The sequence below is a fragment of the Mycolicibacterium komossense genome (assembly GCF_025822605.1).
In the GTDB taxonomy this organism is placed as follows: Bacteria; Actinomycetota; Actinomycetes; order Mycobacteriales; family Mycobacteriaceae; genus Mycobacterium; species Mycobacterium komossense.
The window spans coordinates 115,344-172,726 of the sequence record NZ_JACKTY010000031.1 but is presented as its reverse complement, the minus strand read 5'-3'; the positions used below and the strand labels follow the sequence as shown (position 1 = coordinate 172,726).

The following is a 57,383-nucleotide window of genomic DNA, read 5'->3' as shown; positions in this document are numbered from 1 at the left end:
CCACGCAATCGGCGACCAAGGTCCATTCCATGGACGCGAATTACGCGTTGATGGAGCAACGTTTCGAGCTGTCCGAGCGCTCCTACCTCGAATACATGCCGGGGGTGACCATTCCCCATCGGAACTCTCGTTACGTCACCCAAACCGATATAGTCGTCGACCCAACGGCGACGATGCTGATGTCGGAGATCGTGATGCCGGGCCGCAAACACCACGCGGGCGGAGAAGCATTTTGCTACGACCTCTTCTCAGCTTTGGTACGCGTCACGCGTCCTGGCGGTTCGCGACTGTTCACCGAGAAAATTCTCATCGAGCCCGCCGTCATGCCCGTGAGGTCCGTGGGCGCGATGGGCAAATACGATGTGTTCGCCAACGTGATCGCCCTGACCCCTTCGGAGTGTGCGCGGGAGATCCTGGCTCAAACCGATCCCGGTGTTGTTGACGGGGTGTATTCCGGGGCCAGCGTTCTCCCCAACGACGCCGGTCTGATCTTCAAGGTTATCGGTTCGGAGTCCGGGCCGGTCAAGCGCAGGGTCCGTCAATTCTGGGCGACGGTGCGCGCGACTGTGCTCGGCGCCGAACTTCATCCAGAGCCGCGCTGGGGATGAATAGGTGCCGATAAGCACACTGTGGCAGCAGGTTTCGTGGGAGAGGCGAGGTACGTAATGGGTTTGGGCACCCGTTGGACTCAGTTCCGACCGCGGGGTCGCGTCGCGACTTTTGCCGATCTCAACTTCAAAGGCGCCGGCCAAGTGTTCTTTCAGGAGAATTCACTGACGGGTGTGCTGTTCCTGGCCGGAATAGCCTACGGCGCCGTCGTCGCCAAGACGCCCCAGGTTTTGCTCGGTGCAGTGATCGGGCTCCTCGTCTCGACGATCACCGCCATCGCGCTGCAACCCGACGAGCCATCGCTGCGCAAAGGTCTCTATGGATACAACGGCGTCCTCGTCGGGGCCGCGCTCCCCACGTTCCTGGGCATTACGCCCATGCTCTGGTTCTATCTCGTCGTCGCTTCGGCTGCATCGACAGTGGTCTTCATGGCCACCGCCACGGTCTGCAAGACATGGGGAGTACCCGCGCTAACGTTCCCGTTCAACCTGGTCAACTGGATTTTTCTGATGGGCGCATTCCAGTTCATGAGACTGCGGACGACAGACCTCAACCCAGGGCAATTCCCGTCTCAGGTGACTGGCGCGGCAGCCCACGTCAACATCACGCCAGGATTCTTGGTCGAAGCACTGTTGAAGAACATTGCTCAGGTATTCCTCATCAACAATGCGATCACCGGGGCTATCTTCGTCGTCGCGCTGGTGGTGTCGTCGGTGTGGGCGGGCGTGTTTGCCCTGGGCGGGTCAGCGCTGGCGATAGGTGCCAGCTTGGCGATGGGCGCACCGGCACCCGACATTCACAGTGGTCTCTACGGTTTCAGCGCCGTGCTGACGGCCGTCGCACTGGGGTGCGTCTTCTACAGACCGTCGCCTCGTGTCACCGTGTTCGCCATATTCGGTGTACTGGTCACCGTCGCCATTCATTCCATGCTCGTATCGGCTCTCACGCCGGTAAGCCTGCCACCGGGCACCGCGCCCTTCGTCTTCGCGACATGGTTGTTCCTGCTACCCAAGAAGCGGTTTGATCCCGTGCAACACGAGCATCTGGCCGGCGGAGCCGCCGAACCCAGCCCACTGGCCCGGGCAACAACGAGTAAGTCCGTAAATCCACTGCACGAAAAGGAGAATCAGTGACGATGTTCGCCACTCCCGGTTTCATTCCGCTGGCCGCCGAACCGGCGGTCAGCGCCGGTGACACCTCCTGGGTGCTGATCTGTGCGGGTCTGGTCCTGTTCATGGTTCCCGGACTGGCGCTGTTCTATGCCGGGATGGTCAGTAGGCGCAGCGTGCTGGTCATGTTGCAGCAGAACATCATTCCGATCGGAGTCATCTCCATCACCTGGGTGCTGGCCGGCTATAGCATCGCGTTCAGCAACGACAAGGCTGGTCTTCTCGGCGACCTGGAACTCTTCGGACTCACCGATCTGGGAGCGCCACCTGTCAACCCCCGGCACGTGGTCGATCTGGTGGCCATCCCGACCTTGGCCTTCGTCGCCTATCAGATGATGTTCGCCATCATTACGCCGGCGCTCGCAACCGGTGCAGTAGCGTACCGCCTCAAAGCATTTGGATGGGCGGTCTTCCTGGCCGCCTGGTCGATCATCGTGTACCCGCCGATCACCCACTGGCTCTGGTCGACTCCTGGCTGGCTGGCACGGCTGGGCGCGCAGGACTGGGCGGGCGGAATGGTCGTCCACGCCTCATCCGGTGCGGCTGCACTTGCCCTGCTGCTCGTGCTCGGCCGGCGTGTGGGGTGGCCGGATCGAGAGCCACTGCCCCATTCAGTCCCCATGGTGGTCATCGGTGCCGCGATTCTGTGGTTCGGCTGGTTCGGCTTCAATGCCGGCGATGGCCTGCGCGCCGATGACGTAGCGGCGCAGGCGCTGCTCAACACTCAAGTTGCCGGTGCGACCGCCATGCTCGTGTGGCTCGTGATCGAGCGATTCACCACCGGCCACGCCACCGTTCTCGGCGGGGTGACCGGAGCTGTCGCCGGACTCGCCACGATCACACCGGCAGCAGGTTTCGTCAGCACGCTGGGAGCGGTGGTGATCGGAGTGCTCGCCGGCGCAATATGCAGCCTGGCCCTCAAACTCAAAGTGCTGGGCAAGTTCGACGACGCACTCGATGTCATCGCCGTCCACTTCGTCGGCGGCATCCTGGGCAGCCTCCTGGTCGGTTTCTTCGGGTCCGCCGATATCAATCCTGCTGGGAAGGATGGCATCTTCTACGGTGGTGGTGCAGCGTTGTTGGGGCATCAGGCGGTCGCGTTGGTGAGTGTCATCGCATACTCTTTCGTCGCGACCTTGATCATCGCCCTCATCATCGAAAAGACCGTTGGACTCAAAGCCCGGCCTGAGGACGAAGATTCCCTCGACCAGGTCCAGCAAGCCTCCGACGCGTACAACGATGGTCCGCCCGAGACCAGCACCGTTGTCGAGCGCACCTAGGCCGATGGGAAGTGGCTGATCTGCCGGAGAACAGTTCTATCGTTGCCGGATGGCGGTTGCCTAGCGGCGTCGGCTGGCGGTCAGGCACACTGTCGGACCGCAGTAACCCGTCTTGCTCGCGCACATATCACTCTGCAGCGCAAGCTAATTCGAGGTCCGTGCAGCGATGGCGCGCCGCGTAGTCGCGGGCGATTCGGAGCTGGTTGCCAGTCGCGGCCTGGCCCCGCCCTCCACGCCTCGCTGCAAGTCGCGAGTGGGCGAGGCTTTCGTGGATTATCTGGACATTCTATGATAAGTGTTGTACAACAACAGGTTTCGCATGTGTTGGCGAGGAGCGGGATGAGCGTTAACGGAAGTTCTTCGAAGGGTCGCGCTCGGAGGGTGCGGCTCGCAGGTGCCCTCGCCGTAGGGGCTCTGGCGGCTGCATCCGTCTTCGTCGAGTTCGGAACGCCGCTCCCCGAAGCGCACAACCTCGCCGTCTGCCCGCAAGAGGAGTCGGAAGACACGTTCACCAGCGAGTGCGTCCCGGACATCTCGCCCAATGTTCCTGGCGGAAACTATCCGACACCTGGCCACCCGACCCCAGGGCCACAGGCAATTCCCACAGCCACCCACGTGCCTGGTTCGCCTCACGGAGTCCCTGAATACGACGGTGTACCTTGCGAAAGCACCCATGGTGCGAACGGTCTCTGCGCAGGCCTGGAGAGAAGTTGAGCAGGCGTTATGTGAACACAGCGCAAGGGGGAATCGGTCTCCGCTTCTCGGTCGGGGTTCGGTAGCCCAGAGCTGAGTGGCGTGGTCGATGGAGTGGAGCGGCGGAGACCAAGGCGTGGTCGCGCGATCGCACCGTCTGGCTTGCCCAGGCCACCTAGAGAGCAGCAACGGTGGGTTGTCCTCGACTGATCGGTCGAGGGTGTCGCTACCGACCGCGTCACGCGCCAACTGCCACTCACCGGACAACCCGACTTCGGTCGGGTGCTTTAGCGCAGCAGTGTTGTGCCTTCGCCAGCCAGCTCGCCGGCGACCGATTCGGCCCGTCCCGTCATCGCCAGCAGCAGAGCCTCACCTGTTCCGCGGACCTCGGGGCCGCGGCCGGCCGACCAATCCATGTCGGTAGCCACCAGCCGCGCACCGTGTGTGCGGCGTGCGCCTCCGATGACCGGACTGAAGCGGGCGAAGTTCAGCGAGACTCGGAGGCGTTCCTCGGGGATGGTCCGGAGCAGACCCAACGGTCGGCGGATGTCCTGCTGGTGGATCAGGCATTCGATCAGCGCCACTCGGCCGCCGTAGAGCGCCGCCGCGCCGGACGGTCGGCCACCCTGGTGCATCAGCCTGATGAGCTGTTCGGGTGCCAACCCAGCGCTGTCGCGGAGCCCTTTCGCGTTCAGCCGGTCGATGTCGAACCGTGTCCGAACCATGTTCATGATCAACCGGGCGCGGCTCTGCCCGAGATAAGCGATCGTGTGCGCGACCACGTCTCGCACGGTCCATCCCTCGCACAGACTGGACACGCTCCATTGTTCCGGGGTCAGCTCGTGCAGTAGCGCCGCGAACTCGGCGCGTTCCAGTCCTGCCAGGGTGCGAACAGCGGTCACAGGAGTCAGTGTGACCGAGGGCCGCCAGCCCACCGCACTGGCCCCATCACCTTGATCGGCGACGCTGTTCATGGTCCGCGGGATCCGGCGCTCGGTCGGTCGCCAGACGGATTTCGTCGCACCGGACGCGCCGTTCCGCATCCAGCCGGCTTACCGGCCCGGAGTTCGCCTGGTAGGAAAGGTGATTCGGCAGGGTCGGAGCTGGCGCCCCTGGTCAGCGGAAGCGGACGTCCAGCGTCGCCAGGCCGAAGATCTTCTTACCGGCGGACTTGGCGGTGACGATGACGACACCGGAGCGCGTGGCCGGATCCAGTGACTTGATGCGGCCACCGAACTCGATGTCGGCGCCTTCGGTGGCCGAGACGATCGCGGGTGCGGACAGCCGGATGGCGTAGCGGGTGACGGCACCGGGATCGCCCGACCAAGTAGAGGCGAACCCGGCCCCCAACCCCATGGTGAGCATGCCGTGGGCGATCACGTCGGGCAATCCGGCCAGTTTGGCGATGCTCTCGTCCCAGTGGATCGGATTGGCATCGCCGGCCACGCCGGCATAGTTGACCAGGTCGCCGCGCGAGAGACGGGTGTGGTGAGCCGGGAGCTCGTCACCGACCTTCAGATCGTCGAAGTTCGGGGTGCCGGGCGTGCGGGTGACGCCTGCCTCGGCGATCCGAACCTCACCCTCGGGGCGCACCGTCTTGCGGTACTCGGCTTCGCCGACTCCGAAGATGTTCACGTCGTGCATCATCGCGTTGTGCACGGCTGACTTGATCTCGGGATTGAGATCCTCGGCGGTGACGCCGACGACAGTGGTGTGCAACGTGTGCACCCGCTCGCCGGCCGCGTCGGTGAACGTGTTGGTGACGGTGATCAGGTCTCGGCCGGCGATCCGGCGCACCGACGTCAGCTCGACGTCGACGTGCAGTTCGTCGCCCTCCACGATCGGGCGGTGCTGCTCGAAGACCTCTTCGGTCTGCATGTAGGTGTCGTACCCGACGACTATCTGCTCGAACATGAGGCGATTGCAGTTCATCCCGGGTGTCGAGGTGAACGTCAGGGGCGCCACCAGCCCCGAATAGCCCAGGTCGGCGGCGGCGGCGGCATCCCAGTGCGCAGGGTGATAGTCCTGCACCGCGCGGGCGTATTCGCGCAGCTTCTCGCGGCCGACCAGGTAGGTGCCGTCCATCTGGTAGTAGTGGCCGACCCGCGCTTCGAGTGCCGACGGTTCTGCTGCTGCGGTCATGACTGTGCTCAACATTTCTATCGACTGTTCGCTGGGGCCGACCGAAGCACACTAACCCGCGGCCGATGTGCGCTGTCACGGAGTCCGGGTCATCGTTGCCGCGGCGGTGATTCACGCCTCGCTCGCTGAGGTCGGCGCAGCACCCCTGTCCTACTCGGACGAGTCATATCCGGCGACGTGACGGCGCCGAAAGTGGCTGCGTCACGGGCGAATCGGGCGTGCGCATCCGCGGCGCGTGCGAAAGTCATTGCGACTAGGCTCATCCGGGACTTCTGGGGGTCCCGCGTCGGGCGTGCCGACCCGGTGAGTCCGTGGAGTCGTTAGCCGCCGTCCGACTCGCCACAGCGCGCGGGGTTGTCGTCTGCGGCGCGCGCTGTGTTCGGGCTGACCTGCGGCCGCGGGTCGAGCACCGTGGCTTCCCCCAGCCCCGGCGGATGAAGCAGAGCCGGGGCGGCCGCGGCCAATGGTTGTCGACGCGACACCAGGGGTACCGCGGTGCACGCCGCGACGATGATGACGACACCGACCCATTGCATGGGTGCCAGCGATTCATGGAGCAGGACCGCCGCCAGTGTGAGCCCGACGACGGGCTCGAGCGCGCCGAGCAGACTGAGCGGGACGGAGCCGAGGCGTCGCACCGCATACAGGGCGCCGCCCATGCCGACCGGGGTGAGGATCAGGCCCTGCAGGATGGCGGTGTGCCACACCGGTGCGGAGACCACAAAGTTGTCGGCGGTGGCCAGCGCGAACACCGCGATCGTCGCGGTCGAACCGAAGGTGACCAGGCCCGCCGACGCTACCGTGCCGACCTGGTGGACCCACCGCTCACTGGTGACCAGATACACCGCATATCCGGCCGCGCTGAGCAGCGTGAGGCCCAGCGCGGACAGCGAGGCGGCCCCGGTGCTGGCGCCGGCCACGAAGATCAACCCGACGATCGTGATGACGGCCAGCAGGATCAGCGTCAGCGGCACCGGGGTGCGATCACGAAGCCACACCAACCCGATCACCAGCAGCGGGCACACATTCACCACGACGACCGGCAGCTGAGCCCCACCGAGCTGGACCGCGACGAAAAACGCCACCACTTGCGCGCCGAATACGATCCCGCACACCACGGTCAGGCCGACTGCGGCGGCCCATGGTATGCGGCGGACCCGGCCGGTGAGTACCCAGATCGACCCGATGGCCAGGATGGCGAAGATGCCGCGCAAAGTCAGCAGGACGGCCGGGCTGGCTCCGCTGTTGAACGCGAACACCGCGACCACCGACATCGAACCGTAAGCCGACGCGGATGCGGCGCCGGCGGCCCAGCCATGAAGGCGTGGTCCCGGGCCTTCATGGCTGGGCCGCACGGCAGCTACCTCACGATGTGCTGGGAGTTCTTTGGTGCCAGACGGCCGCGCTGCCGTCGCTGGTGCACTGAGCGCGACAAACCTTACCCCCGCCGCTGGTTCGCCCGGCAACGACGATGTGTACCGGTGTGACATTCGCTCCGATGCACGGTAGTTCGCGTTCTCCGTGGGCCGGGCGACGCGCCGGCATATCTCCGCCACCCGGCAGCCGATTCCGTTGTTCCCACAACTTGATGCGCTTCCGCTGACCTGGTGAGGTAACAGGGTGCGCCTGATCGCCGAGTTGCTTCGCCCCTACCGGTGGCTCGTCGCGGGCATTCTGCTGCTGATGCTGATCCAGACGGCGATGGTGGTCGCCGCGCCGTGGCCGCTGAAGATCATCTTGGACAACGTAGTCGGCGCCCATCGGCTGCCCGGCTGGCTCGACGGCATCGCCAAGCCGCTCCTCGGCGGTCATAGCAGCATGCATATCGCCGCGCTGGCGGCGATCATGACGGCGCTGATCGCCGTGGTCGGGGGCGCGGCGGCGTACGCCGTCAACTACCTGACCGAAAGCGTGGGCCAATGGATCGCCAATGATCTGCGCATCCGGACCTATCACCATCTGCAGCACCTGTCGTTGAGTTACTACGACTCGCATCAGGTCGGCCCGATTCTGAGCACCGTCACCGACGACGTGGACACCATCGAGGACTTCGCCTCCAGTGCCACCCTCGGCATGGCTGTCGACGTGCTAACCATCGGGGTCATGTTGGGCCTGATGTTCTGGCTGGATTGGGATTTCGCGCTCATCGCGGTCGCGGTGGCCCCGCTGCTGTTGCTGTTCGTGTTGCGCATCAGGCGCGCCGTCAAGGCCGCGACGCATGAGGTCCGGCGCAGGCAGGCCGATATCGTCACCACCGTTCAGGAAGGGCTGCAATCGATCCGGGCGGTCAAGGCCTTCAACCGGCAGGAGCTCGCCGAACAGGAACTGGCTCTGGCCAGCGAGCAGACGGTCGCCGCCGCGCTCAACGCCCGCAAGGTCAAGTCCGTGGTGACGCCCGCGGTGAGCGTGGTGGTGGCACTGTGCACCGCGTTCGTCCTGTGGCGGGGATCCTGGCTCATCCTGCACGGACACATGACGGCGGGCACGCTGACCGTGTTCGTCGCCTACCTCGGCATGTTCTTCAAGCCGGTCCAGGATCTCGCCAAGATGACCAACGCGATCGCCGGGTTCTCCGTCGCCGTGGAACGTGTTGGGGCCATTGTCGATACCACGACGACGATCGCCGACGCTCCCGACGCCGTGGACCCGCCGACGCTGCGCGGACAGATCAGCTTCGACAACGTGTCGTTCAGCTACGACGACGTGACTCCGGCACTGAGCGGGGTCAGTTTCACTGTCGAACCAGGCCAGCGGGTCGGGATCGTGGGGCACACCGGAAGCGGGAAGTCGACGGTCCTGAGTCTCATCGCCAGGTTCTACGACGTCAATGCCGGCGCAGTCCAGATCGACGATTTCGATGTACGCAACTACCGCATGCAGGGTATGCGCAAACAGATCGGGTTCGTCCTGCAGGACACCGTGCTATTCCGCGGAAGTATCCGGGACAACATCGCTTTCGGGCGTCCCGACGCCAGCGATGAGGAGATCGTGGCGGCCGCCCGGATCGCCAACGCGGACGAGTTCATCACCCGGATGCCGCACGGCTACGACAGCCCGGTCGGGGAGCGGGGGCTGTCGCTCTCGGGCGGCCAGCGGCAGCGCATCGGCATCGCCAGGGCGTTGATCCGCGACAATCCGATCCTGCTTCTGGACGAACCGACGGCTGCGCTGGACGCCGAGTCCGAGCAGGCAGTGGTCGGCGCCCTCGACCGACTGATGGCCGACCGCACCGTCGTCATCATCGCCCACCGGTTCAGCACCATTCGCGGCGCCGACAAGATCATCGTGCTCGACGACGGCAAGATCGCCGAGCTCGGGGACCATCGAACGTTGATGGAGCACAACGGAATTTATGCCGAGTTGTACCGACTCCAGTACCAGGATGAGGATTCCTGCCAGGGTGAGCGGCCATGTCACGGTCGCTGATCATCCTGCCGGAGGACTCCGCCCGGCCGGTCGTCGATGCCATCGCCGCCGCCACCTCGTCGATCCGCGTCAAGATGTTCGCGTTCTCCCACCCGCCGCTGCTCGATGCCGTCCTGGCCGCGCACCGCCGGGGTGTCCGCGTGCGCGTGATGCTCAACCCGGCCCGGCGCAGCGGTGAGTCCGACAACGACCTGGCGCGTACCACGCTCGCGGCGGCCGGAGTGGAAGTACGCCGAACCAACCCCGCCTTCGAGGTCACGCATGAGAAATCGATGGTGGTCGACGACACGCACGCGTTCGTAGAGTCTCTGAACTGGACGACGGAGGGCCTGACGTCCACGCGAGATTACGCTGTGGTGACACCATCGGATCCCGAGGTGGCCGAGATCATCGACTGCTTCGAATCCGATTGGAGCGGAGTAGGTTTCGATCCGGGAGACGGCGCTCACCTGATCTGGTGCCCCAACAATGGCCGCGCCCGGATCGCCGATTTCATCGACCGCGCTCAACACTCGCTGCTACTGCAGAACGAGCGCTATCAGGATCCGGTGATCATCGAGCACCTGGTGCGGGCGGCACGCCGCGGAGTGAAGGTGCATGTGATGGCACGCCCGCCGCACACCTTGAAGAAGACCAAGCTGTTGGAAGGGGTCAGCGGCTTACGCATTCTCGACGACGTCGGGATCAAGGTGCACACCCTCAAGCACCTCAAACTGCACGCGAAGATGATCCTGGCCGACGGCGCCCGGGCTGTCGTCGGTTCCATCAACCTCTCACCCGGTAGCTTCGACAGCCGCCGCGAGCTGGCCATCGAAGTCGCCGAGACGCACGTGATCGATCGCTTGACGGCGGTGGCACACCACGATTGGAAGCATTCGACAGCGTTGGATCTTTCCGACGAGGGTCTGCTGGCCGACCTGAGCCGCCGGTACGCCGCCGCGCCGGACGGGTTGGGCCTACACGACGAGATCGCGCACAGCCGGGCTCACCGGAGTCGTGACGGAGACGGCCGTGTCGACGACGGCGCCGAATGATCAGCCACCAGGGCTGAATGCGCTGGGTAGCAGCGTGATTGGACACCCGTCGATATGGGTAACAACTCCTGGTGACTTTCGCTCTTGCGGCCGTGGAGCCGCGTCTGCCCAGCGCCCGCGGCCCCCTCTCGCAGGCGGTCTGCGAGTTGCTGAGTCAGCGGGTGTCCCGCCACCATCTGGAGCGGGTCGAGGTGCCGCTGACGGATGCGGACCCACTGGGTCTGGACCTGCAGCTGGCGCTCTACATCTGTTACGAACTGCACTACCGCGGATTCAGCGGAGTTCATCCGCGCTGGGAATGGGACGCCGGCCTGCTTCACCTGCGTGGCCGAATGGAAGATGTGTTTCTCGCGGCCGTACACCAGCTGGTCGACGGTCGTGAAGATGCTTCCGCGGACGACGAGATGGCCGTACTGTCCGTCGAGCCCGCCCGCGGTGAGGGGCCGTCGTACTTCCTGCGGGACAACGGCACCTGGGAGCAGATGCAGGAGTATTTCGTGCACCGGTCGCTCTACCACCTCAAAGAGGGCGATCCGCATGCGTTCGTCATCCCACGGTTGCAGGGCCAGGCCAAAGCGTCGTTCGTCGCGATCGAATTCGACGAATACGGCGCGGGCCGCGGTCAGCGGCTGCACCAGCAGTTGTTCGCCGACCTGATGGACTCGGCGGGATTGGATTCGACCTATCTCGGCTATCTGGATGCGGTGCCGGCCCAGACGCTGGCGGTGGTGAACCTGATGTCGCTGTTCGGCTTGCATCGTGAGCTACGGGGTGCGGCGGTCGGGCACTTCGCGGCAACAGAGATCACCTCCCCGCCGGGATCGCGCCGCATGGCGCAGGCACTGCGACGCCTCGGCGCCGGTGCTCCGTGCGTGGCGTTCTACGAGGAGCACGTCGAGGCCGATGCCGTGCACGAGCAGGTGGTCCGCGCAGGTGTGGTCGGGGATCTGGTGGCGCGGGAACCGGCCCTCGAGCCGGATGTGGTGTTCGGGATGCGAGCCTTCGGTGCGCTGGAGGACCGACTGGCCGATCACCTGACGGGCTGCTGGCGGGAAGGCGAAACCTCGCTAGCTCGACCCCTGAGCTGAGGGGTGGTCTGGTCGCACCCGGCGGTGGCTGGTGTCGCACAGGGGATAGGTCTTGCTGCGCCGGCAGGCGCACACCGCGACCATGAACCGGTCCGAGTCGACGACAGAGCCGTCGGGTAGTTCGATCCGGACCGGTCCCTCGATCATGATGGGGCCGCCCTGGACCACCCGGACGCGGCGGCGCGCAGCATCCGTCACCGGCGCTGCGCTCTGATCACTGCCAGTCTTTCGACCCGGCGTCCCGCCTGCAGAAGTCCAGTCTGCTCAAGCCATGCGGCCCGGGCGGACAGTACCGGTCCGAACGGAATCCACTGTTCCGCGACGATCTGGGCTGACATGCCGTTGTCTCCCAAGATGCCCAGTGACCGCGTGAGGCCGGCGAACTCCGAGTGCACAAGTAAGAGCACGCCGTCGTCGTCGAGAAGGTCACGGACCGTGGCGCACAGCGGATTCAGCACGAGGCGGCCGTCGCGGCCGGCGTCCCAGGCGAGCGGCCGGCCGAAGCGGGTGGAGACTGCTGCCTCGTCGTTGGCGGGATCGTGCGGCACGTACGGCGGATTACTGGTCACCAGGTCGAACGGTCCGAATTCGCGTGCTCTGGCCCATGAACCCAGATGGACGTCGACGTTCGCCGCGGCGGACAGTGCGTTGCCACGGGCGCACCGGACCGCGGCGGGGGAGACGTCGAACGCGGTGACCGTCTCGGCACCCTGGGCGGCGGCCGCCAACGCGGCAACCCCACTTCCCGTGCAGAGGTCGGCCACTCGGCGCCCGGCGGCAACACCGAGGTTACGCATCGTGTCGATCAGGAGACGGGAATCCTGCTGCGGCGCATACACGCCGGGCATCACCGCAACATCAGGATTCGAGTAGGCGGTCGTCACGGCGGCCTTTCGTCGGGCGCGGGCTGTGCGTACGAGTCGACGCTCGACTATTTATGCCCGATCCTCGCCGACCGAAACCTGGTCAGCTGTACCGGCTTACGACTTCTTGGAGGGGATCACGATGACGACGATGAGCGTGATGATCGAGAAGAACAAGCCGAGGATGCCCCACCCGAACGGGTTGCGGCCCTTGGTGGCGGCGATGATGCCGCAGATGATCGCAGCGATGACGCTACCGATCGCGACGAAGATTCCTTTGATACCGCGGAGGATGAATCCGGCCGCTTCTGGTTGGGTGCTGGCCAGCACCAGTTCGTGAATCATCGAAAAGAGCTCCTCGTTCGGGTATCCGGCGCGTCGATGCGGCGGAATCGCCGGATACCCAGCCGCCGGCTCCCTCAATCTGTGAATTTGCTCATCAGCTCGTGGTGGCACGGCGCATTAGACTCCCCTGCTCGTGGCCTACCTTTTGCAGCTGGACTCCTCCGCTAACCTGAGCTCGTCAGTCTCTCGGCAACTGGCGGATGAGTTCGCACAGCGGTGGGCCGCTGCGGGGTCGCAGCGGGACATCCGGCGGCGAGACCTGCACACCAGCCCGCTGCCGCACCTGCCGACCAACACCTTGCACTTCACCGCACCGCTGCGACCTGAAGTCGGCATCAGCCCGCCGCCGGAGGCGACGCAGCTGCAAGACGAGCTGGTCGCCGAACTGTCCGGCGCCGCTGCCGTCGTCATCGGTGCCCCGATGTACAACTTCTCGGTGCCGTCCACACTCAAGGCGTGGCTCGACTATGTCCACGTCATCGGCGCGACGTCACCGGCAGCAGAGGGGATCGCTCCGCTGCGGGGCAAACCGGTCGCCGTGATTTCGGCGCGCGCCACACCCACCGGCGCCGATCCCGCCACCGATTTCGTCATCGGCCCGCTGATCACCATTCTGGGCAGCTTCATGGGCATGTCCGTCCGCGGCTTCGTCGTGCACACCGAGCCGCCGGCTGCCGACGGGGATTTCTACCGACCCCTGGACCTGGTACGCAGTGAGTTTCTTGAGGTCGCCGACAGCTGGCAGTGAAGAGATGCCGGTGTCAGCGGACGACGGTCACGTTCTGCATCTCGGGATCCGAAGCGCTGATCGGGTTACCCGCCAGACGCAGTGCCCGCAGCAACCCGAGGATCTCGTCGTCGAGTCGCTCGCCGGGCATCACCAACGGGATGCCGGGGGGATAGGGCGTGATGGCCTCTGCGGCGATACGTCCGGAGGCTCGGGTCAACGGCACTGATTCGGCGGCGGCGAAATACGCCTCCCGCGGGGTCAACACCATCTCTGGACGCACTGCCATCAGGTCGGCCACCAACGGTGTGCCTGACGCCGTAGGCCGCTGTCCGGCGTGGTCTGCGACCTCGGTGAAACCGGCGACGAGCCGGTCCATATCGGTCTCGGTGTTGCCGATCGTCGTGATGCACAGCACGTGCCCGCCACCGCCCAGCTCCGGCTGCACACCGTGTACCCGGTTGAGCCGGGCCACGATATCGCGGCCGTCGGCGGCCAGGCCGGCCGTCCCCACCAGAAGTTTGGTCTCGTCGAGCTGATGCAGCCCGCTGCGTGCTCCGGCGAGATGTTCAGGACGCAACACGCTCACACCGGGGATCGCCGACAGGCGCGCCGCTGTGCGCCGCGCACGGTCCAGGGTGGCCTCGAGCATGGCGTGTCCGTGCTGCACCATCTGCCGACGAGCCAGGTCGATCGACGTCATGATGGCGAAGTGCGGGCTGGTGGTCTGGATCAGCTGCAGGGCGCGGCGCACGTCGGCTGGATCGAGCACCGCGGGATCGATGTGCAGAACGGCGGCCTGGCTGAGACCCGAGAGGATCTTGTGCACCGACTGGACGGTGGCTGCCGCCCCTGACTTTTCCCCGGGACTGGGGAGGTCGGGGTGGAACGTGAAGTGCGGTGAATGTGCGCCGTCGACAAGGAGTTTGGCGTCGTGGCTGCGGCACAATTCGGCCAGGGCCGCGATATCGCCGGTGGTGCCGTAGTAGGTGGGGTGCAGTACCCACAGTGCAGCGGCCCGGTGCTCGGCGAATGCCCGGGCCACCACGTCCGCGTCGAGTCCGTGCGCGACGCCGAACTCGTTGTCCCACCGCGGTTCCAGCCAGATCGGTCGGGCGCCGACCTGAACCAGGCCCGCGAGCACGGACTTGTGCGCGTTGCGCGCCACCAGCACCGGTTCACCGGGACGCAACGCCGACAGCGCGACCGCGATGTTGCCGCTGGTCGAGCCCTGCACCAGGATGAAGCTCTCACCGACACCCCAGGCATCGGCAATCAACCGCTCTGCTTGGAGGATGGGGCCTTCCGGGCAATGCAACGTGTCGGTGTCGGGCAGGTTGTTCAGGTCCAGCTCGGCCAGGTGCGACCGGAACCACGGATCCAGCGTCCGGCCGCCCTTGTGGCCGGGGCTGTAGAAGGGCGCCTGGCCTCGCTCGACGAACCGCTGCAGTGAATCGAAAAGCGGTGCGGTTTGCTGGGATTCGGGATTCACTCAGACCCCATAGACCCGCGTCGCATTATGCACACCGATCATGTCGACGATCCGAATCGCATCGTCGGTGGCGCAGTCGCCGCTCCGTATCCAGTCGCCGAGCACCAGGCCCATCGCGCGGCGCCACAGCACCGAGCCCAGTACGTGCAGTTCAGGCGGCCCGAACGCGTCGGAGGAATACAGCTGCTTGGCGAACGGTGCCGTCTCCAGTGCCTCCGCGACCAGCCCGGTGGACCGGGCGCCCAGGTAGTTGATCGCCAGTCCCACGTCGAAATTCACGTGGTCGAACGCCTGCGCCAGATAGCCGGCCTGTCGCTGGAACGGGTAGCAGTGCAAAAGTAGGACGGGTACCGGTGTCATGGTGCGCAGCAGCGGCAACAGCAGCATCGGGTCGCTGCGGTGCAGGTCCATGTCACGGTCGCCGAATCCGACGTGCACCTGGATGGGCAGCCCGTGTTCGGCGGCCTCGTGCACACCGAACGCAATCAGCAGCTCGTCGTCGACCCGCAGCGGGCCCGGCCGTGCGCCGAGCTCGCGGGCATGGGCCACCACCTCGGCATCGGATGGCCGTGACCAGTCGATGTCGAATCCGACCCGATAAGCCGCAATCGTCTTGGTGCCGACCACGTCCAGGCTGTCCACCGCGGAGCGCAGCGCCGAGCGGAAGGCGTCGGGGAAATCGGCAGGCGAGGTCCCGGCCTCCAGCAGATCCTCCGTGAGCCGCTCCAGGCGCAGGATCTCCGACGACGGAACGTCGCTGAGTTTGGTCAGCTGTCCCGGTGTGGTGATGAGGTCGCCCTTGAACCCGGTATCGACGATCCAGCGGCCGACGCGCGCCGCAGGCAGCATGGTGGACGCGAGCTCGTCGGGGGAGAACTCGCTGCGCCGTGCCCAGTATTCGTCGGCGCCGGTGTGCGCGTCGAGTCCGAGCAGCGGGGCGCACCAACGCCGGATGGAAAGGCCCAGTGGGGAATCGAACTGGGTCATGAAATCCGGAACAGGGTCGGTGGACCCTTCGTTGATGGCCGCTTCGAATCCGGCACGGTCGACGGGCTCGTTGAAGGTGCCGTGGACGTGATGGTCGATGAGCTCGACACCGTGTAGGTGCTCGGCCAGCGCATCGGGCACCTGTGCCTCGACACCGGCGAAGACTCCTCCCGACACCCCGAAGGGCAATTCACCAGCCGGCATATCGTGCGACCTCCTCGGCGTTGACTTTTCCTGCTGCGGCGTCTGCGATGGCTGCGCCCAGGATCTCGACGGCGCGGCCGGCTTCGGCTTCGGTGAGCACCAGCGGCGGCGTGATCTCCAGGACGTTGCCGCCGACGTAGTAGACGATCGCCCCTAGCTCCCACGCACGGTAGACCACCTGGCCCGCCAGTCGGGAATCACGCTCCCCGCTGTCAGGGTCGACCAGTTCGACGCCGATCGCCAGGCCGCGGCCCCTGATGTCCCCGATGCGTTCGGCGCCGGGGGAGCCGGCCAGCCCGCGGAGTCCGTCCGCCAGCAGAGCGCCGATGGCGGCCGCCCGCTCCGGTAGTTGTTCGCCGACGATGGTCGCCAGGACGGCGCGACCGGCCGCGGTGCACACGGGATTTCCCGCGGTGGTGAGTAGTGCAGCGGCCGGTGGGTTGTCCAGGATGTGTGCGGGCCCGACTGCGGCCGACAGCGGCAGCCCACCGCCGAGCACCTTGCCGAATGTGACGATGTCGGGGGTGATTCCGTCGTGATCGAAGGCGTGCAGCGTGCCCGGCCTGCCGAGGCCCATCTTGACCTCGTCGCAGATCATCGGGACACCGTGGCGGCGGCACAGCCCGTGCAGGCGGGCCAGGAATCCGTCGGGTGGCACGATCAGCCCGCCGTCGGACAGGATCGGCTCGACGATCAGGCAGGCGATGGACCCACCGGCCAGGTGGCCCTCGGCGAGTTCCAGGCAGGCGGTGACGTCGGCCTCGACACTGTCACCGACGGGGCGAAATGGGTTGGGATACGGCAGGAACACCGCGTCCGGGTCCGGCGGTGCCCCGGCGTCGACGTGCACCCCGGACACGCCCATGGCCACTCCGACACCGCCGTGGTAACTGTGCTCGAACGCCAGCACGGTGCGTCGGCCGGTGGCGTGGCGGCAGGCGCGCAGTGCGACGTCGTTGGCATCGGAGCCCGCGTGCCCCAGGTAGACCCGGCGTTCGCCGTCGCCGGGGACCAGCGCCAGCAGATCCTCGGCCAGCCCCACCGAGTCGGGGTGAACGGCCGACAGACCACCCGAGCCGGGAGCGTCGCGCACGGCGCGGGTCACCGCCTCGACGATCGCCGGATGCCCGTGCCCCAGACCGGATGCCGTCCAGGTCGCCGACAGGTCCAGCAGTTCGCGGCCTGCGGGGTCGACCAGAGTGGAGCCGTGGCCCGAGACGACCTCCAACGGAAAGAATCGCAGCTTCTCGATGCCCGCGACGGCCGCCTCGTCGCGGGCGTAGAGCGTGCTCACTCGGCCTGCACCGCCGTGGTGTCTGCCAACTCGGCGGTCAGCGACTCACCGACGCGTTTGGCGATACCCGATGCAGCCAGCGCTATCACCAATCCGACTACACACCAATACAATCCGAGCAGCGGAGCGGCGGACCACTCGGTGGCGTCCTTGACGTTGAACCACAGCACCACCGCGATGACGACCGCGCCCACCAACGGCAGCAGCAGACCGAGCACCTTTCCGCCGCCGCCGTGCACACCGACGAATTTGGGTGCGGCGACGAACCAGGCCGCCGCCAACTCGACCAGCAAGTAGCAGACCATCAGGCAGACCGATCCCGCGACGGCGAACAGGAAGTAGGTGTTGATGGCGGCGTTACCGGTGCCCATGTCGGGCCAGCCCAGCACGCCGCAGATCAGGTCGACCACCAGCGCCACACCGACGACCAGCCAGGTGGCGAAGCGGGGGCCGCCGGTGCCTTCGTGAATGTTCGCCAACGCCTTCGGACCGAACCCGTCACGGCCGAAGGCGTAGAGCATCCGGCCCGAGGTCGCCGAGGTGGCCAGGTGGCAGCCGAACGCCGCCACCGTCGCGGTGAAGATGACCAGCAGGCTGAACCACTGCCCGATGTAGGTGCTGCCCAAGTCGCCCAACGTGTTTCCCGAATTCTGGAACGCCTCGAGGCCGGCCTGATCGGTGCCGAACCCGACGACCTGGGCGAACATCACGACGACGAACAGCACCCCGGTGAGCAGCAGCGTGCCGCCCAGCGCGCGAGGGATGTTGCGGCCGGGGTTGTCGGTCTCCTCACCCATCGAGGCGCAGGCCTCGAAGCCGGCCCACGACAGGAACGCCGCGACGACGCCGCTGATGACGGCAGAAGTCGAGACCCCGTCGAACGTGAACACGCTGAAGTCGACTCCGGTCGTCGGTGCGCCTCCCTTGGCGAAGATCGCCACCACGAGCACGATCATCGAGATGATGCCGATGCCCTCGATGACGAGCAGGATCTTGGCCAGCAGCCGGATGTCGCGGCCGGACAACAGGAACGAGATCGCCGCGCCCACCACGACGACCACCAGCCACGGCACCTGGTAGGGGTTGTCGTTGCCCGGTTGCAACTTGGCGATGAATGCGTTCACGAAGGCGGCTGTCAGTGCCAGCGTGCCGATCGAGAAGCCGACGTAGGCGCCGAGCATCGCGAAGCCGGAGAAGAACCCGGCCCGCGGCCCGATGGTCCCGCCCACCAACCCGTAGGCCGACCCAGCATGGTTCAGGTGGCGGGTCAGGCGCACGAAGCTGTATCCGACGAGTGACACCCCGACCAGGCCGATCAGGAAGACCAACGGGATGGCCTTGCCGACCGTCGCGATCAGGCCCTGGCCATTGCCGGACATCGCCAGCGTCGGACCCACCAGGGCCACCGACATCGCCAGCGCCACCCAGAACGGCAGCCTGCGATGGGGGATCTGGTCGGCTCCCCCTGACGGACCGGCCGACGACGTATTCGTGCTCATCGATGTCTCCTTCGGGTTGTGGAACGGGTGTGGGTCAGCAACTCCATGCCAGACGCAGCGCCTGGGTGATCTCGGCGGGCGAACGGTCACCGAAGGTGTTCAGTTCGTAGCGTCGGACCGCGACGAGGGCTTCGACCACCTCGGGGGTGAGTAGTTCGGCGGCGACGGCGGACTTCTCGGTCGCCTCGATCGCGGCTCGTTGGTCGGTGGGCAGCGGGGGCGGTGTGCCGGCCGATTGCGAAGGGTTCTCCGGTATTTCGGCGGGCAGTTCGAGTTGGCGGTCGATACCGCGCAACGCGCTGTTCAGGAAGGCCGCGGCGGCCAAATACGGGTTGGCGCTCGGGTCGATCAGTTTCAGTTCGGCGTTGGCGCCGTGCGGACTGCCTGCGGTGGCGGCGATGAAGCGGACGGCAGCTTCCCGGTTCTCCAGACCCCAGCACGCAGCGGCGCCGGCCCAGTTCCCGGGCTTGAGGCGCAGCGCCGACAAGGCCGACCCCGCGTACACCCCGATCAGGTCGGGCAGTGTGTCGATGACGCCCGCGATGGCGGCGCCGCCCGCCGGCCGGATGCCGTAGGGCCCGTCGCCGCCGGAGAGCAGCGGACCCTGCTCATCGGCCAACGACAGATGCAGATGGGCCCCGTTCCCGGCCCCGCCCTCGAATGCGACCGGCGCGAAGGAAATCCGCAGGCCGTGGCGGGCAGCCGCCCGGCCGAGCACGATGCGCGTCAGGATCACGGCATCGGCTGCGGCGACCGGGGTGGTCGGGGCCAGCGAGACCTCGAGCTGGTCGTGGCCGTACTCGGTGTGGATCTGTTCGACGCGCAGCCCGGCCCGCTCGGCGGTCGCGGCCAGGTCGACCAGGAATGCCGAACGGTCCAGTGACGTGCGGATTCCATAGGGTGACCAGGGCTCGGTCGAGGCCGGACTGCCGTCGGGTGCGAGCATCGTGCACTCGAGCTCGGCCCCGACGCGGACCGTCAGACCACGCGCGGCGGCGGCGTTTTCAGCCGCCTGCAGCAGCGAGCGCAGGCACAGGGGGGCCGGATCGCCCGCCTGGTCGGTGAGATTGCCCGGTGCCCACGCGATGCCGTCGTCGATGACCGCAGCGTCGTTCGGATCGATGCGGATCCGTAGGTCCCCGGAGACCCCGATGGTCGGGGTGAAGGCGATCCCGGTGTCGACGCAGAACACGCTCCACGAGGGTGACACGCCCATCCCGGAGCGCTGAAAGTCGCCGAGCCGGCGCAGCGGGATGTACTTCGCCCGGGTGACACCGGCGGGATCCGTGATCGAGCCCGCGACGATCTCAACACCTTTGGCGCGCAGTTCTTCGATCCGGCGGTCGGTCGCGCTCTCGTCGGACTGTGGCCCGGCGTCACTCACCCCTGGCATCGGTTCTCCTTCGGCATCCGTGAGTCTGCGAAGGAACCTATGTCATGAATGTTTCAGAATCTTTAAATTCGACAGTTTATGGTTGATTCATAAAATCGAGGAACGGAGGATGGCTGGCATGTGTCGGCTCCTGGGCGTCGTGGCGGCAACACCGATATCCATCGCGGACGCCGTCGGTGAGGCCGTGTTGAAAGACTTCGTCGCCCTGACGAAGATCCACGGTGACGGCTGGGGAGTCGCATGTGCCGACCAGGTCGGTGCCGTCCCGCACGTCGAGGTCTCGGCGGGAACCGCACTTGGTGACCCCGAGTTCGACGTGGCCACGCATGAGCTGCGATCCGCTGCGGCGGTGGTCCACCTGCGCTGGGCGACGAACGGGCTGGCGGTCGAACCGCAGAACTCCCACCCGTTCCTCGCCGACGGTCTTGCGATGGCGCACAACGGCTCCATCAAACCGATGGCACTGCTGGACGACCTCCTTGAGCCTGCGTTCGCCGCGGAACTGCGCGGAACAACCGACAGTGAGCGCTATTTCGCGCTCATCCGCCAATATCGGCGCGGCGCAACGAATCTTGCGGAAGCGGTCCGGCGCGCTGTCGCCGCGCTGCGGCAGATCTATCCCGACGCCAGCCTCAACGCGCTGATTCTCGGCGAGGACCAGCTGATCGTCGTGCACGCACACGCCCGCAGTCGCCTGCTCGACGAGGACATCGAAGAAATCAGCGCCACGGATCTCCCGCAGGAACATCTCGAGGATTACTTCTCGCTGCGCATCGCCCGCCCCGCTGACGGCGTCATCGTGGTCGGCTCGACCGGTTTCGGTGACCTGGGGTGGGCGCCCGTGCCGCCGGAGTCGGTGACCGCCATCTCGATGCGGGATCTGACGATCGAACAGTTGCCACTTATGGCACATTGATGCCGTGGCTGCCACCGATCCCGACACCGCCGACGCGGTGGCCACAGTGGCGGCTCGTGCCGGGGCAGCGCTGCCTACGTTGAGCAAGGCCGAGCGGCGAGTGGGCCGGGCGCTGCTCGCGGACTATCCCAGTGCCGGACTGGTCAGTGCGGCGCGGCTCGCCGAGCGTGCCGAGGTCAGCCCGCCGACCGTCCTGCGATTCGCGCAATCCCTTGGCTACGAGGGCTTTACCGATCTGCAGGTGGCGCTGCGTGCCGAGCTGACGTCGCGCTCAAACGGCCCGATCACCCGGTTGCCGAGCGCGCCCGAGGCCGACGGCCTGCTCGACCGGCTCCTGCGGCAGGCACACGCGCAGAACGACCGCGCCGTCGAGACCCTGGCCCAGTTGCCCGCCTCGGCGCTCGAAGCGGGAGTGGCTCTGCTATCGGATACCAGTCGTCCCCTACACCTGCACGGCGGCCGGTTCTCGCACCTGCTGGCGATATACCTGGCCGCTCACCTCGAACAACTTCGGCCCGGCGTGCGGTTGCTCGCCGATCCGACCGGCAGTGACCTCGGGGCGATGATCGACTTGACCCGCAAAGACGTGGTGGTGCTCTTCGACTTCCATCGCTACCAGCGCAGCGCGGCTGAGCTGGCTGCCCGTGTGCACCGGGCCGGCGCGACGGTGGTTCTGATCACCGATGACCTCGCCTGCCCGGTCGCGCCCGAAGCCGAGGTCGTACTGGCGGCGACAAGCACCGTCGGGACGACGTATCAGAGCATGGCCGCCGGCTTCCTGTTGACCGAGTTGCTGATCCCGCTGGTGATGGATGCGATCGGCGAGCCCGCCCGAACCCGGATGGCGCTCTGGGAAGATCAGCGCAGCACCGAGCTGCTCGGCTGATTTTCTCTGCCACCGACCAACTGCATGCCAGTGCTCACTTGTTGACCGCTGCCGCACCGGCGCACACCGTGTCACCTCCACGCCTGGGGAACGCAGGGGGTACCGTGCGATTGCCCCTGGCACCGAAGTGCCCCCGCACCGTTCGGAAGCCCGAGATGGACTCGCTGGTCATCGCTCGCCGCGCCGCGTCCGCCGCCGTGGTGGTGGTCGCCTGCGGATCAGCGCCCCCATCCGCGGGTGCGGCGCCGGAATCAGGCGCGCCCCTGACGGTATGCATGTATCCGGGTTTCGCTCCGTTCGTCAGCGCTGGCGGCGACGCCGACAACATCACCGACTGGACTGGTTGGGACGTCGACTTCCTCACCAAATTCGCCGCGACACAGGGTAGGTCACTGGTACCGGCGCCCAGTTAGTTCGACGGAATCTGGACGCTTCCCGGCCGACCCGGCCCCCGTGCCTCGTCGCGGCTTCGGGAATCAGCGACCTCCCCGACCGCCGCGCAGCCAGTCCGGGCACGACGTGGTCGAGCCACTACTGCTGCGTCGAGCGCGCCTTCGGTGTTCGGTACGAAGATCGCGACGCGCTCCACGATGTGCCCGACTTCATCGGGAAGACGGTCATCGTGACCGAAGGCTCGACCGCCCAGACCGACCTGGTCATGGTGTGGCCCCACTTCGACCTCACTGCCCCCGACGACCTGTCTGAGCCTGAGCCGTTCTCGTTCGTCGTGAATGCGGGCCAGCCACACCTGGCGCAGGCACTTGAGGACTACATCGCCGCCAACTCGGGGGATTATGGCGACGGGTCCGGGGCGTGCCCGCGGTGGAGTGCCTCCGGGCCGCGATTACCGACCTGACGGCGCCCAACGACCAGGGCCCCGAGCAGATCTTCGCCCACTTGGCCGACCTCATCGGGCTCGATCACCAATCGCCCGCGATTGGCGCTTCTTCACGTTGTGCCACTAATTTCATGAGGGTGATGTCCTCAGCTGCTGGTGCAGCCGCGCGGTGGATTGCCCCGTTCCTGGCGGTTGCGACCGTCGTCAGCCTGGTCAGTTCCGTCGATCAGATGCCGGGCCGGACCACGACAGTGCGCCTGGCTGACGATGCAAGCCCGGTGGCCGCGGAGCCCTTCTATGTCGACCCGAACTCGGCGGCCATGAAAGCCGCGAACGCCAACCCAGCGAGCCCCGAGTTGGCCTACATCGCCAATACGCCGCAGGCCTACTGGATCGACCAGGCCGTTCCTGCCGCTGCCGTCACGAAATACGTCACCGGTGCATGGGCGGCCGGCGCTGTTCCGCAGCTGGCGATCTACGCCCTTCCTCATCGTGACTGCGGAAGTTACGCGGCCGGTGGGTTCGGATCGGCCGAGGCTTACCGCGGGTGGATCGACGGTGTCTCAGCCACCCTGGGCGGCGGTCCGGCGACGATCATCCTCGAACCCGATGCGTTGGCCATGGCTGACTGCCTTTCCGCCGACCAGCGCCAGGAGCGCTTCGACTTGATCAGCTATGCCGTCGACACGCTGACCCGCGACCCGGCCGCGGCGGTGTACGTCGATGCCGGTCACTCGCGCTGGTTGAGCGCAGAGGACATGGCCGCGCGGCTCAACCAGGTCGGGGTGAACCGCGCGCGGGGGTTCAGCCTCAACACCGCGAACTTCTTCACCACCGATGAGGAAATCGGTTACGGCGAAGCGATTTCCGGGATGACCAACGGCGCGCACTACGTGATCGACACCTCGCGCAATGGTGCCGGACCGGCCGACGGCGACCTGTACTGGTGCAATCCGAGCGGACGTGCCCTCGGTGGCCAGCCGACCACGGCGACCGCCGGCCCCCACGCCGATGCCTACCTGTGGGTCAAACGTCCCGGTGACTCCGACGGCTCGTGCGGACGCGGGGACCCCGGGCCCGGCCACTTCGTAAACCAGTTCGCCATCGACCTGGCCAGCAACGCGGGCCATTAGCGACCTCCCGCGGCGAAGGTGAACCGATGACGGCGACACTTGTCGCGAAGGATCTGGCCGGTGGATTCGCCCACCGCACCCTTTTCGAGGGTCTGGATCTGACGGTCGCACCGGGTGATGTCGTCGGCGTCGTCGGTGCGAACGGCGCAGGTAAGAGCACTCTGCTGCGGATCCTCGCCGGCGATCTCGAACCGCTCGCCGGGACGGTCAGCGTCGCACCGGCGGACGCCTTCGTCGGGTGGCTGCCCCAGGAGCACGAACGCGTACCAGGGGAAACCGTCGCCGGCTATATCGCGCGCCGAACGGGATGTGCCGCGGCGAGCCAAGCGATGGACGACGCCGCCGCGGCACTGGCCGACGCCGGCGACAGCACTGCGGTGACGGATGCCTACTCAGTGGCTCTCGATCACTGGCTGGCCACCGGTGCGGCGGACCTCGACGAACGCGTGCCGGCCGTGCTGGCCGACCTCGGGTTGGATACCGATGCGGTGCAACCGGAGTCGACCCTGATGACCGCCCTGTCGGGTGGCCAGGCTGCCCGTGTGGGCCTGGCGGCACTGGTTTTGTCGCGATTCGACGTCGTCCTGCTCGACGAGCCGACCAACGATCTCGACCTCGACGGCCTGGCCCGGCTGGAGCAGTTCGTCGGAGATCTTCGCGGCGGCGTGGTGCTGGTGAGCCACGATCGGGAGTTCCTCGCCCGCAGCGTGACTCGGATACTCGAGCTGGACCTGGCCCAGAACACCACCACGATCTTCGGCGGCGGCTACGAGAGCTATCTGGAAGAACGTGAGGTGGGTCGCCGCCACAAGCGGGAACAGTACGAGGAGTTCGCCGACAAGAAGGCCGATCTCGTCGCCCGCGCCCGCACGCAACGCGAATGGTCGAGCCAGGGTGTCCGCAACGCGATGAAGAAGTCACCCGACAACGACAAGATCCGGCGCCGCGCGGCCACCGAGTCCAGCGAGAAGCAGGCGCAGAAGGTGCGGCAGATGGAAAGCCGGATCGCGCGCCTTGAGGAGGTGGCCGAGCCGCGTAAGGAATGGGTGCTCGAGTTCACCATCGGAGCCGCACCACGGTCCAGCTCCGTGGTCGCGACGCTGAATAAAGCTGTTGTGCGGCAAGGAGATTTCGTGCTTGGTCCGGTGTCGCTGCAGGTCGACGCCGGCGAGCGGGTCGGTATCACCGGGCCCAACGGCGCGGGGAAGTCGACACTGCTGCGGCTACTGCTGGGTCGTCGGGAACCCGACGAGGGTCGGGCGAGCCTGGGTGCCAGCGTCGCGATCGGCGAGATCGACCAGGCGCGCGCGGATTTCACGGGCTCCGGGCGGCTCGTCGACCGTTTCGAGGCGCGGGTGCCGACCTGGTCGACCGCCGACGTCCGGACCCTGCTCGCGAAATTCGGGCTGCGTGCCGACCATGTCGAGCGTCCGGTCGACGATCTCTCACCCGGTGAGCGGACCCGCGCCGGCCTGGCGCTGCTGCAGGCGGTCGGTACCAATGTGTTGGTGCTCGACGAGCCGACGAACCATCTCGACCTCGCAGCCATCGAGCAACTCGAGCAGGCGCTGGAAACCTATGACGGTGCGCTGCTGCTGGTTACGCACGACCGGCGGATGCTGCAGAACATCCGGCTGGATCGGAGATGGCTGGTCGACGGTGGCACCGTAACGCAGTTGTAGTCGTAAGATGCTGTGGCGCAGCCATTTTCCATGCCCGGCTAGGATGCACCGCCCCGCGACAAATCGGTTGCGAGCGGGAGAAATATGACGTCGACGATCTCGACCAGCGTTTCCGGTGCTGCCGCCGTCATCGTCATGAAGATCTCGTTGCGCAGCAGATCGCCCGGTAGCGAGATGACTCGCACGGGCAGAGGCGTCGGCCCGAGTTCGCCACGGGCCACGGCGCGCCCGACGATGGTCTCCATCACCGAGGGGCCTTCGGGTAGGAACAGTGAGCGGAATTCGGCCGGTGATCCGCCTTCCTCGTCGAAGTAGGCGCCGAGGCGGACGGTGAACAAGCCGATGAGTCCGGAGCGGCGGTCGTTGACCTCGGTCAGGATGGCGAGCGTGTCCTCGCGCAGGCTTCCGGTATCGGGTGCGGTGATCTCGTCGACCACACCCCGGTGCCGGACCGTCGCCCTGAGCAGGTCCATCCGCGAGGGCCAGCGCCGATAGAGCACCGAACGGGCTGCCGCAGCTCTGGTCGCGACCGCGTCGATGGTGAAGCGGTCGTAACCGGCCTCCAGGAGTTGATCCCACGCTGCGTCGAGGATTGCGGTCTCCAGCGCCGCACCGCGGCGCCGTGAGCCGGCGGGTGTATTAGAGGACACTTGCGTAGCTTATCTGACGATGCTAACGTCTGGCTATAAGCAACAGTAGTGTAGCTAAAGCACTCGCGAGAGGAACGTCATGACCAACCGCAGCGCCCTGATCTCCGGTGCCAGCATCGCCGGCCCGGTACTCGCCTTCTGGCTGGCCGAGGCCGGCTGGGACGTCACCGTCATCGAGCGTGCCGAGCAGCTGCGGACCAGTGGTTATCCCATCGACATCCGGGGCACGGCGATCGAGGTGGTTCGCCGGATGGGGTTGCACGACGAGATCGCGGCGGCGCACTACCGCCACGTTCCCGTCGAGCTGCTCGCATCCAGTGGGCGCCGGCTGACCACGCTGGAGTTCGGCGATCTGTTGAGCGACACCGAATCCGGCGATGTGGAACTCACGAGAGGGGAGCTGGGTGGGATTCTCTACCGAGCCAGCGCGGACCGCGTCACCTATCTATTCGGGGACTCGATCAGCGCGCTGACTCAGACCGACTCCGGTGTCGACGTCACGTTCCGCCACCACCAGCCCCAGTCGTTCGACGTGGTCGTCGGGGCCGACGGAATCCACTCCAACGTTCGTGCCCTGGCGATGGGCGAGGAAGGCCAATTCGTCCGGCACCTGGGGCCGTACGCGGCGATCTGGGACCTGCCCGCCGACCGCTTCACTCCTGGTGCCGGATACATGTACTCACATCCGGGACGCACCGTCCTGGTAGAACGCCCGACCGACGGCGGGCCCGCCCGGGCGTTCCTGGCTTTCGTCCACGAATCGCCGGGCTCGGTCAACGTGCGCGACATCGACGAGATCGTCTCCAGCGCGCGCGCCGCCTTCGCCGAAGATCGTTGGCGGACAGGCGAAATCATCGACACACTGGCGCTGGCCGACGATGTCTACTTCGACACCGTGAGTCAGGTTCGCATGGACCGGTGGAGCTGCGGGCGGATCGCGCTCGTCGGTGACGCCGCCTACGCGCCGGCGTTCCTGTCCGGCCAGGGCACCAGCATCGCCGTCGCCGGCGCTTACGTGCTCGCCAGCGAGTTGGCCCGGCGCGACGACCCGCAGCAGGCTTTCGCCGCCTACGAGGACCGGTTGCGCAGCTACGTCACGAAGAATCAGGACCTGGCGTTGCGTACCGACTCGACGGTGATCTCGCGCACCCGCGGCCAGCTCTGGCGCCGCAATCTTCGGCTCTGTGCGGTGCCGTGGTTGCAGCGCCTCGGGCTGACCTCATTGGTTCGCCCCAACCTGCAAAGCGCCGCAACCGACTTGTCGTTGGCCGGTCACGACCTCCTACGCCGTGATCAACACGCCGGCGGCTGACGCTGCGAGCGCAAGTTCACCGATCGTCAGGTCGCCCCAGCCGTCGTGGATCGGGCCCATGGTGGATCCCAGCCACGGCACCACACCGGGGTCCGGACTGACGCCGAGGTTGTAGGCCTGCATGCCGGGCAGGTGATGCTCGAAGAAGTTCCCGAGGATGTCCACCGCGAAGACGAGGTCTGCGACAGGGTCGGTTCCCCACCGTGCGGAGGAGTTGAACAATGGGTTGACCGCGGCGGGGTTGCCGATCATCACGATGGACCCGTAGTGCGGCTTGCTTCCGCCGGCGGGGATATAGGCAGGCATGAACGGCTGCAATCCGGGTAGGTCGGTGGCGAGATATGCGGCCGTATCGCCGTAGGTCTCGACGTTGATGAAACCGGCGTTGATGCCATTGCCCGGCACCACCGTGTTGATGCCGGGACTCTCGAAGCCGAGACCGCCGAGACCGGTCTGTTGTGCGACGTATTCGGCTTCCCAGCCGCCAAGGGAGTGCCCGGTGACGAAGATGTCACTGGTGCTGTAGCCCTGCGCGGTCGCCTCGGCCTCGACCTGCTGCTCGAATGCCAGTGAATCGGTGAACGCCTGCGGAGTGGTGTCGGTGAAGGCCACCTGCATGTCGGTGACGATCTGGGAGAGCGCGATCAGCGGATTGAACAGCAGGTTGGTGCCGCCGGTCGTGCCCTGATACGCGATGATGATCTGCTGCTGCGGCGTCACCCACACCTGGGCGGATTCGCCGGACAGGATGTTGGTGGATGTCATCGGGATGCCGTTCACGGTGAACGGCCGCAATCCGCCCGGGGTGCCTCCGAGCACGTACTCGGCGGCGGCCGCGTTGAGGAACTGCTCGACGGTCGGCGTGGGCGTTGTGGTTGGGCCGGTATAGACCTCGGCCGGCGGCACCGGCTGCGCGACGGGCGTCTCGTCCAGTCCGAGCGCAGATTCGACCCGTCGGAAGACCGCAAACAACGCCTCGTCGATCGGGGTGAAGTTCAGCGGGCTGGTGGGACCGGTGGACGCGACGGTCAGATCCAGGGCCTGAAGCACCGCGTTCACGATGCGGCCGGGCAGAGCGGTGATCTCGGCGATCGGCGTCGGCGGTTCCGGTGGACTCGGCGTCGAGCTGGCATCCGGCGTCGAGGTGGTCGGTCGGGCGAAGGTGGTACGGGCGCGCGGGACAGCGGCAAGGGTCGCAGCGGGAGGCGCCACAGTGGGAGGAGATATTCGGATGGAATTGTGCTGTGATACAACCGATTTCATGGTATCGGTACGCGATACCCGCCGATGAGTGCCGGCACTTCCACTCGGGTGTCCCGACGTGCCCGAGGAAATGCCCGACGTGCCCGACGTGTTGGATGGGCCGGTCTCCGCCCACGCCACGCCGTGCCCTGCCGCCGCCGCGATCCCGACCCCGACCGCGACCGCAGCCACCCGGACAAGTCGCTGAGCTTGCACCATCGTCGTTGTCCCCTTTGGCATTCGCGGTGGCGACAGCCTATGACATCGGGCGATGTCAGTCTCGGTTATGGGCGCACCGATAGAGTCGGAACGTGAGACAGGAGAGTCTTGGGCGTGCACACGGTGGGTGGCCGGCAGCGGGTCGCGGTGTCCTGCCTGCGGTATTGGCTTTGTTGTTCGCCACCGGCTGGGCAGCCAACCACTTCACTGCGATGCTGCCGGTGTTGGCGCAGACCGAAGGCCTTGGCAGAGCAGCGCTGGACGGTGCCTTCGGCATCTATGCGGTTGGGCTGCTGCCGGGGTTACTCGGTGGTGGAACGCTGTCGGACCGCTGGGGTCGACGGCCACTGCTGCTCGGCGGCGCCGCCGTCGCGGGCCTGGGCAATCTGGTGCTGCTGTGCTGGCACGACGAGACCGGCATCTTCGTCGGTCGCCTCATCGTGGGAGCCGGCGTCGGCGTCGCGATGAGCGCGGGAACCGCGTGGAGCGCCGATATCGGCGGTGGATCGGGCTCAGTGCTGGCGGGCGTGTCATTGAGCGCTGGATTCGGCTGTGGCCCAGTCATTTCCGCACTGCTGGCGCAGTTCACCGCCGCCCCGATCCACGTACCGTTCATTGTCACCGCCACGGTGTCGGCCTTGGCGGTGATATTCGGTGTTCTCCTGACGCGGACTCCGGTCGCCCGCCCACTCCCGGCGCCGGCCGACGACTCCTCCGATAGCCGGGACGGCCGAGGTGTGGTCGCGGCACTGACTGCGGCGCTGCCGTTGGCGATGTGGGTGTTCGCCTGCGCAACGGCCGCGACGGTGACGATGGTCGAGCGCATGCAGTACCGCTTCAGTGGACCGTTACTCCCGGGCGTGGCCGCCGCCGTCACGCTGACGTCGGGAGTCCTCGTGCAGATGGCTGCCAGGCGGTGGGAGTGGGGCGCATGGGCGGGGAGTGCAGGCGCGCTCGCCGCCGCGACCGGATTCGGTGTGGTCGCGGCCTCGGGTGACAGGCCGTCGTTGGCGGTGTTCCTGACCGTCGCGCTGATTCTCGGCATTGCTTACGGCTTGTGCCTACGTCAAGGGCTCTTCGACGTGGAGACGCTGTCGCCACCGGACCGACGTGGCACGTTGACCGGTATCTTCTGGGCCGTCACCTACCTCGGCTTCGGGCTGCCCGTCCTGCTGGTGACCATCGAACCGGTGGTGGGGAACACCGCACCCATGCTTGTCCTCGCGGCCGCCGCCGCCGCTGTCGCAGTCCTACGAGCAGTGCACCTTCGCCGGTGGGCATGACAATTCGCTGCCGCGTGGGCAATTCGCTCTGAACCGGGCACTCGCACACCCACTTCTGTGCGCTGGTCTCCGCGTTGGTCAACCTGACTCGCTCAGCATCCGCCCCGCTCGGCGCAGCACGTCGAGTTGGGCCTCGTTGTACAACTCGGCCACCGCAACGCCGACCGTCTTCTGCACGAAGAGCGCTCCGTTCGGGGCGTCCGTTTCGGCGTCGGTCAGGCCGGGGTTCGCGGCGCGGAGCGCGTGGATATATGGCACCAGGTGTTCGGCGATGTCCTGGCGCGTCGACTCGTCTGCATCGGGCGCCAGCGCGTCGAAGGCAGCCGCCACCGGGTCGTCGGGTGAGTTCTCCAGCAGGTCGGCGTACACCTGTTTGCCGCGCGGCCCCAGCACGCGGGTCAGGACAACGACCAGCGAGCGGTCCGCCTCCGACAGTTTGGACACGACCGCCTGCGGCACGAACGCGGTGGGCAAATCGGTGGGCGCCGAATGCTCCAGGATCAGGGCGAGCTCGTCGCGGGCCCGCTGCAGCCGGTCGATGGTCGTGGCGAGCTCGGTATCGAGTTCTCGCAGCGCCTGCTCAGGATGGTCGTCGCCATCGCCCATCGCCGCGATCTGAGGAAGTGAAAAGCCCAGTTCCGTCAGGCGTTTGATCCGCACCAGCCGGACCAGGTGCGCCACGCCGTACTGCTTGTAGCCGTTGCTGCGGCGTTCTGGCTCAGCCAGCAGACCGACGTGGTGGTAGTGCCGCACTGCGCGCAAGCTGGTGCCTGCGAGTGCGGCGATTTCCCGGGTGCTCCATCCCACGACTCCATTCTGGACGAGGCCTGTGACTTGACTGTGCCGTTGCGTCCGAGTGTCTGCTGTAGGCATGGCAACACACATCTCCGTAGAGGACTTCTTCAGACCGCCGATCCGCGCTGCCGCCACGATCTCGCCTGACGGCAGCAGGATCGCCTACCTCGCGCCGTGGAAGAACCGGCTCAACGTCTGGGTGCACGGTGTCGACGGGGGCGACGAACCACGCCGGGTCACCGCGGACGAGACCCGCAGCGTGACCGACTACCGGTGGACTGACGATCCACGCTGGCTGCTCTATGCCCAGGACTCCGGCGGTGACGAGAACTGGCACATCTATCGGGTCGATCTGGACGAGCCGTCGGCACCCGTAGTCGACCTCACGCCATTTCCTGGCGCCAGGGCGTACTACGAGCTGCTGGCAGACCGTCCCGGTAAGGCGATGGTGGGCATCAACAACCGGACTCCCGAACTCGCCGACGCCTACGAACTCGATATCGCCACCGGCGAACTGACACTGCTTGCCGAGAACCCCGGGAAGGTCGCCGGGTGGTTGCCCAGTCGCAGCGGTGAGCTGTTCGCGTTCTCGCTCACGGCCGACGGTGACGTCGAGCTGTCGTCCTGGGATGCCGGCGACCGCGCGCTGCGCACGATCAAGGTGTACGACGGTGCCGACTACACGTTGGGCATCTGGCCGATGGCGGTCACCGCGGACGGTAAGGGGCTGCTGCTCGGCTCGAACCGCAACCCAGAGCACACCACCCTGGTGCGGTTGGACGTCGCCACCGGCGAAGAAACCGAGGTCGACAGCCACCCGACCCTCAGCATCGACCCCAGGGCCGGAGTGTTTCCCACGCTGCCGTCGCCGCTCATCGTCAGCAGGCGCACCGGTGAGCTGTTGGCGGTGCGTTATCTCGGTGAGCGCCAAGTGATTCAGACGGTGGACGACCAGTTCGCCACAGTGCTGGCGAGCGTGGAGAAACTGTCCGGGGGCGACCTGACCGCGATCTCGTCGGACGACAGCGGTCGACGCTGGGTGGTCAGCTTCGACGACGATACGAATCCCGGAGTGACCTACCTCTACGACCACGCGACCGGTGAAAGCCGGGAGCTGTTCCGCCCACTGCCGCACCTGGATCCCGCATCGCTGGTCCCGATGACGCCGGTCACCATCCGGTCCCGCGACGGCCTGGACCTGCACTCGTACCTGACGCTGCCGCTGGGGACCGAACCGCGCGGGCTGCCGCTGGTGCTGGTGGTCCACGGTGGGCCATGGGCGCGGGACAGCTGGGGATTCCAGTCCGGCACCCAGCTCCTGGCCAACCGTGGCTACGCTGTCCTACAGGTCAACTTCCGCGGATCCACCGGCTACGGACAGGGATTCGTCAAGGCCGCGATCGGTGAGTTCGCCGGCAAAATGCACGACGACCTGATCGACGCGGTCAACTGGGCCGTCGACCAGGGGTATGCGGATCGCGATCGGGTCGCCATCCTGGGCGGTTCCTACGGCGGGTATGCCGCGCTGGTCGGCGTCACGTTTACCCCTGACGTCTTCGCCGCCGCCGTCGACTATGTCGGCATCTCCAGCCTGGCGAACTTCATGCGCACCCTTCCCGAGGTCGCGCGCCCGCATCTCGCCAACAACTGGCACCTCTTCGTCGGCGATCCCGACGACCCAGATCAGCTGGCCGATATGCTGGCGCGCTCACCGATCACTCGGGTCGATCAGATCCGCACTCCACTGCTGGTCATCCAGGGCGCCAACGACGTTCGCGTGGTGCAGGCGGAGTCAGACAATTTGGTCGAGGCACTACGGGCCCGCGGAGTCGACGTCGAGTACATGGTCAAAGGCGACGAGGGGCACGGTTTCGTGAACCCGGAGAACGTCGTGGACCTGTGGCGCGCTATCGATCGATTCCTCGCAGAGCACCTGGGTCAGGCGGCCGCCAGGTGATTCGCGCCGCCGACGTAGACGATGCTCCGGGCGTTCGGGGTGTTGGCTGCGTCGGCGATCGCGTCGGCGAAGTCGGTGCCCGCCACGATGGTCCCGTCGGTCAGGTCGCCGGAGACCACGGTCAGATGTACGCCAGCCCGGTTGAACACCGAGCGCATGGCGTAGAGCGCGGTCTCACCGGCACGCTTGCTCGCGGCAACCGCCGAATAGCCCTTGGGCACAGCCTTATTCGGGAAAAAGTGCGCCTGATGGCTGGTAACGAAGACGATGCGTCCGTCGGCAGGCATCAGCGGTACGGCCAGCCGGGCCAGGTGACGCTGCGCATCGCGGTTGATACGCATGGCGTAGCCAGGGTCGACACCTGCGCCAAGGCCACCCGACGCATTCAAGATCAACGCGTCCAGCCGGCCGAAGCGGACTGCGATGGCGTCGATCATCGCCGCCGCGTCGGATTCGTCGCAGATGTCGGCGGCCAGGGTCGACGCCTGTCCACCTGCCCGGCGGATGGCGCCGACGATCTCGCCGGCGCCGACGGCGTCCTCGCGATAGTTGACGACGACGTGGGTATCGGGACTGGCGAGCTGCTGCGCGACGTCCGCGCCGATGCCCCGCGACGCTCCCGTTACCAAGACGATCCGGGCCGGTTGCTGATGCATGTGCGTCCTTTCCGCCACTGAAGATCGGTGAGCAGTAGACGCAACCGTACACGGAAATTAAGAAAAGTAAGGGAAATATAAGGTCACGATAAGGCATAGGCACGGACAATCCGCTGCCTACGTCGAACGATTACTCCACGACTGATTACTCCACGACGAAGACGGGGATCAACCGGTCGGTCTTCGTCTGGTACTCGGCGTACGGCGGGTAGGCCTCGACGGCCAGTTTCCACCAGTCCGCGCGCTCGTCGCCGGAGAGCTCACGTGCGGTTCCTTCGAACGTCTTGTCGCCGTCCTGCACCGTCACGGCGGGGTTGGCCTTGACGTTGAAATACCAGGACGGGTGCTTGGGGTCGCCGCCCTTGGAGGCGACCATGGCGTACTTACCGTCGGACTCCACGCGCATCAGCGGCACGTAGCGCTTCTTACCCGACTTCACGCCGGTGGTGGTGAACAGGACGATCGGCCGGTCCAGCACCTCGACCCCGTCGGTGGTCCCTTGCTCCAAAATGCGTTCGGTCTGCTCGCGTACCCAGTCAGTCGGGCTCAGTTCGGTCACGCGCACATAACACCGGCGGCGACGCGGCTATTCCCGGCGCGGTCAGCTCACGCGGGCGCGGGCTCCGTGGTCGAGTGCGGGTAGTCGGGCAGCGCAATGCTGTCGAGCCCGGTGTCGGCGAATCGATCGCCGAACACCTTCGTCAGGGCACGGCCCGCGGGACTCGCGATCGCCTGCGCACCGGCGTGGAGTGCCCGGATGCCGGCGGGGGTGCGTGGATTGGCGCGGCGTAAGACACTCATGCGTACCGGCGGTATCTTGCCGACGACAGACCTGATGCGCTGCTCGTACTGGGCGAGCCCGGCGAGGTGGTCATCGCCGGTGCGGGACAGCTCCCCGGCGAGCAGGTAGGCGCTGATCAGAGCGAGGCTGGTGCCGGTGCCGCCGAAGGTGGCCGAACAGAAGGCAGCGTCGCCGAGCAACAGCACCCGTCCCTTTCGCCACCGCGCAGCGTTGACCTGGCCGACGGCGGAGAAGTACAGCGGAGCGTCCTCGGTGAGGTCGTCGAGTATCCGCGGGGCGATACCACCGGCGTCGGCGAAGGTCCGCCGCGTGATCGCGAGCTGATCGGCGGTCTGGAGATCCTCCAGCCCGCGCACATCGGTGATGAACGTCAACATCGCGCGGGTGGTGCCGAGATTATCCGGCCGCAGGTGCACGCTCCGGGAGCCGGAGACGTGCTGCCAGTTCCACCACTGGTCGTCGCTCTCACGCCGGGGCAGGGTGACGTAGGCGATGTACATGCCGAAGTCGTTGACCTGGGTGGACGTGACGAACCGGCGCGATCGGGACCGCAATCCCTCGGCGATGACCACGAGGTCGGCGTCGATGGTGGTCCCGTCGTCCAGGGCGACGGTGACGTGGTCGTCGTGGTCGGTGAGGTCGGCGATCTGGGTATTGAATCGATAGTCGGTGTGCTCGTGCGAGTGCTCGATCAGAATGCGGGACAACTCACCGCGAAGCACCTCGAATTCGGCTGTCGGACCGTCTCTTTCACCAGGAGCGTTGATGGGAAACGACGCGGCGGGCGATCCGTCCTCGCGCAGGAAACGCATCCCCACTTCGCCGGTGTTCGCCGCGCGGAGGTCATCTTCGATCCCCATCCGCCGGACGACTTCGCGCGCCGCGCCCCGCACGTCGATGTTCTGACCTTCGTCGCGGCGCTGGGGAAATCGTTCGAGGACGGTGGTCTGCCACCCTCTGGCGGCGAGCTGATGGGCTACAGCGGGTCCGGCGATGCCGGCGCCGGAGATGACGGCGTGGGGTTTCACCCGTTCTATTCTGCCCATCGCGCGGCAATGTGAAACATCAGCAACATCCGGGTACCTTGCAGATCGTGGCCGGCGACCCGAGGAAACGCAGAATCCGCTCGCTCACGGTCCTGCTGTTCTCCATACTGCTGGTGTCCTGCCAGTCGAATCAAAGTGTTTCGGCAGGAACAGCGTTCGCGTACACGAGGCAGATGCCGACTATCTCCTCGGCGGACTGGGCGGCGCGGGGAACGGTGGTGAGCAGCTCGGATCACCCGTCGTTCGATATGACGGCGCTTCCTGCCGGATCCTCGGCTAGAGCCATGGTCTACCGGTCGGTGTCGGGTATCACCGGGGCCGGGACACAGGTGTCGGGTGCGGTGTTTCTGCCGCCGGGCGCACCACCTGCCGGCGGCTGGCCGGTGATCGGCTGGGCGCACGGGACCGTCGGCGTGACGAGTGACTGCGGACCGACCGGGGATGCCCGCCTATTCGGTGATATCGAAGCAGTGGCCGGTCAACTGTCGCAGGGCTACGCGGTGGCCTTCACCGACTATGCCGGGCTGCGCGGTGGACCGATGACCATCGCCGACACCCCGCACGCCTATCTGGAACCGAAGTCCGCCGCGTTCAACCTGATCGACGCAGTGCGGGCGGCCCGCTCGGTGGTGCCGCAACTGTCTGACCGCTGGGTGGCGGTTGGCGGCTCCCAAGGCGGTCAGACTGCCTGGGCGACAGCAGAATACAACGCAGCCTACGGACAGGGGCTGGACTTGCTCGGCGCCGCGGCGATCGTGCCCGCCTTGGACGTCAGTGATGTGGTGCGACAGGCCCAGGACGGCACCCTGTCGCGCGATGACCTCTCGGTGTACCCGTACGTGATCACCGGGCTGGCGGCGGTCGACCCGTCCCTGAAATTCGGGGACTACCTGCACGGGTCGCTGCTGGATCAACGGGAAGTCCTCATCTCCTGCGCGCCGCAGGCGCAGGACCGCAAGGCCCAACTCCAGGCGACGCTGACGGGCGCGGACGCCAAGCCGTCGTCCCCGGAGGCCGCCGAGCGGCTCGCGCACAGACTGGCTGACTACGCGTTACCGCAGCAGCCCACCGGTGTTCCGGTGCTGGCGGTCTATGGAGGTGCCGACCAGACCGTGGCACCGGAATGGACCGAGGTGGCGATCCGCAAGGGCTGCGCGCTGGGCGACACGGTGCAGCGGCAGCGGGTCGACGGGCAGGGGCACGAGCTCGATCCCGGCGCCGTGCTCTCGAAGTGGGTCGCGGACCGGTTCGCCGGGGCACCCGCACCGGACAACTGTTGACGGCTCCGGACGAGGGCAGCCCACGACCGCGCTTACAGTGTCGGAGACAACCGGCGAAGGAGGCGATATGTCGCTGAGCCCAGCGGACAAACTCGGTCTCGGTCTCGCCGCGGTGGGCCGCCCGGCGTACCTGACCGGCGGCCGGGACGCGGACCTCGGCGGTGCCCGCTCGGTATCGGAGATGCGCGCCCGCACCCTCGATATCCTCAATACCGCCTACGACAACGGAATTCGATACATCGACACGGCGAGGTCATATGGTCTGGCCGAGGAGTTTCTCGCCGACTGGTTGCGGGTGCGGCCCGAGGCGACGGATGTTGTGGTGGCGTCGAAATGGGGTTACCGGTACGTCGGCGACTGGCGGCTCGACGTCGATGTGCACGAGGTCAAGGAGCACACGCTCGAGGCATTCGAGCAGCAGTGGCACGAGAGCCAGACGCTACTGGGCGGTCGGCTCAGCCTCTACCAGGTGCACTCCGTGACGGAGGACAGCCCATTGCTGCGCGACGAGCGACTGCAGCGGGCACTGGCGGATCTGCGGAGTAGCGGCCTCGCCGTGGGTTTCTCCACCTCCGGCCCGCGGCAGGCGGCGACAATCCGCGCCGCCCTGACCCTGCGGGTCGACGGGGCGCCGTTGTTCGACTCGGTGCAGTCGACGTGGAACCTGCTGGAGACCTCGGCGGCGCCGGCGCTGGCGGAGGCCCACGCGGCCGGGGTGACGGTGATCCTGAAGGAGTGCTTCGCCAACGGTCGGCTCGCACCCGCAGCGCAGGATCCCGCCCCGGGTCTGCACAACGCGGTGCGCACCGCAGCCGATCTGGGCGTCGGCGTCGACCAGCTGGCGATCGCCGCCGCGGCGCACCAGCCGTGGGCGACCAGGGTCTTGTCGGGTGCAGCCACCGCTGACCAGGTCCGATCGCACGTCGCAGGCGTTGCGCTGGAGCTGACGCCCGCCCAGCTGGCCGATCTCACCGGTCGTGCCGAGGAGCCCGACGAGTACTGGGCGGCGCGTTCCCGCCGTGCCTGGAACTAGGCGGTCTGCCCGGCCGGTTTGCGGGTGGCCAGGAACAGCCCCACGAGGATCAGCGCCAGACCGGCGATGTTCCAGACCGTCAGTGGCTCGCCGAGGACGATGACCCCTGCCGTCAGGGCCACCACCGGGTTGACATAGGTGAACATCAGGGCGCGGGCGGCACCGACCTCCCGGATGAGCGCGAAGAAGACGACGAACGCCAGTGCGGTGCAGATGACGGCCAACGCGGCCAGTGCCACCAGCACCGTGGTGGAGGGCACCTGCTGCGGCCAGGTCGCCGCGGCGGGCAGCGAGTAGATCAGCGCGGCCACACCGAGGCATGCCGCGGTCATCGGCAGGGCAGGCACGTCACTGAGGCAACGGGCGGCCACCAGTGGGGCGATCGCGTAACACACGGCGACGAGCAGTACTTCGAGCACCGGGCCGGTGCTACCCGCCAGGCTGGGGCCGGCCAGCACCGCCACCCCGCCAAAGCCGATGCCCAAACCGAGGATTCGGCCCCGGCCGAGGCGGCGCTCACCTCCGGTGAACCGGTCGAGCACCGTCGCGATGATGGGGGCGGCGGCGATCAGGAGGCCGGTCAACGAGCTGGTGATGTGCCGCTCGGCGTCGGTCAGCAGGAACCAGGCCGCGACGATCTCGAAGAACGCGAATGCCAGCACCGGCTTCCAGTGGGCCAGCACCGGTCGCCACGCCGCCCGCGACAACGCCAGCGGCAGCAGCACCAGGGCCCCGACGGCCGTCCTGGTCAGCACGAGTACCGGGACGGAAACGCCGGCAACGGCGATCTTGATCAGCAGGTAGGGGATACCCCAGATGACGCTCATCGCGGCGAACAATGCCCAGCCGCGTGCACTCACCCGCTCAGCCTAGAAGCGCTCGGTGCAGGGGTGCGTAGAGGGCGTCGGTGGTTACGCGGCCCTCGTGGTCGGCGGCACGTCGACCGGCGCCGGGCGAGTCGGTTGCGGCTGGGGCACCAGCGTAGGTTTGGCGGCTTCGACGACGCGGCGCCGGTGGCGCACAGCCCTGGCGATCCGCCGGTCGAGCATCCGGTCGTCACGCTTGGTCAGTGAGCGACTCTTCTGCACCAGTAGGTCGAGCTGTTGCCAGCTGAGACCGTCGAGGTCACCATCGGCATCATGGGTGGCGACGACGACGCCACCGCGGAGCAATGGCACCGTCTTGGCGGTGAAAGATGTTGTGGCCATGAGTATTTCAGTGGCGCTGCGGTTGATCTGGCGTTGACACGGACGAGTCGTCGGGCTGAACCAGAAGTCGAACTGGCGGTCAGGGCTGGTCAGGCACTGCAGGCCCTGGTCGGCGACGAGCTGATCGATATCGACCTTTGTGTAGGCCCGGGTTTCATACACGGCGCCATTGGCGCTGAAATACAGGACGGTGTTCATTCACGTGATCCATTCATCTCTTTCTTCGCGGTCAGGATGCGGCGTGAGCGTCCTCACGCTGTTACTACAGTTACCCATGTGACAGTTGGGTCAAACTTGGATAACAGTGGGGACTCACTGTGTATTTCCAGGCCGACCGAAACGGCCGATCGCCTCGGCGTGCCGCACGTTTACGAGATCTGTTGCACGTGTTCCAATTCGAGCCCGGTACTGCGTGGCCCGAGCACAGCCACGTCGAGGCACAGCAGCACGATCAACACCGCCGACCCGGAGAACACCGCCACCGGGCCGAGTGTCGCCAGCGCGGGCACCGCGACGAAGGGCAACACCGTGGACGTCGCGCGGGACAGGGAGTACGCGATACCGCTTGCAGTGGTACGGATCGCGGTGGGGAAGATTTCGGCCTGATAGATGTGGAACGCGTTGGAGAACACATTCGAGACTGCCGTCAGCAGGAACCCGGCGGCGACGATCACCATGACGCTCCCGGCTGCGGCGAACACGATGCCGAACACGGCGATACCCAGAGCCGCGGCGATGATGAGGTACTTGCGCTCGAACCGTTCGACCAGCGGGACCGACACGAGCGAACCCAGCGGGTAGCCCGCGAAGCTCAGCGCCGCATAGCCCAGCGAATCGGTGACCGTGAATCCCTTGCTCACCAACACAAGTGGAGCGAGTGTCGCGAATCCGTAATAGGCAACAGTCTGCAGGATCTGAAAGATCACCAGCATCACTGTGCGGGAACGGTAATCGCGGAAAGCAATTCGCAGTACCTCGCCGACGCTGGGTGCTTCGTCGTCACCCAGGGCGGCGATATCGGAGGCGGCAGGGGCCGGCGGCAGCGGTGTCTGGGGCGCGACCTTGCGCACGATCGCGGCGACGACGTTCCGGGCCTCGGCGTCGCGGCCGCGACTCTCCAGCCACCGCGGTGACTCCGGCAGTTGTGTGCGCAGCGCCAACACCAACACTGCGCCGAGTCCGCCGAACACCAGAAGCCAGCGCCACCCGTCGATGCCGAACAACTCCTGGCGTGCGACCAGCCTGCCGCCCAGTAGCGCGGCCAACGGCACTCCGAGGAAGCCGATCGTGTAGGCCCAAGCCGTCATTCGCCCGCGCACGCGGCTGGGCGCGAACTCGGCCAGATACGCATCGACGAGAACCAGCTCGGCGCCCAGTCCCATACCCGCGAGGAAGCGCAGGATCAGGAAGGTCTCGATATTCGGTGAGAACGCTGCGGCCAGTGAGAACAACGAGTAGACAAGCAGATTGAGGATGAACACCCGGCGCCGGCCAAGCCGGTCCGCTGCCACCGAGAGAACATTCGCGCCGACGAACATTCCGGCGAAACCCGCGGCGATAACCAGCGCCTTGCCAGTGGATCCGAGCCCGAACTCCTTGGCGAGCACCGGGGCGAGTACGCCGCCGAGGAACACCTCGTAGAGATCGAAGAAGGTGCCGAGGCCGACCAGAACCACCAGCCGTCGGTGCCATCCGGTGACCGGAAGCCGCTCGAGTACCGATGAAGCCGCCGATCCCGTCTCAGCCACGCCCGGAAACGTTACGCCGCGACCGGGCCGGCGGACGGCCGGTCAACCACCCGGTTAGCTGCGGGTGCGCTGCAGGCTCGGCAGCAGAACCTCGTCCACCAACATGCTGACGGTCTCCTCGGTCGGCGGTCGATCGGCAACCATCGACCGGAACACGAGGTAACCGGGCAACGTGTCCCAGATTTCCGGGTTGATGACGCCGGCATCGATCTCGCCGCGCTCGACCGCTTCGCAGAGGACCTCATTCATCAGGACGTTGCGGTGATGGACGAAATTGTCCTGCATCGCCGCACTCAGCGCGGAGCTGTGGGACATCTCGTTCAGCACCGCCCGCATGGTGCTGGTGTGCTCGCGCAGTGACTGGCACACCGACGCGCCGATGGCCAGCAGGTCGCCGCGCAGGGATCCGGTGCGCGGCGCGACGGCCGACTCCTTGGTGCCGTGAATGAACGCGGCCAGCACGAGATCGGCTTTCGACGGCCAGCGCCGGTACATCGTGGCCTTACTCGCCTTGGCTTCGCTCGCCACGGCTTCGACGGTCAAGCGGTCGTAACCGTGGGTCTGTAGGAGCCGCAGCGTCACGGCCAACAACTCGGCTTCACGCGCCGTCCAGCATTCCGGCGGCGAGGCGGAGGGGTTGTTCGGCGAATCGGAAAACATGGGCTCACCTCGATTGAAGAGCAGATTTCCACCGTAAGCGCAAGACGTCTGGGCGGTTGCGGCGCTCCGTACGGTACCGTACCGTTTCGTCTCAGCCCACTCTCAGGCAGAGTGGTAGCCAGACTTTCGAGAGGCGTTCGGGTGAGCAGGGTTTCGGTCGGGGGTCTGGTCAGACGGCGCTGGACGATCATCGTGGCGGTCGTCGTGGTCGCGGTCGTGTCCTTCAGTGTGTACCGGTTGCACGGAATCTTCGGTTCTGACAATGCGGTGTCGCGGCCCGCCGCCGATGCGCTGGAGAACACCGGCTACCACCCCAAGCGGGTACTGCTCGAAGTCTTCGGCAGTCCGGGCTCCACGGCGACCATCAACTGGCTCGACGAACGCGCCCAGCCTCAGCGCGTCGACGACGTACCCCTGCCGTGGTCGCACCAGCTGACCACGAACGATCCGACGCTCTTCGTGGATCTGCGCGCCCAGGGCGACGGCGATTCGATCGGCTGCCGCATCACCGCCAACGATGTCGTCAAGGACGAAAGGTCCACCAACAACGTGAACGGCTACATCAACTGCTTGGACAAGTCCGCATGAGCCAGCACAGCGAGGCACCGCAGGCCCAGCGTTCCCGGGCGGCCCGACTCATCCAGCGGCTGGCCCTGCCCATCGTGCTCGTGTGGGTCGCCGTCGCAGCGTTGACCAATGTCATTTCGCCCCAGCTGGAAATCGTCGGCGCCGAGCGATCGGTGTCCATGAACGCCGCCGATTCGCCGTCGATCATGGCCATGAGGCACATCGGACAGAAGTTCGGTGAATTCGATTCCGACAGCGCGGCCATGATCGTGCTCGAAGGCGACAAGCCCCTCGGTGCTGACGCCCACGCGTACTACGACACCCTGGTGAAAAAGCTCAACGCGGATACCAAGCATGTCGAGCACGTCCAGGACTTCTGGGGTGACCCGCTGACGGCGGGCGGCTCACAAAGTAAGGACGGCAAGGCCGCCCTGGTGCAGGTCTACCTGCGAGGCAACCAGGGTGAGGCGTTGTCCAATGAGTCGGTCGATTCCATCCGCGAGATCGTGGAGAAGAGCGACCCACCTGCCGGGGTCAAAGCCTACGTCACCGGCGCGGCGCCGCTGATCACCGATAACTTCGAAGTCGGCAGCGAGGGTACGCATGAGGTCACGGCCATCACCTTCCTGGTGATCGCGGTGATGCTCCTGATCGTCTACCGATCGTTTCTCACCATGCTCATCATGCTGCTGGTGGTTGCCGTCGAGTTGGCTGCCGCCCGTGGTGTTGTCGCCGTGCTGGCCAACTACGGGTTCATCGGACTGTCCACCTATTCGACGAACCTGTTGACGCTGTTGGCGATTGCTGCAGGTACCGACTACGCGATCTTCGTGGTCGGCCGCTATCACGAGGCTCGTAACAAGGGCATGGAACGAGAAGCGGCCTATTACGACATGTTTCGCGGGACCGTGCATGTCATCGTCGGCTCGGGGCTGACCATCGCCGGAGCGGTGGCGTGCCTGTACTTCACCCGGTTGCCGTACTTCCAGACCCTCGGCATCCCAGCTGCCCTCGGCGTACTCGTGACTCTGGTGGCAGCACTGACGCTGGGGCCGGCCGTACTGCTGATCGCCAGCAAGTTCGGGCTCCTGGAGCCGAAACGCAAAGTGCGCGCCCATGGTTGGCGCCGTACCGGCGCCGCCATCGTGCGGTGGCCCGGCCCCATCCTGGTGGTCTCGTGCGGGATCGCCCTTATCGGACTGCTCGCTCTGCCGGGATACAAGACCAGCTATGACGGGCGTCCCTACCTACCGGACTCGGCGCCCGCCAATATCGGCTACACCGCCGCTGAGCGTCATTTCTCCGAAGCCCGGCTGAACCCGGAACTGTTGATGATCGAGACTGATCACGATATGCGCAACCCGGCGGATATGCTGGTGCTCGAACGTGTCGCCAAAGCCGTTCTGCACACCAAGGGTATCGCGCTGGTGCAGTCGATCACCCGGCCGCTGGGTACGCCAATCACGCATAGCTCCATCCCATTTCAGATCAGCGCGCAGAGCTCGAGCCAGATCATGAACCTCAGCTATCAGCAGGACCGCGCCAAGGATCTGCTGAAACAGGCTGACGAGATCAACAACACCATCGGCATTCTGCAACAACAGCTGGCACTGCAGAAGCAGAGCTCCGATGCCACGCATGAGCAGACCCAAGCCTTCCACGACACGGTGACGATCGTGAAAGACCTGCGGGACAAGATCTCCAACTTCGACGACCAGTTCCGGCCGCTGCGCAACTACTTCTACTGGGAGCCGCATTGCTTCGATATTCCGATGTGCAACGCGTTGCGGTCGGTATTCGACTCCCTTGACGGAATCGATGCGCTGACAGATCAATTCGGAGCCATCACGGCAAGTCTGGACAAACTCGACGCGCTCCAACCGCAGCTGCTGGCGCTGTTGCCGCCGCAGATCGAGATTCAACAGCGCAACCGCGATCTCATCCTGAACAACTACGCCACCACCTCCGGTACGAATACGCAGAGCCAGGACGCGCTGAAGAACTCGACGGCGATGGGACAGGCCTTCGACGACGCCAAGAACGACGATTCGTTCTACCTGCCGCCGGAAGCGTTCGACAACCCCGACTTCCAGCGCGGTCTGAAGCTGTTCCTCTCACCCGACGGCAAGGCCGCCAGGATGATCATCACGCACGAGGGTAAGCCCGCTACGCCCGAAGGTATTTCGCATATCGATGCCATCAAGGACGCTGCGTTCGACGCCATCAAGGCCACTCCACTGTCGGATGCGGAGATCTACGTCGCCGGGACAGCGGCCACTTACAAGGACATCCAGGACGGGGCGAAGTACGACCTGATGATCGTCGCGATCGCCGCGATGGCACTCATCCTGCTCATCATGATCTTCATCACCCGAAGTCTGGTGGCGGCTTTCGTCATCGTCGGTACGGTGGCGCTCTCACTGGGCGCATCCATCGGACTGTCAGTTCTGGTGTGGCAGTACATCTTCGGTATAGAGCTGTACTGGATCGTGGTCCCGCTGGCGATCATCCTGCTGTTGGCGGTCGGGGCGGATTACAACCTACTGCTGATATCGAGATTCCAGGAGGAGATCGGGGCTGGGTTGAAGACCGGCATCATCCGCGCGATGGGTGGTACCGGCGGGGTGGTCACCGCGGCCGGCCTGGTCTTCGCGGCCACCATGTCGTCGTTCATCTTCAGCGACCTGGTCGTGCTCGGTCAGATCGGTACGACGATCGGCCTCGGCCTGCTGTTCGACACCTTGATCGTTCGGTCGTTCATGACGCCGTCCCTGGCAGCGATGCTGGGCCGCTGGTTCTGGTGGCCGTTGAATGTGCGCCCGCGGCCGGCCAGCAGAATGCTGCGGCCGTACGGATCGCGCACCGCCGTCCGGGAACTGCTGCATTCGGACGCGGGAGACAGCGCAACCTGAGGTCCGCCACGGCGCGTCTGGCCGGGTTTTGTCGGACCCGACTCGTAGCGTTTGGCGCATGCAACACAGCAGCAGCGCCCCGTCCGTCGTCGCGCCCTGTCGACACTGCGATGTCGACACCGTGTGGCTGCGGACCGTCAACGGCGGCTGGCATCTGTTCGACGCCACCATGAAGTCGACGTCGGCGACGTTCGACGGCAACCGGTACGCCATCGACAGGCGCAGCCGGTTGGTCGTCGATCTCGACAGTCTGCTCGAATCGCGCTGGCCCGCGCTCTGCCTGACGCTGCACCGGTTTCGCTGTCCCGCGAGCTACGAGCAGAGCAGGTTCCATCACCGCCGCCCGCGGCAGGCCAACGACGTCGAGTTAACGGACCTGTGGCAGCGGCTGGCCGACGCGCGACGGCGTGGGCACGACGATCTGAAGCTCGGGTTCGCGGGCTGAGCCTCCCGGGAGCCCCCGGGCTGCGCACGGATCAGCGTCGGCCCGCGCGGCGCTGCAGCTCCAGGACGGGAATCAGCCGGCTGGTCTTGCGCTGGTATTCGGCGAACTGGGGTTCTACGGCGGCCTGCTTGGCGTAGACGTCGTCGCGCTCATCACCGGCAAGCACACGAACGGTTACCGGAAACTTCTCGGTGGCCAGCTCCGCGACGGTGTCGGGGTTGGCGACCAGATTGTGGTACCAGTCGGGATTGGTATCGGCGCCACCCTTGCTCGCGAAAATGTAGATGCGATCCGAGTCCAGCAGCGGCACCAGCGGCGCAATGCGTTCCACGCCCGACTTGGCGCCGACATGGTGCACCAGCACCAGTGGTTTCCCCTCGAACATCCCGCCCGCCTTGCCACCGGTCTTGCGGAACTCGTCGATGACCTGGCGGTTCATCGCGTCGAAGTCGATGGCATCTGACATGAGGGGGTCTCCTTCGGGGGTGTTTGACCGGTTCAGCAGAGGCGGGGTGGCCGGATATTCCCTCTCCGACGCCGTCACGGCAGATCTCACCACCCTCAAGCGGTTGGTCCGGCAGCCCGGCCAGCACCGCTTCGAGCATACGCAAGCCCCGCGGGCGCCGGTGACAGCTTGGTGGCGACGTAGGCGGCGGCCTGGTCGGCCATGCCGTTGTCCTGATAGGAACTGTGTGCTGCGCGGTCGAGCCCGCCGGGGGAGCACACCGGATCGCCGGGCGCGCAGAGCTGCAACGTCTTGTTCGCATAGAGATGTCCGACGGTGACCGGCGGCGCGTTGTGGTCGACCAGATTCAGGAACCAGTTGTCCGGCGTGCCGAACAGCACCACCGCGGCGACGTGGTTGGCGACGGGCGCGGGCATCGGCCCGGTGCCGTCCGGCAGCGTCAGTCCTGCGGGGACCGCGTCAAAGGTCGTGTACGCCGCCACCGCCGCGCCCTGGGAGTAACCGCCGAGCACAATTTTGGTCTCCGGGCATGTCGCGGCGATCTCCTCGACCTTGTTACTGGCGTCGACCACACCGTCTGCAGCGGCCGGAAAGTCCAGCGAGGCAGGGTAATTCACGCCGTAGACGGCCACCGGATCGTTGCCGAGCCGGGCGTTGAGTGCGTCGACGAATGCCTGACCGGTGCCGCCGATACCGGGTGCCTCGAATGTTCCGCGGGCAAAGACCACTTCGGCAGCAGGGCAGGACGGATCGACGGCTGCTGCCGCCACAGCGGTCGCCTGCGGGCCCATGACGGCCGCGGCGGACAGGGCCGCCGCGGCGAGCCAGCGTCCCCGGCCTCGGGCGGTGTTGTCGGATGCGGCGGTGACTGCCATCGGCGTGCCTTTCGGGAGTCTTCGAGCGGTTGCCTCAAAAGACTGCTCTAGCTGCGGTTGCCGCACATCGACGCTGACCTCCAACGCCGATACCCGCTAGCGGTAACCGGTCAGCTTTCGGGCTCCCCGGTCTTGGCGGAGGTGTGTCCGGCGATCAACAGCACCGACGACCACCATCCGGTGTCGTGCAGTCCGACCAGGCGCCACGCTCTGGAAATTCCGTACAGCAGGTCACCGATGATCACGTAGTTCAGCGTCCGCACCGGGTCCAGATCGGGCCCGGCGATCAGCCGGATGCCTGCATACATCTCAAAGCCGCCGATCAGCAACAGACCGACAATCAGCCACAATGACTCGCCCCTGTGGCGCTTCCCGCCCGTGTCGCCGGCGAGCGTTCGGGCGGCTCCCGCGGCGAACAACAGGACGCTGGTCGCGGCCGCCGTCGCCCACCATCCGAGACTGACGCCGGGGACCAACGCGCTCAACGAAATCACCAACGCGTTGCTGAAGACCAGAAGTGCTGCCGACGCCCGAGATTGGAACTGCACCCGCGTCGTCGCCTGACGTGCCTGCTCGGGGAACACCGAGACTGCGACGAACAGCAGGCCGATCAGCGCCGCGGCCGCGCCGGCGCCGGCGATGAAGAATTCGCGATACTGGTCGGGCAGCATGTCGTGCACGTTAGTGCGCGAACCTGCCAGCGGGGCGACGAGAACGGGACTACGAGCCGGTGCGCTCGCGATGCTTGCATCCGGGCCAGCAGCAGGGCCTGCGCCGACCCTCTTCCAGTTCTTCCTGCGTCCGACGGATGCGACGCTGCCGGGTTGCCGCCTGCTTGGCGTCCTCGACCCAGCAGATGAACTCGTTCCTTGCCAGCGGCGTGATGTCCTGCCACGCCGCCAGCGCGGTGGCATTGGCGGCCAATGCCGCACGGAGGTCGGTCGGCAGCGTGTGGACCACGCCGCCGGGCATCCGCACGCTGCTCATCTGGCCAGGGTAAGTCCTCGACTGTTGTTACATCCAGTCCCGGACGCGTAACGGGCGTGGCTGTGCGTATACGGTCCAGATATGGCGCAGGTTTCGGTGATCACGGGTGGTGCGGGTGGCATGGGTGTGGCGACGGCGAAGATCATCGGCCGAGACCACACGGTGGTGCTGTGCGATGTCAGAGGGGACCGACTCGACTCAGCGGCCGCCGCGCTGGCAGAGCTCGGGGTCAGCGTCACGCCGGTGCGCTGTGACGTCACCGACCGGCAGGCCGTCCACGATCTGCTGGCGACCGCCGCCGGTCTCGGGACGATCGCCTCGGTGGTCCACACCGCGGGTGTGAGCCCGAGCATGGGTGATGCCGACTACATCATGCGGACCAACGCGATCGGCACAGTCAACGTCAACGAGGCTTTCGTCAGCGCCGCGGCCGCGGGCGCCGCAATCGTCAATGTCGCCTCGATGGCGGCACATATGTTGCCCGACAGCGTCATTCCATCCGGGAAGTTCCCACTGGCGCTGACCGATGCGGATGCTTTCCTGGCCGAGATGGCGTCGGCGTGCGGTATCGCCCCCGAGGAGGCGCGCCCCGGCATGGCCTACGCGGTGAGCAAGAGCTTTGTCAGGTGGTACAGCACCTCGCAGGCGGAACGGTTCAACGGAAGCGGCTTGCGCATCGTGTCGGTGTCCCCGGGATCCGTCGACACCGAGATGGGCAGGCTGGAAGAACAGGCCGGCGCCGGTGCGATGGTCGCGGACTTCGCGGTCCCGCGGTGGGGTCAGGCCGAGGAGATGGCCGAGCTGTTTGCGTTCTGCGCCAGTCCCAAAGCCGGCTACCTCACCGGTACCGACATCCTCAACGACGGCGGAGTGATCGCCTCGATGAAGGAGCGAGCCCGGGTGGCCGCCGAATCCAGTTGAGCTGCTCACAGAGTGGGCCAGCGTGACGCTCAACTACTTGGAATCTGTACATGTGCCCCTCTGTCGGCGTTGACTACGGTCCGGTCGGCCATGCATCGCTGATGCGAATTCCCTTGTGCCATCAGGCGTAATGCCTTATTGACGCCCCCGTGGAGGCGACGCGGCCGCCCCGCGGCGCGTAGCGTGGCTCGTGGGGAGTGGAGCAGGGGGACGTTTCTCCCGGCCGCCCCGATGCGAGATGCGGCGCTGTACTGCGCCGGCACCGGCCGACAGTTCCCAGGCATGTTTCCCAGACATGTTTTCCAAGCACGTTTTCCAAGCATTGAGGATGGCACATTGACATGGAAGCCCCAGCAGATCGCGCAGGATCCGAACGGCTTATTCGTGCCACGTCGAACCGCGCTCAAGATACCGCCGCTGTTGGCCGCGGGTGCTGTGCTCATGCAGGTGCCCCGCGCGTCCGCCGACACGGGTCGGTGGTCAACTGACCGCGTCCACCGTTGGTATCGGGCTCAAGGCCGGCTCGTCGGGGCGAACTTCATCACCTCGAACTCCGTCAACCAACTTGAGATGTTTCAGCCCGGCACGTGGGATCCGCGGCGCATCGACTCCGAACTGCGGGTAGCCGGCCTGGTGGGGTTGAACACCGTACGGGTTTTCCTGCACGATCAGCTCTGGACCCAGGATAGGGCGGGCTTCCAACTCCGGCTGGCGCAGTTTGTCGGCTGCGCGGCCCGCTACGGCATCAAGCCCCTGTTCGTGTTCTTCGACTCCTGTTGGAGTCCGCTTCCTCGGCTGGGGCCCCAGCCGCCGCCACGGCCGGGCGTACACAACTCCGGTTGGGTGCAGAGCCCCGGCGCGGAGCGACTCGGTGACCGCCGTTACATCGCCACCATGCGCGACTATGTTCTCGGAGTGATGCGGCAGTTCCGCAGTGACAGTCGGGTGCTCGGATGGGATCTCTGGAACGAACCCGATAATCCGGCAGACGTCTATCGAATGGTGGAACGGCCAGATAAACCGGAACTGGTCGCCGGGTTACTGCCGCAGGTGTTCGAGTGGGCCAGGACGGTCAATCCCATTCAGCCTCTGACGAGTGCGGTCTGGCAGGGAGAATGGTCAGACCCCCGGCGCCGCAGCGTCATCAGTTCAATTCAGCTCGACAATTCCGATGTCGTCACCTTTCACAGCTATGCCGAACCCGCCGGATTCGAGGCGCGTATCGCTGAACTGGCCCCATTGGGGCGGCCGATGATCTGTACCGAATACATGGCCAGGCCGCTGGGCAGCACGGTGGCGGGCATTGTGCCAATTGCGCACCGCCACAACGTCGGTGCCTACAACTGGGGCCTGGTAGCCGGTAAGACTCAGACATTTTTGCCGTGGGATTCGTGGGATCACCCGTATCTACTGCCGCCGAAAGAATGGTTCCACGATCTCCTCTTGCCTGACGGAAAGCCTTATCAGAACGAGGAAGTCAACACGATCCGGAGGTTGACCGCGACGTCGGTTCGACCCGGCCCCGGCCGACCGCCGGGTCCCGATTGGCGCCTGCGCCGAGGTAGTCGACTTCCGCGGTGACAGAGTTCGACGAGGACCCCGGGATTACCGAGGTCCTCGTCGAGAAGGTGATGGCGGTTAGGGCGTTCCCACGCACACGCCACCTGCGCAGGCTCCGGCTCCACCGGGTCCTGCGGTCGCTCCGGCACCCGGGACACCGGCGGTGACGCCACCGGGTCCGGCACCGGCGCCGGTGCCGCCGGCACCTGCGGTGGCGCCACCCGGTCCTGCGGTCGCTCCGGCACCCGGCACGCCGGCAGAGGCGCCACCGGGTCCGGCGCCGGCACCCGGTGCACCGGTCTCACCCGGCGCGGGAGTCGTCTCTGGCGCCATCGTGGTCTCGCTGGCCGGCGTCGTGGTGGTGGTCGTTGTCGTGGTGGTGGTCGACGAAGTCGAGGAATCTTTACTGCTGTCGCTTCCGCCGCAAGCCGCGGTCAGCGTGGTCAGAGCGAGCACAGCGGCTATACCTGCAGTAACAGATAAACGACGGGTCATCCGGGTCTGGGTCATGTCAGTCTCACATCTGTGTGTAGGGCGCTTTCGCTAAGCGATTTACCCACTCACAACTGATGTCAAGCATTCTTCACAGCGAAAGTTCGTTCCGTCGCTGGTCACGAGCGAACTTTTGCGTCAAATAGTGGAGGGCCGGGACCCTGAAATTTGCGGAGTGAATCAACCGGCCCACCACGCCACCCGGCCAGCGCGCAGCAGGAGGCGGTTCCCCGGCGGAGGCCGGTCAGTGCTCGACTGGCAGCTCGGGAACGATGAGGACGGGAGTCGCCGAGTGCGCGACGACCGCCGCGGCGACGCTGCCCTGAAGGTGCCCGAGCAGGCCGTTGCGCCGGTGCGGGCCGAGCACGATCAGGCTCGCGTTGTGCTCGTCGGCCGCCGAGACGATCCCCTTCCAGGTCGGCACCCCTTCGACGGCCACACTTCGGGCGCGGAAGCCGGCCTTCTCGGCCAGGGCGGCGCCGTGGGCTGCGGTGCGCTCGGCGGCGCGCTTCACCTCGCCGGCCCGGTCGGCGTCGAAATGTTGCGAATCGGTGGGGGTGAATCCGACGTCGACGGGTTGCCAGACACAGGCCACCAGCGCGTCACGCTGGGGTGCCAGCTGGGCCGCCGCCTGCCGGATCGCGCAGCCGGCGAGCTCGGAGCCGTCGTAGGCGAACAGCACCGGCGACGTGAACACCTGGCCATTCGACTCCGCGGCGGCCGAGACCTGCACTGGCGCCGCGGCGGGGGGTGGCAGTCCTCGGCGGAGTTTGGCCAGCAACGGCGGTGAGTACCAGGCCGGGTCGTCCCCGTCGAGGAACTCGTCAAGGTTGGGACGCTGCGGCCGGGCTCCGCTGAGTGCGTAGATCGCTATCCCGAACACCGCGCCGCCGATCGCCAGGCCGAAGCCCAGCCAGAGCGCGTCGCCGGTGCCGGAGAGCAGATCGGTCGACGCCGTCACGGCGAAGTGCACGAAGATCGGGGCGACCATGAACGCAGCGACCGCCCGCAGTAGTTCGATGATCGCGAACACCCGCTGCAAGCTGTTCGACTGCAGCGAGAAGCCGGCGACGAACAGCGCGGGCGCCACTGTCGCGCCCAGCGCGAGACCTGTCAGGGCGGAGCCCACCAGGATCAGGGGCTGATTGCCGGGGATCGCGATTCGGAAGACCAGGATCCCGGCCGCAAGCAGGATCATGCCGACCAGCGGCAGGTAATGCATCGCCTTGCGGGTGATGACGATGCCGAAGACGACCGCCATCACGATGGCGCCCGCGAGTTCGGGCAGGTAGAGCAACCCGACGTGCACGGGGTTGTAGGTCTCCAACAACAGGTTGGCCGTCAGCGCGGTCGCCGAGACCGATGCGGCGGCCGCGAAGAGCGCGACGCCCACGCCGGCGACCGGGATGGCACTGGTGAGCATCGTGCGGACGGTCAACAGCGGTCGGGGAGAAAGGAACTGGTACACGATCAGCGCGACGATCAGGGCGAGCCCACCGAACATCGGGATGGTCACCGCGGCGTCGCCGAAACCGTGGGTGGTCAGCTGCGCGGCACCGATGAAGGCGGCGCCGCAACCGACGGCGGCGAGAGCGATGGCCGGCAGGTCGCGCGGGGCGTCCAGATCCGCGGGCGGGGCGTCCTCGAAGGTCAAGGCGGCCATCACCAGGGCCAGCACGGCGATCGCGGCGATGATCCAGAACAGGGGGCGCCAGGTCTGCGTCTCGGCTTGCGCGCCGCCGATGAACGGGCCGAGCGCGACGGCTCCGAAGACGCACATGTTCATGATCACCGCGGTGTAGCGGAGCTTGTCTCTGGGGAAGCCGATGGTCAGCGGCGGGGCGGCAGCGATCAACAGCATGCTGGTGGCGGCACCCTGCAGGACGTGCCCGCTGATGAACATCCCGGCGTTGACTGCCGACGCCGCGAGCACCGAGCCGATCACGAGCACTACGGCATAGAGCAGCAGCATCCGGCGCTGCGGCAGGTGCTGGGCGAACTGGACCGCCAGCACCGTGCCCACCGCGTAGGCGGCATTGCCCAGGCCCGAACTCAGACTCATCGCCTGCGCGCTCATATGCAGTTGTGCGGAGATCACCGGGACCAGCGGGTCGAGTGCGGCCGATAACGCGAGGTAGGGGATCAAGGCGAGCGTGACCATGGCGGCCACGGCGGGATACCGTCCGGCGAGCGGGCCCTGGCGCATCAGCAGCGCCCGCAGTCGGCACTCAGCCCCACGGGGAGACGGTCACGGCTGCTGGTCAACTGGGTCCGGGCTGGCACGGGTACCACCAACCCCTGCTACCCCGGCTTTCTTCCGGATAAGCGGCGATTATGTCGAAGATCACTCCCTGTCAGAATGCTGTGAGACACGCGGTGGCGCAGGATCTTTCGGCCCCGCCCGCGCATTAGGGTGTGCACCGTGAAACGGGCGACGGTGGCGGGCATGGTGTTGGCTGCGGCGTTGGGCTGCATCGGCGGGCCCGCGCCCGCCGCGCAGGCCGCGACGCCGGACTGGTCGGGTCTGGACGCGCGCTCCTACGCGGAGCCGGTGCCGCCGCGGGGCGGCACCTTGATCACCCAGGTGGCGCTGGATCCGGCGCTGTCCGTCGCCGGTGCCGGCGCGGCGTACCGCATCCTGTACTCGACGCTGAATCAGCACGATCAGCCCGCCGTGAGCACCGCCGTCGTCTTCACCCCGAAGGCACCCCCGCCACCGCAGGGGTGGCCGACCATCGCGTGGGCGCATGGCACCGTCGGCCTCGGGGACGAGTGCACACCGTCGGCGCAGCCGCGCAGTCCGCGCGACAACGAATACCTCACGCACTGGCTCGACCAGGGGTACGCCGTCGTCGGCACCGACTATGTCGGACTGGGCACACCAGGGCTGATGAGCTACCTCAACAGTGTCGCCACCGCGCACGCCGTCGTCGATTCGGTCATCGCCGCGCATCAGATGGGGCTGCCGCTGTCGCCGCAGTGGGCGATCGTCGGTCAGTCCCAAGGTGGCGGGGCTGCCGTCAACAGTGCGCGCTGGGCAACAGAGTTCGCCGCGGGCAGCGGGTTGGACTATCGCGGCGTGGTGGCCACCGGCACCCCGGCCAATATCGAAAGTGTCGTGAAGTTGGGCGGCCCGGACCTCGAGTTGCCTGCGGAGCTGGGCCCCGCGGCCAACAGCTACACCGCCTACATCCTGGCCGGCTTCCGTGAGGCACGGCCCGATATCGACGTCGACAGCGTGCTTTCGCAGGCGGGTGTCCATGCGGTCGACCGCGCCGAGACGGTGTGCAAACCCGAACTCGACAAGGAGCTCGCGGGCATGACGCCGACGCAGTTCTTCGTCGCGCCGCTGGCTTCGCTGCCCGGGGTCTCCGAGGCGCTCGACGACTACATGGGCACCCCGGTAGACGGGTACGACCGGCCGATTTTCCTGGGTGCGGGACTGCTGGACCGGGATGTCCCGGCGAAATCGTCGCTGCTGCTCTATGACCAGCTCAAGGCCAACAACCAGGACGTGGTTCTCAAGATCTATCCGGACGAGGATCACAGTGGCACCGTGCTGGCGTCTCTGCCGGATTCGACGCCGTTCCTGGCTTCGCTGTTCGCTGAGGGTTAGTTCTGTCCAGGAGTGCCTCGCCGCGAATCGTCTGTGGTCGCGCTGCCGCTTACCGCCGGCACCGCAGGGGAATAGCCTGATCTGAACGGCTGGTTACGCCTGCACACCGACCGATAGGAGTACTGATGCAGTTCGGAATCTCCACATTCGTGACCGATGACGGAATCGACCCGGTATCGCTTGGGCGGGGGATCGAGGAGCGTGGCTTCGCCGCACTGACAATCGCCGAGCATTCCCACATCCCGGCCAGTCGGGAGTCGCCGTACCCCATGGGCGGTGACCTGCCGGACATCTACTACAAGACCCTCGACCCGTTCGTCACACTTGCCGCGGCCGCCGCGGTGACCTCGAAAATTCAGCTGATCACCGGAATCGCACTGCTCATCCAGCGCGATCCGATTCATGCCGCGAAGGAGACCGCGAGTATCGACCTGGTCTCGGGTGGCCGGTTCGTCTTCGGGGTCGGCGCCGGCTGGAATCTCGAAGAACTGCGCGATCACGGCACGGATCCGAAGACCCGCGGCGCCGTACTGGATGAACGCATCGAGGCGATCAAGGCGCTGTGGACCGACGAACCGGCCGAATACCACGGCAAATACGTCGATTTCGGTCCGTCCTACGCCCGCCCCAAGCCGGTGCAGAAGCCCTACCCGCCGATCTTCATCGGTGGTGATTCCGATGCCACCGTCAAGCGGGTGATCAGGCACCAGGCCGGTTGGATCTCGAACGCACAGCCGAGGGCGCACCTGGCGAAGCGCGTTGCGCAGCTCCGCGACGGCGCCGGACACGATGTGCCGCTCATCCAGTTCGGCACGCCGGTGAAGCCCGAGTACTGGCGCGCCGTCGAGGAGCTCGGTTTCAGTCAGCTGAACCTGCTGCTGCCATCGGTGCAGCGCGACGAATCGCTGCGCTTGCTCGACGAGTACGCCGCGCAGGTCGCCCAGTACCGCGGTTAGAGTACGAAGCACATCTAAGAGTTGGAGTCGATACCGATGAGGATTAAAGCCGCACTGGCCGCCGCCGCGGTCGCCGGCGGGTTCGCTGCCGGAGCACTGGGGTTGAGCGGCGCTGCGAGCGCTGACCCGCCCCCACCTCCACCGCTGCCTGCTGAACAGGATTTCGGCCCGCCGCCGCCGGCCTGGGCACCGCCGAAGCCCATTCAACCGGTGTGGTCTCCGAACACACCGGTGGTGTGGGATCCGGGATGGGGCGGCAAGTGGGGAATGTGGGTCAACGGCCAGTTCATCACGCTGACGTAATTCTTCGTTGATCGTCGCTGTGCCCGGGGCGGATATGTCACGGGCACAGCGTTTTTGCAGGTTGTGTTGCCTGCCCACGACGGACCGACCGCGACGGTGCGGTCACCGTCGACGCTTGTGTTGATGTCGTCTTGTTCACCACCGCCGAATCCATCCCACGGACGTCCCGGTCCTGCAGGACTCGCTGATGGCACGTCGCTGCTGTGGCGCGCGGTGGCGCGAAGTCGCGAATACCGGGAGAGTGGTCTGACCACCGGCGGTGGGTCCGCCGGTTTGCGAGGTGGCCCGTTCGGGCTATACAGCCCCGACGGCGGCTGACCCCGAGTTGACATGTCGACCTAACCGAGCACGCATCATCCAGTGGCAAACAGTGAGGGACCGGATGCCCGAAAAGGCAGAAGACACGGCTGAAGATGACGCGATCCGCGAGCCGACCGACATTACCTACGAAGAGCACCTGCACCCAGCCCGTCCCCGCACGCTGCGATTCCGCCCGCGGGTCAAGGTGCCGTTCGCGCGGCGATCGGTGGCCGAGGACGGCCCGGCGACCGCCGAGAATGGCGCCTATGTGCGATGGCTTCTGGCGCAGTCGATGTTGGCCGATGCCAACGACATCAGTCAGCAGTTCTCCGGTCAGGGCTCGATGTGGCAGAACCCCTTCGCCAATCCGAGCCCCCGGGCCGCGGTCACGGCGGCATCGGTGTGGTTCACCGCGTATCCGCTCTCGCTGATCACCCGCCCCGACGAGTCCTTCCTGCACGCCATGGCCGACGAGGAGATGTGGAAGGCCTTCGCCTATATCGGCATCGAGGCCATTCACACCGGCCCGGTCAAGCGAGCCGGCGGTATTTCGGGCTGGCAGTACACCCCGAGCGTGGACGGGCACTTCGACCGGATCTCCACTCAGATCGATCCCGCGTTCGGCACCGAGGACGAGTTCCGCAAGATGTGCGGGACCGCCAGTTGGTACGGCGGCACCATCATCGACGACGTCGTTCCCGGCCACACCGGCAAGGGCGCCGACTTCCGGTTGGCCGAGATGAAATACGCCGACTACCCGGGGATCTACCACATGGTTGAGATCGACCCCAGGGACTGGGACGAGCTGCCCCAGGTCCCGGCGGGTGCGGACTCGGTCAATATCGACGTCGCGACCGAGGAGTGGCTGGACAAGGCGGGCTACATCATCGGCCGCCTGCAGCGGGTCATCTTCTATGCCGAAGGGGTCAAGGAAACCAACTGGAGTGCCACTCGTCCCGTCGTCGGTGTGGACGGGGTGGAACGGCGCTGGGTGTATCTGCATTATTTCAAGGAGGGTCAGCCCTCGATCAACTGGCTGGACCCCTCGTTCGCCGGTATGCGGCTGGTCATCGGCGATGCGCTGCACTCGCTGACCGACCTGGGTACCGGGGCGCTGCGGCTGGACGCCAACGGCTTCCTCGGGGTGGAAAAGAGTACGGCAGAAGATAATCCGGCGTGGTCCGAGGGCCACCCGCTGTCGGAAGCGGCCAATCACCTGATTGCCAGCATGGTCCGCAAGGTGGGCGGGTTCACCTTCCAGGAGCTCAACCTCACGATCGACGACATCAGGCAGACCGGGGAGGCCGGGGCGGATCTGTCTTATGACTTCATCAACCGGCCCGCCTACCAGCATGCCCTGGCGACCGGCGACACCGAGTTCCTGCGTCTGAC

At 66.4% G+C, this 57,383-nt stretch carries 54 protein-coding genes (2 of these 54 cut by a window edge); 27 read left to right on the top strand and 27 right to left on the bottom strand.

The annotated features are described in order from the left end of the window. The 3 genes in view from H7J73_RS18670 to H7J73_RS18660 are tightly spaced (at most 57 nt apart) and all read left to right on the top strand, a layout consistent with a single transcriptional unit that may run on beyond the window. Positions 1-608 carry the 3' portion of an urease accessory protein UreD gene (locus tag H7J73_RS18670; protein WP_264069051.1) on the top strand. The gene continues 298 nt to the left of window position 1, outside the view, so only the last 608 of its 906 coding nucleotides appear in the window; the start codon falls outside the window, past its left edge; its stop codon occupies positions 606-608. 57 nt (positions 609-665) lie between these two features. Then, positions 666-1,742 (top strand): urea transporter, encoded by a 1,077-nt coding sequence (yut, locus tag H7J73_RS18665; RefSeq protein WP_264069050.1) that lies wholly within the window; start codon positions 666-668, stop codon positions 1,740-1,742. A gap of 2 nt (positions 1,743-1,744) precedes the next feature. After that, positions 1,745-3,058 (top strand): ammonium transporter, encoded by a 1,314-nt coding sequence (locus H7J73_RS18660; RefSeq protein WP_264069289.1) that lies wholly within the window; start codon positions 1,745-1,747, stop codon positions 3,056-3,058. Positions 3,059-4,038: 980 nt separating this feature from the next. Here H7J73_RS18660 and H7J73_RS18655 read toward each other — a convergent pair. The 3 genes from H7J73_RS18655 to H7J73_RS18645 all read right to left on the bottom strand — a co-directional run bounded on the left by H7J73_RS18655 (position 4,039) and on the right by H7J73_RS18645 (position 7,248). Then, entirely contained in the window at positions 4,039-4,653 is a 615-nt protein-coding gene (locus H7J73_RS18655; protein WP_264069049.1) for a maleylpyruvate isomerase family mycothiol-dependent enzyme, read from the bottom strand. A 214-nt stretch (positions 4,654-4,867) separates the two neighbouring features. Continuing rightward, complete coding sequence (locus tag H7J73_RS18650; protein ID WP_264069288.1) at positions 4,868-5,893, bottom strand: fused (3R)-hydroxyacyl-ACP dehydratase subunits HadA/HadB; 1,026 nt, start codon at positions 5,891-5,893, stop codon at positions 4,868-4,870. 320 nt (positions 5,894-6,213) lie between these two features. After that, positions 6,214-7,248 carry a DMT family transporter gene (locus H7J73_RS18645; protein ID WP_264069048.1) on the bottom strand — a complete coding sequence of 345 codons (1,035 nt, stop codon included), beginning with the start codon at positions 7,246-7,248 and terminating at the stop codon, positions 6,214-6,216. Positions 7,249-7,513: 265 nt separating this feature from the next. On the opposite strand from H7J73_RS18645, the gene H7J73_RS18640 reads away from it, so the two are divergent. The 3 genes from H7J73_RS18640 (at position 7,514) to H7J73_RS18630 (ending at position 11,441) form a co-directional block, all read left to right on the top strand. Beyond that, positions 7,514-9,319, top strand: coding sequence for an ABC transporter ATP-binding protein (locus H7J73_RS18640; protein ID WP_264069046.1), 1,806 nt, complete (start codon positions 7,514-7,516; stop codon positions 9,317-9,319). Beyond that, complete coding sequence (locus H7J73_RS18635; protein ID WP_264069045.1) at positions 9,304-10,353, top strand: phospholipase D-like domain-containing protein; 1,050 nt, start codon at positions 9,304-9,306, stop codon at positions 10,351-10,353. Before H7J73_RS18640 ends, H7J73_RS18635 begins: the two co-directional genes overlap by 16 nt. 71 nt (positions 10,354-10,424) lie before the next feature. Continuing rightward, positions 10,425-11,441: an iron-containing redox enzyme family protein gene (locus H7J73_RS18630; RefSeq protein ID WP_264069044.1), complete on the top strand. Its 1,017-nt coding sequence runs from the start codon at positions 10,425-10,427 to the stop codon at positions 11,439-11,441. Here H7J73_RS18630 and H7J73_RS18625 read toward each other — a convergent pair. From H7J73_RS18625 to H7J73_RS18615, 3 genes are all read right to left on the bottom strand, one after another. Continuing rightward, positions 11,421-11,588: a CDGSH iron-sulfur domain-containing protein gene (locus H7J73_RS18625; RefSeq protein WP_276031475.1), complete on the bottom strand. Its 168-nt coding sequence runs from the start codon at positions 11,586-11,588 to the stop codon at positions 11,421-11,423. The two genes, H7J73_RS18630 and H7J73_RS18625, sit on opposite strands and share 21 nt — an antisense overlap. Before the next feature lie 47 nt (positions 11,589-11,635). Beyond that, positions 11,636-12,325 carry a HemK2/MTQ2 family protein methyltransferase gene (locus H7J73_RS18620; protein WP_264069042.1) on the bottom strand — a complete coding sequence of 230 codons (690 nt, stop codon included), beginning with the start codon at positions 12,323-12,325 and terminating at the stop codon, positions 11,636-11,638. A gap of 96 nt (positions 12,326-12,421) precedes the next feature. Then, positions 12,422-12,649: a deoxyribodipyrimidine photolyase gene (locus tag H7J73_RS18615; protein WP_264069041.1), complete on the bottom strand. Its 228-nt coding sequence runs from the start codon at positions 12,647-12,649 to the stop codon at positions 12,422-12,424. Positions 12,650-12,782: 133 nt separating this feature from the next. Here H7J73_RS18615 and H7J73_RS18610 point away from each other — a divergent pair, with 133 nt between their 5' ends. Further along, complete coding sequence (locus H7J73_RS18610) at positions 12,783-13,397, top strand: NAD(P)H-dependent oxidoreductase (RefSeq protein WP_264069040.1); 615 nt, start codon at positions 12,783-12,785, stop codon at positions 13,395-13,397. 13 nt (positions 13,398-13,410) lie between these two features. Here H7J73_RS18610 and H7J73_RS18605 read toward each other — a convergent pair whose 3' ends face one another. Genes H7J73_RS18605 through H7J73_RS18585 form a run of 5 tightly spaced genes read right to left on the bottom strand, consistent with a single transcriptional unit; the run spans position 13,411 to position 20,245 of the window. Beyond that, positions 13,411-14,868 carry an aminotransferase class I/II-fold pyridoxal phosphate-dependent enzyme gene (locus H7J73_RS18605; RefSeq protein ID WP_264069039.1) on the bottom strand — a complete coding sequence of 486 codons (1,458 nt, stop codon included), beginning with the start codon at positions 14,866-14,868 and terminating at the stop codon, positions 13,411-13,413. Continuing rightward, entirely contained in the window at positions 14,869-16,059 is a 1,191-nt protein-coding gene (locus tag H7J73_RS18600; RefSeq protein ID WP_264069037.1) for an amidohydrolase family protein, read from the bottom strand. Further along, the gene (locus H7J73_RS18595) at positions 16,046-17,353 is read right to left on the bottom strand and encodes an aspartate aminotransferase family protein (RefSeq protein WP_264069036.1); all 1,308 of its coding nucleotides are present in this window, start codon (positions 17,351-17,353) and stop codon (positions 16,046-16,048) included. Before H7J73_RS18595 ends, H7J73_RS18600 begins: the two co-directional genes overlap by 14 nt. Next, on the bottom strand, positions 17,350-18,852 hold the full coding sequence (locus tag H7J73_RS18590; protein ID WP_264069035.1) for an APC family permease: 1,503 nt from the start codon (positions 18,850-18,852) through the stop codon (positions 17,350-17,352). The genes H7J73_RS18595 and H7J73_RS18590 overlap by 4 nt, the downstream gene beginning before the upstream one ends. A gap of 34 nt (positions 18,853-18,886) precedes the next feature. Then, positions 18,887-20,245 carry a type I glutamate--ammonia ligase gene (locus H7J73_RS18585; protein WP_264069033.1) on the bottom strand — a complete coding sequence of 453 codons (1,359 nt, stop codon included), beginning with the start codon at positions 20,243-20,245 and terminating at the stop codon, positions 18,887-18,889. Between the two features lie 118 nt (positions 20,246-20,363). Here H7J73_RS18585 and H7J73_RS18580 point away from each other — a divergent pair, with 118 nt between their 5' ends. The 6 genes from H7J73_RS18580 (at position 20,364) to H7J73_RS18555 (ending at position 25,700) form a co-directional block, all read left to right on the top strand. Next, entirely contained in the window at positions 20,364-21,161 is a 798-nt protein-coding gene (locus tag H7J73_RS18580) for a class II glutamine amidotransferase (RefSeq protein WP_264069032.1), read from the top strand. Positions 21,162-21,165: 4 nt separating this feature from the next. After that, positions 21,166-22,047 (top strand): MurR/RpiR family transcriptional regulator, encoded by an 882-nt coding sequence (locus H7J73_RS18575; RefSeq protein ID WP_264069030.1) that lies wholly within the window; start codon positions 21,166-21,168, stop codon positions 22,045-22,047. Positions 22,048-22,151: 104 nt separating this feature from the next. After that, entirely contained in the window at positions 22,152-22,460 is a 309-nt protein-coding gene (locus H7J73_RS18570; protein ID WP_264069029.1) for a hypothetical protein, read from the top strand. A gap of 179 nt (positions 22,461-22,639) precedes the next feature. Next, a complete protein-coding gene (locus H7J73_RS18565) occupies positions 22,640-22,903 on the top strand; it encodes a hypothetical protein (protein ID WP_264069028.1) in 264 nt (87 codons plus the stop codon). Positions 22,904-23,025: 122 nt separating this feature from the next. Beyond that, positions 23,026-24,018 (top strand): glycoside hydrolase family 6 protein, encoded by a 993-nt coding sequence (locus H7J73_RS18560; protein ID WP_264069026.1) that lies wholly within the window; start codon positions 23,026-23,028, stop codon positions 24,016-24,018. A 26-nt stretch (positions 24,019-24,044) separates the two neighbouring features. After that, positions 24,045-25,700, top strand: a complete 1,656-nt coding sequence (locus H7J73_RS18555) for an ABC-F family ATP-binding cassette domain-containing protein (protein WP_264069025.1) — start codon at positions 24,045-24,047, stop codon at positions 25,698-25,700. 38 nt (positions 25,701-25,738) lie between these two features. On the opposite strand, the gene H7J73_RS18550 is transcribed toward H7J73_RS18555, so the two are convergent. After that, entirely contained in the window at positions 25,739-26,350 is a 612-nt protein-coding gene (locus tag H7J73_RS18550; RefSeq protein WP_264069024.1) for a TetR/AcrR family transcriptional regulator, read from the bottom strand. Positions 26,351-26,429: 79 nt separating this feature from the next. On the opposite strand from H7J73_RS18550, the gene H7J73_RS18545 reads away from it, so the two are divergent. Then, complete coding sequence (locus tag H7J73_RS18545; protein ID WP_264069023.1) at positions 26,430-27,662, top strand: FAD-dependent monooxygenase; 1,233 nt, start codon at positions 26,430-26,432, stop codon at positions 27,660-27,662. On the opposite strand, the gene H7J73_RS18540 is transcribed toward H7J73_RS18545, so the two are convergent. Beyond that, a complete protein-coding gene (locus H7J73_RS18540) occupies positions 27,633-28,874 on the bottom strand; it encodes a hypothetical protein (RefSeq protein WP_308207430.1) in 1,242 nt (413 codons plus the stop codon). The two genes, H7J73_RS18545 and H7J73_RS18540, sit on opposite strands and share 30 nt — an antisense overlap. Positions 28,875-29,215: 341 nt before the next feature. On the opposite strand from H7J73_RS18540, the gene H7J73_RS18535 reads away from it, so the two are divergent. After that, positions 29,216-30,406: an MFS transporter gene (locus tag H7J73_RS18535; protein WP_264069021.1), complete on the top strand. Its 1,191-nt coding sequence runs from the start codon at positions 29,216-29,218 to the stop codon at positions 30,404-30,406. A 78-nt stretch (positions 30,407-30,484) separates the two neighbouring features. On the opposite strand, the gene H7J73_RS18530 is transcribed toward H7J73_RS18535, so the two are convergent. Then, complete coding sequence (locus H7J73_RS18530; RefSeq protein WP_264069020.1) at positions 30,485-31,213, bottom strand: helix-turn-helix domain-containing protein; 729 nt, start codon at positions 31,211-31,213, stop codon at positions 30,485-30,487. A gap of 64 nt (positions 31,214-31,277) precedes the next feature. Here H7J73_RS18530 and H7J73_RS18525 point away from each other — a divergent pair, with 64 nt between their 5' ends. Beyond that, positions 31,278-33,158, top strand: a complete 1,881-nt coding sequence (locus H7J73_RS18525; protein WP_264069019.1) for a S9 family peptidase — start codon at positions 31,278-31,280, stop codon at positions 33,156-33,158. On the opposite strand, the gene H7J73_RS18520 is transcribed toward H7J73_RS18525, so the two are convergent. The 3 genes from H7J73_RS18520 to H7J73_RS18510 all read right to left on the bottom strand — a co-directional run bounded on the left by H7J73_RS18520 (position 33,140) and on the right by H7J73_RS18510 (position 35,644). Then, complete coding sequence (locus H7J73_RS18520) at positions 33,140-33,814, bottom strand: SDR family oxidoreductase (RefSeq protein ID WP_264069018.1); 675 nt, start codon at positions 33,812-33,814, stop codon at positions 33,140-33,142. The two genes, H7J73_RS18525 and H7J73_RS18520, sit on opposite strands and share 19 nt — an antisense overlap. A gap of 145 nt (positions 33,815-33,959) precedes the next feature. Then, on the bottom strand, positions 33,960-34,379 hold the full coding sequence (locus H7J73_RS18515; RefSeq protein ID WP_264069017.1) for a nitroreductase family deazaflavin-dependent oxidoreductase: 420 nt from the start codon (positions 34,377-34,379) through the stop codon (positions 33,960-33,962). A 41-nt stretch (positions 34,380-34,420) separates the two neighbouring features. Next, entirely contained in the window at positions 34,421-35,644 is a 1,224-nt protein-coding gene (locus H7J73_RS18510; RefSeq protein WP_264069016.1) for an FAD-dependent monooxygenase, read from the bottom strand. A gap of 191 nt (positions 35,645-35,835) precedes the next feature. Between H7J73_RS18510 and H7J73_RS18505 the strand changes: the two genes are divergently transcribed. Both H7J73_RS18505 and H7J73_RS18500 read left to right on the top strand, forming a co-directional pair. After that, positions 35,836-36,942, top strand: coding sequence for a lipase family protein (locus H7J73_RS18505; RefSeq protein ID WP_264069015.1), 1,107 nt, complete (start codon positions 35,836-35,838; stop codon positions 36,940-36,942). Between the two features lie 67 nt (positions 36,943-37,009). After that, complete coding sequence (locus tag H7J73_RS18500; RefSeq protein ID WP_264069014.1) at positions 37,010-37,975, top strand: aldo/keto reductase; 966 nt, start codon at positions 37,010-37,012, stop codon at positions 37,973-37,975. Here H7J73_RS18500 and H7J73_RS18495 read toward each other — a convergent pair. The 4 genes from H7J73_RS18495 to H7J73_RS18480 all read right to left on the bottom strand — a co-directional run bounded on the left by H7J73_RS18495 (position 37,972) and on the right by H7J73_RS18480 (position 41,591). Then, positions 37,972-38,835 carry a DMT family transporter gene (locus tag H7J73_RS18495; protein ID WP_264069013.1) on the bottom strand — a complete coding sequence of 288 codons (864 nt, stop codon included), beginning with the start codon at positions 38,833-38,835 and terminating at the stop codon, positions 37,972-37,974. The two genes, H7J73_RS18500 and H7J73_RS18495, sit on opposite strands and share 4 nt — an antisense overlap. Positions 38,836-38,886: 51 nt before the next feature. Continuing rightward, positions 38,887-39,381, bottom strand: coding sequence for a hypothetical protein (locus H7J73_RS18490; RefSeq protein WP_264069012.1), 495 nt, complete (start codon positions 39,379-39,381; stop codon positions 38,887-38,889). Positions 39,382-39,551: 170 nt separating this feature from the next. After that, positions 39,552-40,931, bottom strand: coding sequence for an MFS transporter (locus tag H7J73_RS18485; protein WP_264069011.1), 1,380 nt, complete (start codon positions 40,929-40,931; stop codon positions 39,552-39,554). Positions 40,932-40,985: 54 nt separating this feature from the next. Then, entirely contained in the window at positions 40,986-41,591 is a 606-nt protein-coding gene (locus H7J73_RS18480) for a TetR/AcrR family transcriptional regulator (protein ID WP_264069010.1), read from the bottom strand. A gap of 141 nt (positions 41,592-41,732) precedes the next feature. On the opposite strand from H7J73_RS18480, the gene H7J73_RS18475 reads away from it, so the two are divergent. The 3 genes from H7J73_RS18475 to H7J73_RS18465 are packed head-to-tail and all read left to right on the top strand — an operon-like array spanning position 41,733 to position 45,515. Beyond that, on the top strand, positions 41,733-42,179 hold the full coding sequence (locus H7J73_RS18475; protein WP_264069009.1) for an MmpS family transport accessory protein: 447 nt from the start codon (positions 41,733-41,735) through the stop codon (positions 42,177-42,179). Then, entirely contained in the window at positions 42,176-45,070 is a 2,895-nt protein-coding gene (locus H7J73_RS18470) for an MMPL/RND family transporter (RefSeq protein ID WP_264069008.1), read from the top strand. The genes H7J73_RS18475 and H7J73_RS18470 overlap by 4 nt, the downstream gene beginning before the upstream one ends. A gap of 58 nt (positions 45,071-45,128) precedes the next feature. Beyond that, positions 45,129-45,515, top strand: coding sequence for a hypothetical protein (locus H7J73_RS18465; protein WP_264069007.1), 387 nt, complete (start codon positions 45,129-45,131; stop codon positions 45,513-45,515). Positions 45,516-45,546: 31 nt separating this feature from the next. On the opposite strand, the gene H7J73_RS18460 is transcribed toward H7J73_RS18465, so the two are convergent. The 4 genes from H7J73_RS18460 to H7J73_RS18445 form a co-directional block, all read right to left on the bottom strand. Next, a complete protein-coding gene (locus H7J73_RS18460) occupies positions 45,547-45,981 on the bottom strand; it encodes a nitroreductase/quinone reductase family protein (protein ID WP_264069005.1) in 435 nt (144 codons plus the stop codon). A gap of 95 nt (positions 45,982-46,076) precedes the next feature. Beyond that, positions 46,077-46,856 (bottom strand): cutinase family protein, encoded by a 780-nt coding sequence (locus H7J73_RS18455; protein ID WP_435405527.1) that lies wholly within the window; start codon positions 46,854-46,856, stop codon positions 46,077-46,079. A gap of 110 nt (positions 46,857-46,966) precedes the next feature. After that, positions 46,967-47,527: a hypothetical protein gene (locus tag H7J73_RS18450; protein ID WP_264069004.1), complete on the bottom strand. Its 561-nt coding sequence runs from the start codon at positions 47,525-47,527 to the stop codon at positions 46,967-46,969. 49 nt (positions 47,528-47,576) lie between these two features. After that, the gene (locus H7J73_RS18445) at positions 47,577-47,843 is read right to left on the bottom strand and encodes a YdeI/OmpD-associated family protein (protein WP_264069002.1); all 267 of its coding nucleotides are present in this window, start codon (positions 47,841-47,843) and stop codon (positions 47,577-47,579) included. Positions 47,844-47,924: 81 nt separating this feature from the next. Here H7J73_RS18445 and H7J73_RS18440 point away from each other — a divergent pair, with 81 nt between their 5' ends. Both H7J73_RS18440 and H7J73_RS18435 read left to right on the top strand, forming a co-directional pair. Beyond that, a complete protein-coding gene (locus H7J73_RS18440; protein ID WP_264068999.1) occupies positions 47,925-48,764 on the top strand; it encodes an SDR family oxidoreductase in 840 nt (279 codons plus the stop codon). A gap of 441 nt (positions 48,765-49,205) precedes the next feature. Next, positions 49,206-50,345, top strand: coding sequence for a glycoside hydrolase 5 family protein (locus H7J73_RS18435; protein ID WP_435405535.1), 1,140 nt, complete (start codon positions 49,206-49,208; stop codon positions 50,343-50,345). A 57-nt stretch (positions 50,346-50,402) separates the two neighbouring features. Here the strand turns inward: H7J73_RS18435 and H7J73_RS18430 are convergent, their stop codons facing one another. Both H7J73_RS18430 and H7J73_RS18425 read right to left on the bottom strand, forming a co-directional pair. After that, entirely contained in the window at positions 50,403-50,780 is a 378-nt protein-coding gene (locus H7J73_RS18430; protein ID WP_264068998.1) for a hypothetical protein, read from the bottom strand. A 280-nt stretch (positions 50,781-51,060) separates the two neighbouring features. Then, positions 51,061-53,022 (bottom strand): MFS transporter, encoded by a 1,962-nt coding sequence (locus H7J73_RS18425; RefSeq protein ID WP_264068997.1) that lies wholly within the window; start codon positions 53,020-53,022, stop codon positions 51,061-51,063. A 240-nt stretch (positions 53,023-53,262) separates the two neighbouring features. Between H7J73_RS18425 and H7J73_RS18420 the strand changes: the two genes are divergently transcribed. From H7J73_RS18420 to treS, 4 genes are all read left to right on the top strand, one after another. Then, positions 53,263-54,432, top strand: a complete 1,170-nt coding sequence (locus tag H7J73_RS18420) for an alpha/beta hydrolase family protein (RefSeq protein WP_264069286.1) — start codon at positions 53,263-53,265, stop codon at positions 54,430-54,432. 125 nt (positions 54,433-54,557) lie between these two features. After that, the gene (locus H7J73_RS18415) at positions 54,558-55,388 is read left to right on the top strand and encodes an LLM class F420-dependent oxidoreductase (RefSeq protein ID WP_264068996.1); all 831 of its coding nucleotides are present in this window, start codon (positions 54,558-54,560) and stop codon (positions 55,386-55,388) included. A gap of 36 nt (positions 55,389-55,424) precedes the next feature. Then, positions 55,425-55,691, top strand: coding sequence for a hypothetical protein (locus H7J73_RS18410; protein ID WP_264068995.1), 267 nt, complete (start codon positions 55,425-55,427; stop codon positions 55,689-55,691). Positions 55,692-56,073: 382 nt separating this feature from the next. Continuing rightward, positions 56,074-57,383, top strand: partial view of a maltose alpha-D-glucosyltransferase gene (gene treS, locus H7J73_RS18405; RefSeq protein ID WP_264068994.1) — the 5' portion only. 937 nt of this gene lie beyond the right edge of the window; the window shows 1,310 of its 2,247 coding nt (coding positions 1-1,310); its start codon is at positions 56,074-56,076; its stop codon lies beyond the right edge, outside the window.

Excerpts from the sequence above, each read along its gene's own strand:
- yut (WP_264069050.1), top strand. The coding sequence starts at position 666 with ATGGGTTTGGGCACCCGTTGGACTCAGTTCCGACCGCGGGGTCGCGTC.
- H7J73_RS18660 (WP_264069289.1), top strand. The coding sequence starts at position 1,745 with ATGTTCGCCACTCCCGGTTTCATTCCGCTGGCCGCCGAACCGGCGGTC.
- H7J73_RS18650 (WP_264069288.1), bottom strand. The coding sequence starts at position 5,893 with ATGACCGCAGCAGCAGAACCGTCGGCACTCGAAGCGCGGGTCGGCCAC.
- H7J73_RS18635 (WP_264069045.1), top strand. The coding sequence starts at position 9,304 with ATGTCACGGTCGCTGATCATCCTGCCGGAGGACTCCGCCCGGCCGGTC.
- H7J73_RS18625 (WP_276031475.1), bottom strand. The coding sequence starts at position 11,588 with ATGATCGAGGGACCGGTCCGGATCGAACTACCCGACGGCTCTGTCGTC.
- H7J73_RS18615 (WP_264069041.1), bottom strand. The coding sequence starts at position 12,649 with ATGATTCACGAACTGGTGCTGGCCAGCACCCAACCAGAAGCGGCCGGA.
- H7J73_RS18600 (WP_264069037.1), bottom strand. The coding sequence starts at position 16,059 with ATGCCGGCTGGTGAATTGCCCTTCGGGGTGTCGGGAGGAGTCTTCGCC.
- H7J73_RS18590 (WP_264069035.1), bottom strand. The coding sequence starts at position 18,852 with ATGAGCACGAATACGTCGTCGGCCGGTCCGTCAGGGGGAGCCGACCAG.
- H7J73_RS18585 (WP_264069033.1), bottom strand. The coding sequence starts at position 20,245 with ATGCCAGGGGTGAGTGACGCCGGGCCACAGTCCGACGAGAGCGCGACC.
- H7J73_RS18580 (WP_264069032.1), top strand. The coding sequence starts at position 20,364 with ATGTGTCGGCTCCTGGGCGTCGTGGCGGCAACACCGATATCCATCGCG.
- H7J73_RS18560 (WP_264069026.1), top strand. The coding sequence starts at position 23,026 with ATGTCCTCAGCTGCTGGTGCAGCCGCGCGGTGGATTGCCCCGTTCCTG.
- H7J73_RS18555 (WP_264069025.1), top strand. The coding sequence starts at position 24,045 with ATGACGGCGACACTTGTCGCGAAGGATCTGGCCGGTGGATTCGCCCAC.
- H7J73_RS18545 (WP_264069023.1), top strand. The coding sequence starts at position 26,430 with ATGACCAACCGCAGCGCCCTGATCTCCGGTGCCAGCATCGCCGGCCCG.
- H7J73_RS18525 (WP_264069019.1), top strand. The coding sequence starts at position 31,278 with ATGGCAACACACATCTCCGTAGAGGACTTCTTCAGACCGCCGATCCGC.
- H7J73_RS18520 (WP_264069018.1), bottom strand. The coding sequence starts at position 33,814 with ATGCATCAGCAACCGGCCCGGATCGTCTTGGTAACGGGAGCGTCGCGG.
- H7J73_RS18505 (WP_264069015.1), top strand. The coding sequence starts at position 35,836 with ATGCCGACTATCTCCTCGGCGGACTGGGCGGCGCGGGGAACGGTGGTG.
- H7J73_RS18500 (WP_264069014.1), top strand. The coding sequence starts at position 37,010 with ATGTCGCTGAGCCCAGCGGACAAACTCGGTCTCGGTCTCGCCGCGGTG.
- H7J73_RS18490 (WP_264069012.1), bottom strand. The coding sequence starts at position 39,381 with ATGAACACCGTCCTGTATTTCAGCGCCAATGGCGCCGTGTATGAAACC.
- H7J73_RS18480 (WP_264069010.1), bottom strand. The coding sequence starts at position 41,591 with ATGTTTTCCGATTCGCCGAACAACCCCTCCGCCTCGCCGCCGGAATGC.
- H7J73_RS18470 (WP_264069008.1), top strand. The coding sequence starts at position 42,176 with ATGAGCCAGCACAGCGAGGCACCGCAGGCCCAGCGTTCCCGGGCGGCC.
- H7J73_RS18465 (WP_264069007.1), top strand. The coding sequence starts at position 45,129 with ATGCAACACAGCAGCAGCGCCCCGTCCGTCGTCGCGCCCTGTCGACAC.
- H7J73_RS18460 (WP_264069005.1), bottom strand. The coding sequence starts at position 45,981 with ATGTCAGATGCCATCGACTTCGACGCGATGAACCGCCAGGTCATCGAC.
- H7J73_RS18455 (WP_435405527.1), bottom strand. The coding sequence starts at position 46,856 with ATGGCAGTCACCGCCGCATCCGACAACACCGCCCGAGGCCGGGGACGC.
- H7J73_RS18450 (WP_264069004.1), bottom strand. The coding sequence starts at position 47,527 with ATGCTGCCCGACCAGTATCGCGAATTCTTCATCGCCGGCGCCGGCGCG.
- H7J73_RS18445 (WP_264069002.1), bottom strand. The coding sequence starts at position 47,843 with ATGAGCAGCGTGCGGATGCCCGGCGGCGTGGTCCACACGCTGCCGACC.
- H7J73_RS18440 (WP_264068999.1), top strand. The coding sequence starts at position 47,925 with ATGGCGCAGGTTTCGGTGATCACGGGTGGTGCGGGTGGCATGGGTGTG.
- H7J73_RS18435 (WP_435405535.1), top strand. The coding sequence starts at position 49,206 with ATGCAGGTGCCCCGCGCGTCCGCCGACACGGGTCGGTGGTCAACTGAC.
- H7J73_RS18425 (WP_264068997.1), bottom strand. The coding sequence starts at position 53,022 with ATGCGCCAGGGCCCGCTCGCCGGACGGTATCCCGCCGTGGCCGCCATG.
- H7J73_RS18420 (WP_264069286.1), top strand. The coding sequence starts at position 53,263 with ATGGTGTTGGCTGCGGCGTTGGGCTGCATCGGCGGGCCCGCGCCCGCC.
- H7J73_RS18415 (WP_264068996.1), top strand. The coding sequence starts at position 54,558 with ATGCAGTTCGGAATCTCCACATTCGTGACCGATGACGGAATCGACCCG.
- H7J73_RS18410 (WP_264068995.1), top strand. The coding sequence starts at position 55,425 with ATGAGGATTAAAGCCGCACTGGCCGCCGCCGCGGTCGCCGGCGGGTTC.